This is a genomic window from Streptomyces sp. NPDC006207, from assembly GCF_040613835.1.
Taxonomy (GTDB): domain Bacteria; phylum Actinomycetota; class Actinomycetes; order Streptomycetales; family Streptomycetaceae; genus Actinacidiphila.
This window is the reverse complement of record NZ_JBEXSX010000042.1, coordinates 1-55419: the sequence shown is the minus strand read 5'-3', so window position 1 is coordinate 55419 and position 55419 is coordinate 1. Positions and strand designations below refer to the sequence as shown.

Annotated in this window: 54 protein-coding genes (1 of these 54 only partly in view); 29 read left to right on the top strand and 25 right to left on the bottom strand. The window is 73.5% G+C overall.

Annotated elements, in window-relative coordinates; genetic code table 11:
* From ABZ312_RS29145 to ABZ312_RS29135, 3 genes are all read left to right on the top strand, one after another.
* Positions 1-436, top strand: the 3' end of a protein-coding gene (locus ABZ312_RS29145; protein WP_500439100.1) for a glycoside hydrolase family 127 protein. Its footprint begins 2162 nt before the window's first position; 436 of the gene's 2598 nt are visible here — the last part of the coding sequence; its start codon lies beyond the left edge, outside the window; it ends in the stop codon at positions 434-436.
* Between the two features lie 68 nt (positions 437-504).
* On the top strand, positions 505-3906 hold the full coding sequence (locus ABZ312_RS29140) for a glycosylhydrolase-like jelly roll fold domain-containing protein (RefSeq protein WP_500439099.1): 3402 nt from the start codon (positions 505-507) through the stop codon (positions 3904-3906).
* 67 nt (positions 3907-3973) lie between these two features.
* Entirely contained in the window at positions 3974-7246 is a 3273-nt protein-coding gene (locus tag ABZ312_RS29135) for a family 78 glycoside hydrolase catalytic domain (protein WP_500439098.1), read from the top strand.
* Here ABZ312_RS29135 and ABZ312_RS29130 read toward each other — a convergent pair.
* Complete coding sequence (locus ABZ312_RS29130) at positions 7218-8723, bottom strand: MFS transporter (RefSeq protein ID WP_500328851.1); 1506 nt, start codon at positions 8721-8723, stop codon at positions 7218-7220. The genes ABZ312_RS29135 and ABZ312_RS29130 overlap by 29 nt on opposite strands.
* Positions 8720-9361: a TetR/AcrR family transcriptional regulator gene (locus ABZ312_RS29125; RefSeq protein ID WP_500357957.1), complete on the bottom strand. Its 642-nt coding sequence runs from the start codon at positions 9359-9361 to the stop codon at positions 8720-8722. The genes ABZ312_RS29130 and ABZ312_RS29125 overlap by 4 nt, the downstream gene beginning before the upstream one ends.
* Before the next feature lie 112 nt (positions 9362-9473).
* On the opposite strand from ABZ312_RS29125, the gene ABZ312_RS29120 reads away from it, so the two are divergent.
* Complete coding sequence (locus ABZ312_RS29120) at positions 9474-10280, top strand: DUF6461 domain-containing protein (protein ID WP_500328849.1); 807 nt, start codon at positions 9474-9476, stop codon at positions 10278-10280.
* 80 nt (positions 10281-10360) lie between these two features.
* Here the strand turns inward: ABZ312_RS29120 and ABZ312_RS29115 are convergent, their stop codons facing one another.
* Positions 10361-11560, bottom strand: coding sequence for a CaiB/BaiF CoA transferase family protein (locus ABZ312_RS29115; protein WP_500328848.1), 1200 nt, complete (start codon positions 11558-11560; stop codon positions 10361-10363).
* A gap of 183 nt (positions 11561-11743) precedes the next feature.
* Here ABZ312_RS29115 and ABZ312_RS29110 point away from each other — a divergent pair, with 183 nt between their 5' ends.
* Complete coding sequence (locus ABZ312_RS29110) at positions 11744-13084, top strand: RNA-guided endonuclease InsQ/TnpB family protein (RefSeq protein ID WP_500439109.1); 1341 nt, start codon at positions 11744-11746, stop codon at positions 13082-13084.
* Here the strand turns inward: ABZ312_RS29110 and ABZ312_RS29105 are convergent.
* A complete protein-coding gene (locus tag ABZ312_RS29105) occupies positions 12987-13937 on the bottom strand; it encodes an ornithine cyclodeaminase family protein (protein WP_500439097.1) in 951 nt (316 codons plus the stop codon). The genes ABZ312_RS29110 and ABZ312_RS29105 overlap by 98 nt on opposite strands.
* Positions 13934-14692 (bottom strand): IclR family transcriptional regulator, encoded by a 759-nt coding sequence (locus ABZ312_RS29100; protein ID WP_500439096.1) that lies wholly within the window; start codon positions 14690-14692, stop codon positions 13934-13936. Before ABZ312_RS29100 ends, ABZ312_RS29105 begins: the two co-directional genes overlap by 4 nt.
* Positions 14693-14791: 99 nt before the next feature.
* Between ABZ312_RS29100 and ABZ312_RS29095 the strand changes: the two genes are divergently transcribed.
* From ABZ312_RS29095 to ABZ312_RS29080, 4 genes are all read left to right on the top strand, one after another.
* Positions 14792-16099 (top strand): amidohydrolase family protein, encoded by a 1308-nt coding sequence (locus tag ABZ312_RS29095; RefSeq protein WP_500439095.1) that lies wholly within the window; start codon positions 14792-14794, stop codon positions 16097-16099.
* Complete coding sequence (locus ABZ312_RS29090) at positions 16096-17160, top strand: dipeptidase (protein WP_500439094.1); 1065 nt, start codon at positions 16096-16098, stop codon at positions 17158-17160. The genes ABZ312_RS29095 and ABZ312_RS29090 overlap by 4 nt, the downstream gene beginning before the upstream one ends.
* A gap of 45 nt (positions 17161-17205) precedes the next feature.
* Complete coding sequence (locus tag ABZ312_RS29085) at positions 17206-17949, top strand: hypothetical protein (protein ID WP_500439093.1); 744 nt, start codon at positions 17206-17208, stop codon at positions 17947-17949.
* Positions 17950-18111: 162 nt separating this feature from the next.
* Positions 18112-18822, top strand: coding sequence for a hemerythrin domain-containing protein (locus ABZ312_RS29080; RefSeq protein ID WP_500439092.1), 711 nt, complete (start codon positions 18112-18114; stop codon positions 18820-18822).
* A 27-nt stretch (positions 18823-18849) separates the two neighbouring features.
* Here ABZ312_RS29080 and ABZ312_RS29075 read toward each other — a convergent pair whose 3' ends face one another.
* Complete coding sequence (locus ABZ312_RS29075) at positions 18850-19305, bottom strand: GNAT family N-acetyltransferase (protein WP_500328841.1); 456 nt, start codon at positions 19303-19305, stop codon at positions 18850-18852.
* 46 nt (positions 19306-19351) lie between these two features.
* Here ABZ312_RS29075 and ABZ312_RS29070 point away from each other — a divergent pair, with 46 nt between their 5' ends.
* Positions 19352-20212 carry a phosphotransferase gene (locus tag ABZ312_RS29070; RefSeq protein WP_500328840.1) on the top strand — a complete coding sequence of 287 codons (861 nt, stop codon included), beginning with the start codon at positions 19352-19354 and terminating at the stop codon, positions 20210-20212.
* A gap of 24 nt (positions 20213-20236) precedes the next feature.
* Here the strand turns inward: ABZ312_RS29070 and ABZ312_RS29065 are convergent, their stop codons facing one another.
* From ABZ312_RS29065 to ABZ312_RS29055, 3 genes are all read right to left on the bottom strand, one after another.
* Positions 20237-21031: an SDR family NAD(P)-dependent oxidoreductase gene (locus tag ABZ312_RS29065; RefSeq protein ID WP_500357946.1), complete on the bottom strand. Its 795-nt coding sequence runs from the start codon at positions 21029-21031 to the stop codon at positions 20237-20239.
* 101 nt (positions 21032-21132) lie between these two features.
* Positions 21133-21711 (bottom strand): hypothetical protein, encoded by a 579-nt coding sequence (locus ABZ312_RS29060; protein WP_500439091.1) that lies wholly within the window; start codon positions 21709-21711, stop codon positions 21133-21135.
* Between the two features lie 75 nt (positions 21712-21786).
* Entirely contained in the window at positions 21787-22452 is a 666-nt protein-coding gene (locus ABZ312_RS29055; protein WP_500328837.1) for a maltokinase N-terminal cap-like domain-containing protein, read from the bottom strand.
* A 126-nt stretch (positions 22453-22578) separates the two neighbouring features.
* Between ABZ312_RS29055 and ABZ312_RS29050 the strand changes: the two genes are divergently transcribed.
* From ABZ312_RS29050 to ABZ312_RS29040, 3 genes are all read left to right on the top strand, one after another.
* Entirely contained in the window at positions 22579-22863 is a 285-nt protein-coding gene (locus tag ABZ312_RS29050; protein WP_499509169.1) for a ribbon-helix-helix domain-containing protein, read from the top strand.
* On the top strand, positions 22860-23249 hold the full coding sequence (locus ABZ312_RS29045; RefSeq protein ID WP_500328836.1) for a hypothetical protein: 390 nt from the start codon (positions 22860-22862) through the stop codon (positions 23247-23249). The genes ABZ312_RS29050 and ABZ312_RS29045 overlap by 4 nt, the downstream gene beginning before the upstream one ends.
* Positions 23250-23390: 141 nt before the next feature.
* Positions 23391-23861, top strand: a complete 471-nt coding sequence (locus ABZ312_RS29040) for an SPW repeat protein (RefSeq protein WP_500328835.1) — start codon at positions 23391-23393, stop codon at positions 23859-23861.
* 101 nt (positions 23862-23962) lie between these two features.
* Here ABZ312_RS29040 and ABZ312_RS29035 read toward each other — a convergent pair whose 3' ends face one another.
* Positions 23963-25186, bottom strand: a complete 1224-nt coding sequence (locus tag ABZ312_RS29035; RefSeq protein WP_500439090.1) for a cytochrome P450 family protein — start codon at positions 25184-25186, stop codon at positions 23963-23965.
* Between the two features lie 114 nt (positions 25187-25300).
* Between ABZ312_RS29035 and ABZ312_RS29030 the strand changes: the two genes are divergently transcribed.
* A complete protein-coding gene (locus tag ABZ312_RS29030; protein ID WP_500439089.1) occupies positions 25301-26545 on the top strand; it encodes an FAD-dependent oxidoreductase in 1245 nt (414 codons plus the stop codon).
* 73 nt (positions 26546-26618) lie between these two features.
* Here ABZ312_RS29030 and ABZ312_RS29025 read toward each other — a convergent pair whose 3' ends face one another.
* Positions 26619-27503: an alpha/beta fold hydrolase gene (locus ABZ312_RS29025; RefSeq protein ID WP_500328832.1), complete on the bottom strand. Its 885-nt coding sequence runs from the start codon at positions 27501-27503 to the stop codon at positions 26619-26621.
* A 215-nt stretch (positions 27504-27718) separates the two neighbouring features.
* Between ABZ312_RS29025 and ABZ312_RS29020 the strand changes: the two genes are divergently transcribed.
* Together ABZ312_RS29020 and ABZ312_RS29015 are read left to right on the top strand one after the other, a co-directional pair.
* Entirely contained in the window at positions 27719-28387 is a 669-nt protein-coding gene (locus ABZ312_RS29020; RefSeq protein WP_500328831.1) for a TetR/AcrR family transcriptional regulator, read from the top strand.
* Positions 28388-28544: 157 nt separating this feature from the next.
* On the top strand, positions 28545-29201 hold the full coding sequence (locus tag ABZ312_RS29015; RefSeq protein ID WP_500357945.1) for a nitroreductase family protein: 657 nt from the start codon (positions 28545-28547) through the stop codon (positions 29199-29201).
* 21 nt (positions 29202-29222) lie between these two features.
* Here the strand turns inward: ABZ312_RS29015 and ABZ312_RS29010 are convergent, their stop codons facing one another.
* Positions 29223-30386 carry a PP2C family protein-serine/threonine phosphatase gene (locus ABZ312_RS29010; RefSeq protein WP_500439088.1) on the bottom strand — a complete coding sequence of 388 codons (1164 nt, stop codon included), beginning with the start codon at positions 30384-30386 and terminating at the stop codon, positions 29223-29225.
* 210 nt (positions 30387-30596) lie between these two features.
* Here ABZ312_RS29010 and ABZ312_RS29005 point away from each other — a divergent pair, with 210 nt between their 5' ends.
* Complete coding sequence (locus ABZ312_RS29005) at positions 30597-31109, top strand: 4-hydroxylaminobenzoate lyase (RefSeq protein ID WP_500328827.1); 513 nt, start codon at positions 30597-30599, stop codon at positions 31107-31109.
* Positions 31110-31265: 156 nt separating this feature from the next.
* Here ABZ312_RS29005 and ABZ312_RS29000 read toward each other — a convergent pair whose 3' ends face one another.
* Positions 31266-32042 carry an SDR family oxidoreductase gene (locus ABZ312_RS29000; RefSeq protein ID WP_500328826.1) on the bottom strand — a complete coding sequence of 259 codons (777 nt, stop codon included), beginning with the start codon at positions 32040-32042 and terminating at the stop codon, positions 31266-31268.
* Between the two features lie 133 nt (positions 32043-32175).
* Here ABZ312_RS29000 and ABZ312_RS28995 point away from each other — a divergent pair, with 133 nt between their 5' ends.
* The 4 genes from ABZ312_RS28995 to ABZ312_RS28980 all read left to right on the top strand — a co-directional run bounded on the left by ABZ312_RS28995 (position 32176) and on the right by ABZ312_RS28980 (position 36084).
* Positions 32176-32310: a hypothetical protein gene (locus tag ABZ312_RS28995; RefSeq protein WP_500328825.1), complete on the top strand. Its 135-nt coding sequence runs from the start codon at positions 32176-32178 to the stop codon at positions 32308-32310.
* Between the two features lie 119 nt (positions 32311-32429).
* Positions 32430-33293: an acyl-CoA thioesterase gene (locus tag ABZ312_RS28990; RefSeq protein ID WP_500439087.1), complete on the top strand. Its 864-nt coding sequence runs from the start codon at positions 32430-32432 to the stop codon at positions 33291-33293.
* 30 nt (positions 33294-33323) lie between these two features.
* Positions 33324-34703 (top strand): CoA transferase, encoded by a 1380-nt coding sequence (locus ABZ312_RS28985; protein ID WP_500357938.1) that lies wholly within the window; start codon positions 33324-33326, stop codon positions 34701-34703.
* Positions 34704-34821: 118 nt separating this feature from the next.
* Positions 34822-36084, top strand: a complete 1263-nt coding sequence (locus ABZ312_RS28980; protein WP_500439086.1) for a M48 family metallopeptidase — start codon at positions 34822-34824, stop codon at positions 36082-36084.
* Positions 36085-36097: 13 nt separating this feature from the next.
* Here ABZ312_RS28980 and ABZ312_RS28975 read toward each other — a convergent pair whose 3' ends face one another.
* Together ABZ312_RS28975 and ABZ312_RS28970 are read right to left on the bottom strand one after the other, a co-directional pair.
* Positions 36098-36919 carry a DUF1684 domain-containing protein gene (locus ABZ312_RS28975; RefSeq protein ID WP_500328821.1) on the bottom strand — a complete coding sequence of 274 codons (822 nt, stop codon included), beginning with the start codon at positions 36917-36919 and terminating at the stop codon, positions 36098-36100.
* A 309-nt stretch (positions 36920-37228) separates the two neighbouring features.
* Positions 37229-37789, bottom strand: a complete 561-nt coding sequence (locus ABZ312_RS28970) for a TetR family transcriptional regulator (protein ID WP_500328820.1) — start codon at positions 37787-37789, stop codon at positions 37229-37231.
* Positions 37790-37887: 98 nt separating this feature from the next.
* Between ABZ312_RS28970 and ABZ312_RS28965 the strand changes: the two genes are divergently transcribed.
* Positions 37888-38820 (top strand): oxidoreductase, encoded by a 933-nt coding sequence (locus ABZ312_RS28965; RefSeq protein WP_500439085.1) that lies wholly within the window; start codon positions 37888-37890, stop codon positions 38818-38820.
* Between the two features lie 28 nt (positions 38821-38848).
* On the opposite strand, the gene ABZ312_RS28960 is transcribed toward ABZ312_RS28965, so the two are convergent.
* The gene (locus ABZ312_RS28960; protein ID WP_500328818.1) at positions 38849-39421 is read right to left on the bottom strand and encodes a DinB family protein; all 573 of its coding nucleotides are present in this window, start codon (positions 39419-39421) and stop codon (positions 38849-38851) included.
* Between the two features lie 70 nt (positions 39422-39491).
* Between ABZ312_RS28960 and ABZ312_RS28955 the strand changes: the two genes are divergently transcribed.
* Entirely contained in the window at positions 39492-40136 is a 645-nt protein-coding gene (locus ABZ312_RS28955; protein WP_500439084.1) for a class I SAM-dependent methyltransferase, read from the top strand.
* Positions 40137-40138: 2 nt separating this feature from the next.
* Here ABZ312_RS28955 and ABZ312_RS28950 read toward each other — a convergent pair whose 3' ends face one another.
* The 3 genes from ABZ312_RS28950 to ABZ312_RS28940 all read right to left on the bottom strand — a co-directional run bounded on the left by ABZ312_RS28950 (position 40139) and on the right by ABZ312_RS28940 (position 42537).
* Positions 40139-40753, bottom strand: coding sequence for a hypothetical protein (locus tag ABZ312_RS28950; protein ID WP_500357935.1), 615 nt, complete (start codon positions 40751-40753; stop codon positions 40139-40141).
* Between the two features lie 134 nt (positions 40754-40887).
* The gene (locus tag ABZ312_RS28945; RefSeq protein ID WP_500439083.1) at positions 40888-41550 is read right to left on the bottom strand and encodes an MBL fold metallo-hydrolase; all 663 of its coding nucleotides are present in this window, start codon (positions 41548-41550) and stop codon (positions 40888-40890) included.
* Between the two features lie 39 nt (positions 41551-41589).
* On the bottom strand, positions 41590-42537 hold the full coding sequence (locus ABZ312_RS28940) for an alpha/beta hydrolase (protein ID WP_500328814.1): 948 nt from the start codon (positions 42535-42537) through the stop codon (positions 41590-41592).
* A gap of 182 nt (positions 42538-42719) precedes the next feature.
* Here ABZ312_RS28940 and ABZ312_RS28935 point away from each other — a divergent pair, with 182 nt between their 5' ends.
* Positions 42720-43637: a helix-turn-helix domain-containing protein gene (locus tag ABZ312_RS28935; RefSeq protein ID WP_500357933.1), complete on the top strand. Its 918-nt coding sequence runs from the start codon at positions 42720-42722 to the stop codon at positions 43635-43637.
* A gap of 7 nt (positions 43638-43644) precedes the next feature.
* Here ABZ312_RS28935 and ABZ312_RS28930 read toward each other — a convergent pair whose 3' ends face one another.
* Positions 43645-44046 carry a DUF1330 domain-containing protein gene (locus tag ABZ312_RS28930; protein WP_500357932.1) on the bottom strand — a complete coding sequence of 134 codons (402 nt, stop codon included), beginning with the start codon at positions 44044-44046 and terminating at the stop codon, positions 43645-43647.
* A 245-nt stretch (positions 44047-44291) separates the two neighbouring features.
* Here ABZ312_RS28930 and ABZ312_RS28925 point away from each other — a divergent pair, with 245 nt between their 5' ends.
* From ABZ312_RS28925 to ABZ312_RS28915, 3 genes are all read left to right on the top strand, one after another.
* A complete protein-coding gene (locus ABZ312_RS28925) occupies positions 44292-45164 on the top strand; it encodes an oxidoreductase (RefSeq protein ID WP_500357931.1) in 873 nt (290 codons plus the stop codon).
* Positions 45165-45267: 103 nt separating this feature from the next.
* Complete coding sequence (locus tag ABZ312_RS28920; RefSeq protein WP_500360378.1) at positions 45268-45969, top strand: SDR family NAD(P)-dependent oxidoreductase; 702 nt, start codon at positions 45268-45270, stop codon at positions 45967-45969.
* Positions 45970-46186: 217 nt separating this feature from the next.
* Positions 46187-47029 (top strand): prephenate dehydratase, encoded by an 843-nt coding sequence (locus tag ABZ312_RS28915; protein WP_500328809.1) that lies wholly within the window; start codon positions 46187-46189, stop codon positions 47027-47029.
* On the opposite strand, the gene ABZ312_RS28910 is transcribed toward ABZ312_RS28915, so the two are convergent.
* A complete protein-coding gene (locus ABZ312_RS28910; RefSeq protein WP_500360379.1) occupies positions 46990-47196 on the bottom strand; it encodes a hypothetical protein in 207 nt (68 codons plus the stop codon). The two genes, ABZ312_RS28915 and ABZ312_RS28910, sit on opposite strands and share 40 nt — an antisense overlap.
* A 244-nt stretch (positions 47197-47440) precedes the next feature.
* On the opposite strand from ABZ312_RS28910, the gene ABZ312_RS28905 reads away from it, so the two are divergent.
* Positions 47441-48418 (top strand): alpha/beta fold hydrolase, encoded by a 978-nt coding sequence (locus ABZ312_RS28905; protein WP_500328807.1) that lies wholly within the window; start codon positions 47441-47443, stop codon positions 48416-48418.
* Positions 48419-48443: 25 nt separating this feature from the next.
* Here ABZ312_RS28905 and ABZ312_RS28900 read toward each other — a convergent pair whose 3' ends face one another.
* Together ABZ312_RS28900 and ABZ312_RS28895 are read right to left on the bottom strand one after the other, a co-directional pair.
* The gene (locus tag ABZ312_RS28900) at positions 48444-49391 is read right to left on the bottom strand and encodes a DUF8832 domain-containing protein (RefSeq protein WP_500439082.1); all 948 of its coding nucleotides are present in this window, start codon (positions 49389-49391) and stop codon (positions 48444-48446) included.
* Positions 49392-49531: 140 nt separating this feature from the next.
* Positions 49532-52048: a SpoIIE family protein phosphatase gene (locus ABZ312_RS28895; RefSeq protein WP_500439081.1), complete on the bottom strand. Its 2517-nt coding sequence runs from the start codon at positions 52046-52048 to the stop codon at positions 49532-49534.
* A 148-nt stretch (positions 52049-52196) separates the two neighbouring features.
* Between ABZ312_RS28895 and ABZ312_RS28890 the strand changes: the two genes are divergently transcribed.
* On the top strand, positions 52197-53102 hold the full coding sequence (locus tag ABZ312_RS28890) for a GNAT family N-acetyltransferase (RefSeq protein WP_500439080.1): 906 nt from the start codon (positions 52197-52199) through the stop codon (positions 53100-53102).
* Positions 53103-53220: 118 nt separating this feature from the next.
* On the opposite strand, the gene ABZ312_RS28885 is transcribed toward ABZ312_RS28890, so the two are convergent.
* Both ABZ312_RS28885 and ABZ312_RS28880 read right to left on the bottom strand, forming a co-directional pair.
* On the bottom strand, positions 53221-55050 hold the full coding sequence (locus ABZ312_RS28885; RefSeq protein ID WP_500439079.1) for a glycoside hydrolase family 15 protein: 1830 nt from the start codon (positions 55048-55050) through the stop codon (positions 53221-53223).
* Between the two features lie 22 nt (positions 55051-55072).
* Positions 55073-55225, bottom strand: a complete 153-nt coding sequence (locus ABZ312_RS28880) for a hypothetical protein (protein ID WP_500328802.1) — start codon at positions 55223-55225, stop codon at positions 55073-55075.
* Positions 55226-55419: the final 194 nt, after the last annotated feature.

Here is a 55419-nt window from a genome sequence, read left to right as displayed (position 1 = left end):
ACTGACCGTCAGCATGTGGGTACGGGTGGACGTCCTGGTCAACTCCGCCCGCGTCTTCGACCTCGGCTACCACAAGGACACCTATCTGTTCCTCACCCCGCGCACCGGCGCGGGACGCGCCCGGGCCGCCCTGAAGATCGCCGGCATGGAGGCCGAGGACGTCATCGACGCCGCCGCACCGCTGCCCACCGGCCGCTGGACCCACGTCGCGCTCACCCTCGGCGACGGCGCCGGCATCCTCTACGTCGACGGCGCCGAAGCCGGCCGCAACGCGGCGATGGCCGCGAGCCCGCTGCTGCTCGGCACGACCACGCACAACTACCTCGGCCGCTCGCAGAACCCCACGCACCCCTACCTCACCGGTGCGGTCGCCGGCTTCCGGCTGCACAACCGCGCCCTGGCGCCCGCCGACGTCGCCGCCCTCGCGGCCCCCTGACACGGCCGGCGCGAGCGCCCCGGCCCGCCCACCCGCTTGCACCCGCCCTCACCTCACGGAGTACCGCCATGCCTGAACTCCCCCTGTCCAGACGCCGTTTCGTGGCCGCCGCAGGGATGACCGGAGCCGCGCTCGCCTCCGGCCTGCCGCTCCCCGCGTACGCCGCGCAGCAGCACCACGGTGCGACGGGGACGACCTGGTCGCCCGCCCGCTTCGCCGACCCCGCCAGGGACAGCCGCCCGACGGTCTACTGGTACTGGAACGGCCCCGTCACCCCGGAGCTCGTCGACGCCCAGATGGCGGACCTGCGGGACAAGGGGATGTACGAGGTCGTGCTCTTCCCGTTCGACAACGCGGAGATGCAGCCGGTCTTCTTCAGCGAGGAATGGTTCGCGATCGTCGGCCACGTCCTGCGGACCGCCGAGAAGACCGGCATGCGGGTGTGGATCTTCAACGACGACCACTTCCCCAGCGGACGATCCGGCGAGTACATCGTCAAGGGCGGCCAGGTCGGCTCACGCACCTACGAGCCCCGCCCCGACCTGCGGCTGAAGGCCCTGTGGCGGTCCAGCACCGTCGTCTCCGGACCCGCCACCATCGACCTGCGCACCACCACCGGCGTCGGCGTGGACACCACCTCGCTGGTCGCCGACGCCGCGGTCCTGGGCGGCGCGGCCGTGCTGCGCGGGGGAGATGAGTGGCGCGACTACACCGTCACCGGCAGCGCCCGGGCCGACCAGGTGTCCGCCGGGCTCGTCGTACGCGCCGCCGCCGACGGCACCGCGGGCTACGCCGTCGAGTTCGACCAGACCGGCGTGGTCACCGTGTCGCTCCTCGCGGAGGACCGGGACCCCGTCGAGCTCGCCCGCTCCATGCGCACCGACGGCTTCAACAAGACCAAGTTCCACACCCTCGCCGTGACCGTCAGCGGCTCCACCCTGACCGTGACCCTCGACGGCAAGGCCAAGGGCACCGTCACCGACACCACGCACCCCGCCGGCGGCGTCGGCGTCCGTGCCACCGGGACGCAGCGCGCCCTGTGGGCGAGCCTGGTCGTGACCGCGGCCGACGGCACCGCCCTCCACACCCGGACCGCCTTCGGCGACCCCGCCGCCGCGGGCGACTTCCCCGCCCGGATCCCGCCCGCCGGCGCCGCGATCCCCGCCGCGGCCGCCGCCCGCCCGGTCGGCGCCACCTCCAGCGACCAGGTCGTCGAACTCACCGGGGAACTCGGTGAAGGCCGCACCTGGCGCGTCCCCGAGGGCGACTGGCTGATCGACGTGTTCGGCGGCACCCCGCTGGTCGACGACTCCCAGGGCTACAGCCGCAGCTACGTCGACCTCCTCGACGACGAGCCGGTGGAGCTGTTCCTCGACATCGTGCCCGGCGAGTACCACCGCAGGTTCGCCCGCTACTTCGGCAACGTCATCCCCGGCTTCTGGGACGACGAGCCGTTCTTCGCCTCCGCCGAGGCGCACTTCAAGCGCCTCCCGTGGTCGCCCACCCTGGCCGCGGCCCTGCGGAAGGCCGGCACCGAGCCCGGCACCGCCTACGCGACGGCCTTCGACGACCTCGGCCGTACCGGCCGCATCACCCGGGGCCGCTACTGGCAGGCCGTCTCGGACCGCTTCGCCGGCTACTTCCGCAAGCAGTCCCAGTGGTACGCCGGGCGCGGCGTCGCACTCATCACCAACCCGCTGTACGACGAGACCTCGCCCTCCAAGCGGATCGTCTCCACCGGCGACCTGCACAAGGTCCACCAGTGGGCGCAGGTGCCCGGCGGCGACATCATCACCGCCGAGTACGTGGCGGGACAGCCCACCATGATCCCCCGCAACCCGGTCAGCGTCGCCCACCAGATGGGCCGCGACCGGGCCCTGCTGGAGTGCTTCGGCAACATGGGCTGGCAGGTCGCGCCCGACTTCGTACGGGCCCTGGTCGGCGCGAACGCCGCCCGCGGCGTCAACCTCACCGTGCTGCACGCCCTGTGGACCGACGAGCAACGTGTCTTCTTCCCGCCGCCGTTCGGGCCGCGCGCACCCTGGTGGTGGGCGATGGAGCCGATCGCCGACTGGATCGGCCGCGTCATGGAGGTCGCCCGCGGCACCTCCGGCGCCCGTACCGCCCTGATCCAGCCGCAGCGGGCCGCCGAGCAGTGGCGCGGCACCACCCGCCAGGGCGAGGTCGACGGCGCCTTCACCGACGCCGCGTACGCACTGGAGAGCGCCCAGGTCGACTTCGACCTCGTCCACGAGGGCGCCCTCTCCGGGGACCCGGAGCTGCTCGCCCACGCCCGCGTCCACCAGGGACGGCTCGTCGTCGGCGAGGCCGGCTACGACCTGGCCGTCCTCCCCGTCACCCCGACCCTCGACGCCGCCGCCGTCACCCGCCTCGAGGCCTTCGCCCGGCAGGGCGGCACCGTCGTCGCCGTCGGCACCCTGCCCCAGGAGGACGCCGGCGGGCGCGACCGCAGCCTGGAGCGCGCGCTGAACGGCCTCTTCGGCGACACCGTCCCCGGCAGCCACCGCGTCGGCGCGGGAACCGCCGTCCGCGTCGCGGACTCCGCCGCCCTCGGGGACGCGGCACGGGAGGCGGGAGTCGCCGCGGCCGTCCTCGAACCGCGGGCGCCGGCCGTACGGGTGCTGCGCACCACGCGCGGCAAGGACGTCGCCTTCCTCCTCAACAACGAGAGCGCCGCGCAGGTCGACACCGTCGCCGTGCTCCCCGCCACCGGCGCCCCCGAACTCTGGGACCCCGTCACCGGCACCGTGCGCCCCGCGCCCGTCCACCGGGAGCAGAAGCACGGTGGCATCCGCCTGCCGCTTCGGCTCGCCCCGTACGAGACCCTCGCCGTCGTCGTGCGCGCCGGCGCGAAGGAAGCTCCGCACCTCACGGACAGCACCCTGCCCGCAGCGTCCATCGCCTCCGTCAAGGCCGCCGGCCAGACCCTGCGCGTCACCGCCGTCCTCGACGCGCCCGGCGACCACGTCCTCACCGGCACCGACGGCGGCCGCACCTACCGGGGCACGGTACGCGTCACCGACCCGCTCGCCCCGCTCCCCGTGGCCGGCGACTGGACGCTCACCCTGCAGCGCGCCGGAGCCACGCCGGTCACGGGCCCGCTCGGCAGCTGGACGACCGTGGAACCGCTGTTCTCCGGCAGCGGCACCTACACCACCGAACTCGTCCTCGACGCCGGGACGCTCGACGGCCGGGGCTTCCGCCTCGACCTCGGCCAGGTCAGGGAGGCCGCCTCGGTCGCCGTCAACGGAACCGAACTGCCCCCGCTGCCATGGGCCCCGTACACCACCGACGTGACGGAGCTGCTGCGCCCGGGCCGGAACACCCTCACGGTGCGGGTGTCCAACACCCTGTCGAACGAGCGCAACAAGCCCCTGCCGTCCGGACTCCTCGGCCCGGTCACCCTGCGCCCGTACCGCGAGGTCACCACCACCCTGCGCCGGATCTGACGTGCCGTCCCCCGCAGCGACGGACCCGCAGCCCCCGCCCACAGCACCGCCGTCAAGGAGCACCCGCATGCCCCGACCCCCGCGCACAGGCACCAGGCGTACCCCGGCCCTCGCCCTCGCGACCGGTCTCACCGCGCTCGTCACGATCCTGCCCACCGCCGTCACCGCGGAGGCCGGCGCCCCCGCGTCGCTGACCGCGACCGCCCTGCGCACCCAGAAGCTCACCCAGGCCCTGGGCATCGACGACACCACCCCCGAACTGAGCTGGGCCCTCACCGGCCGCTCACCGGGGCTCGTCCAGACCGCCTACCGGGTCCAGGCCGCCACCTCGCCCACCAGGCTCCGGCAGGGCCGCCCCGACCTGTGGGACTCCGGCAAGGTTGCATCCGCCGTCCCGCAGACCGTCTACGCCGGCAAGCAGCTCGGCTCCCGCACCCGGGTCTACTGGCGCGTCATGCTCTGGTCCGCCACGGGCTCGCACGGCGCGGACCACACCGCCGACTGGAGCACGCCCGCGTCCTTCGAGACGGGCCTGACCAAGAGCGGCGACTGGCAGGCCGACTGGATCACCAACGCCGACTGGCAGCTCGGCAAACGCGACGTCACCCCCGTGGTCGTCACACTGCCCCGCACCACGGCCCGCTACCTCCGCCTCGACGTCACCCGCCTCGGCCTGCCCCTGCAGGAGGACTTCCCCGGCCGCACCTGGCGCCTGCAGCTCGGCGAGATCGACGTCCGCGACGCGGCCTCCGGCACCACGGGTCTCGCCAAGGGTGCCGCCGTCACCGCGTCCGAGTCCACCACCCTCCGCAAGACCTGGGAACCGGCCCTCGCCGTGGACGGCCTGCCCAACAGCGGCCTCCAGACCGCCGCCGGCTACTCCAGCGCGGCGCACACCGGACCGGACGTCTCCCAGCAGCCCGTCACGCTCACCCTCGACCTGAAGTCCGCGAAGACCTTCGATCAGGTCGCCCTCTACCCCCGCGCCGACGTCCTCACCGACGACGGCCGCGTCCCCGGCTTCCCCACCGACTACACCCTCGCCACCGCCGACACCCCCACCGGGCCCTTCACCCAGGCCGCGGCCGTCACCGGCCGGCAGCCGCCGAAGCCCTGGCTGCCGTCCGGACTGCCCCTGTTCACCAAGGACTTCGCCCTGCCGAAGCACGTGCGCAGCGCCCGCCTGTACGTATCGGGCCTCGGCGTCTACGACGCCACCATCAACGGCAGGCAGGTCGGCGACGCCGTCCTCGAACCCGCCAACACCACCTTCACCAAGCGCGTCCAGTACGCCACCTACGACGTCACCGACCTGCTGCGCACCGGCGGCAACACCGTCGGCGTCTCCGTCGGCAACGGCATCTCGAACGTCGTCAGCACCGCGGACCGCTACCGCAAGCTCTACGGCAACATCAGCGACCCCAAGCTGATCGCCCAGTTGGAGGTCACCCTCGCCGACGGCACCGTCCGCCGCATCGGCAGCGGCGACGACTGGCGCACCACGCTCGGCCCCACCACGTCCTCCAACTGGTACGGCGGCGAGGACTACGACGCGCGCCGCGCCGTTCCGCACTGGGACGAACCCCGCGGCAGCCGCGCCGGCTGGGACAAGGCCGTGACCGTCGCCGGTCCCGGCACCGCGGACGCGCCCGCCCTGCTCAGCGCCCGCGAGACCGAGCCGATCCGGGTCGTCGAGACCCTCACCGGCAAGGAGGTGCCCGGCGCCGAGGGCAGCCGGGTCTTCGACCTGGGCCGCAACATCGCCGGCTGGCCCGAGATCACGGTGCGGGCACCCGCCGGCACCACCGTCCGCATCGTGCCCGCCGAGAGCCTGAAGGACGGTCACGCCTTCCAGTCCATCAGCAACGTCGGCGGGCCCCTGTGGGACAGCTACACCACGAGCGGCTCCGGTGCCGAGACCTGGCACCCCGAGTACGGCTACCACGGCTTCCGCTACCTGGAGCTGAAGGGCCTGCCCGCCGGGGCGACGGTGACCGTCCGCGGCAAGGTGCTGCACACCGACAACACCTCGGCCGGTGACTTCACCAGTTCCAACGACCTGGTCAACGGCATCCACTCCCTCATCCGCCGCTCCATCGAGGGCAACATGATGAGCGTCCTCACCGACTGCCCGAGCCGCGAGAAGCTCGGCTGGCTGGAGCAGGACCAGCTCGTCTTCCCCACCCTCGCCGCGAACTACGACATGGAGTCCCAGCTCCGCAAGATCGTCCGCGACATGGCCGACGGCCAGACCCCCGAGGGCCTGATCACCTCCACCACCCCGGAGTACACGGCCCTGCCCGGCGGCTACCGCAACGACTCCAACTGGGGCGGTGCCTTCGTCCTGGTGCCGTGGCAGCTCTACACCACCTACGGCGACCAGGAGACCCTCGCCACCTACTACCCGCAGATGCGGAAGTACGTGACCTTCCTGGAGGAGAAGGTCTCCGGCGGCATCCTCGACTACGGCCTCGGCGACTGGTTCACCCCGGACACCACCTTCCCCCGCGCGGTGGCCGGCACCTACGGCTACTGGCGCGTCGTCGACGCCATGAGCCGCATAGCCGCGCTCCTGGGCGACCAGGACGCCGCGGCCGGGTACCGCGCCAAGGCCGACGCGAGCGCCAAAGCCCTCGCGGACAAGTACTACGACCCCGCGCAGGGCACCTTCGGCGGCGGCGGGCACGGCGCGGAGGCGCTCGCCCTCGACATGGGAGCCGTCCCGGCCGACCAGCGCGACCGGCTGCTCGGCCACTTCGTCGCGAGCGTCGAGGCGGCGGACTTCCACCTGAACCTGGGGGAGATCTCGCTGCCCGCCGCCTTCCGGGTGCTCTCGGAGTCCGGGCACGACGACGTCGTCGGCCGGATCGCCACCCAGACCACCAGCCCCAGCTACGGCTACCAGGTGCTGCACGGCAACACCACGCTCGGCGAGAGCTGGGACGGCGGCCCCGGCCAGTCCCAGAACCACTTCATGCTGGGCGCCATCGACGCCTGGTTCACCGCCCGCCTCGCGGGCATCCAGCAGGCACCCGGCTCCATCGGCTACCGCGAACTCCTCGTCGACCCGGCCCTCGTCGCCGGCCTCACCTCCGCCTCCGGCTCGTACCGCACCCCGTACGGCACCGCCGGCACCTCCTGGCGCCTGGACGGGGACGCGTACCGGCTGCGGCTCACCGTACCCGCGGGCACCACGGCCGAGGTGCACGTGCCGGTGACCTCCGGTGACGTGGCCGCGCCCAAGGGTGCCCGCTTCGTCCGCTCCGCCGACGGGGAGCGGATCTACGAAGTCGGTTCCGGCGACTGGACGTTCACCTCGACCTACCGCGCCGGCGCCTGACCCCGGCCGGTACGACCCGCCCCGGCCGGCCGCACCTCCCCGTGCGGCCGGCCGGGGCGGCGGCGTTCAGCAGTGGTCCTCGACGTCTCCGAGCCGGTGGGCCGGCCGGCGAGGCCGATGCCCGTGCGGGCCGGGGCAGCAGCGACGCCGGGAGCAGGCCGAGCGCGGTGAGCCCGGCGAGGAGGACGAGGGTGGTGCTCATCGTCGCGCCCGGCACCCCGGCCGTACCCGTGGTGCCGGCCGCGACCGCGATGCCGAGGGTGGGGCCGACGTTCATCGCCGTCTGCTTCAGGCCTCCGACGACCCCGGCGTACCCGGGCGGCGCGTCGCCGACCACGGAAGCGGTGGCGGTCACCATGACGGTGGCGAAGCCCGCGCCGAGCACGGCGAACGCGGCGGCCATGGCGGCCCACGCGCTGCCCGGCCCGGACCGCGAGAGCAGCGTGATGCCCAGGACGACCAGGAGCGTGCCGCACAGGGCGGTACGGCGCGGGCCGTAGCGGCGCAGCGCGGCACTCGCGACGGGTGCGCCGAGCACCATGAGCGCCGTCAGCGGGAGCACCCTCAGACCCGTGGCCAGCGGGTCGAGACGCAGCACGTCCTGCAGGTAGAACGTGGCCCGGAACAATGTGCCGAACAGCCCCGCGGTCGTCACCAGCAGGATGGCGACGGACGCCGTCACGGGCACAGAACGGGCCACCGCGCGGGGCACGTTGGGATGCTTCGCATGCCGCTCGTACGCGACGAGCAGCGCGAGGGCGCCCGCCACGGCGAGGACTTCGAGCACCGTACCGGCAGCCGTCCACCCCCGCTCGGGTATGCCCGCCAGGGCGTGGACGAGGGCCGCGAGCGCCAGCGCGAGCAGGGCCGCCCCGGCCATGCCGACCCTGCCTCCGCCGTCGTCCGGCCGCTGCGGCACGGGCACCCGGACGGCGAGCGTGAGCACGGCGATCGCCAGCGCGAGGGGGACATTGATCCAGAACACCGCGCGCCATCCCAGGTGCGCCACGACGAGGCCGCCGAGGACGGGACCGGCCCCCGCGGCCACCGCGAGCGCGCTCGTCCGGACGGCGATCGGCCGTCCCAGCCGGTCCTCGGGGTAGGCCAGCCGCAGCAGCGCCAGCGTCGCGGGTTGCAGGAGCGCGCCGAACACGCCCTGGGCCACGCGCAGGGCGATGACCCACCCGACGCCGCCCGCGACGGCGATCCCGGCCGACGCCGCCCCGAAACCCAGCACGCCGGCGCAGAGCAGGCGCCGGTGCCCGTAGCGGTCCCCGAGCCGGCCCGCGAGCACGAGCAGTGCCGCCACCGCCACCAGGTAGCCCGTGCTGGTCCACTGGACCTCGGCGACGCTCGCACCGAGATCCCGCTGCAGGCTGGGCTGCGCCACCAGCAGGACGCCACCGTCGAGGGCGACGACCGCGGCCCCTGCGACGCTCGCCGCCAGCGCGAGCCGCTGCCGCGCGGGGGAGATCACGCGGGCACCGGCCCGAGGTGGGCGTCGAGGACGGCAGTGAGGAGTTGCTCGTGGCGCAGCGACTCCTCGCCCGGGTCGTCGGCGCCCAGGACGACCTGGAGACTGCCCCAGGTCCACAGCTGGACGAGCCCGTGCAGGTTCGACCAGAGGGCGGCGGCCGTCACCGGGGCGGGCGGCGCGGTGGCCACCACGGCGGCGTCCTGCTCGGCCCGGCACCGGGTGACGAGCTCGACGAGGGCCTCGAAGAGGGGCAGCGACGTCTCCCTTAGCCGCGGACCGCCGTCCCCCTGCGGCGCGCCGTCCAGCAGGTCGTGGCGGAACATCAGCTCGAACATGCCGCGGTGGTCCAGCGCGTACCCGACGTACGCCCGTGCGGCGGCCGCCAGTTGGGCACGCGGTGCTGCCGCGTCCGCGGTGGCGGTCGCGGTCGCGAAGCGCGCGTGCAGGTCCTCGAATCCGCGCCGGGCGATCGCCGACAGCAGGGAATCGTGCGTGGGGAAGTGGCGCCGCGGCGCGCCGTGCGACACCCCCGCCCGCCGTGCGATCTCGCGCAGCCCCACCGACGCGGTGCCCCCGGCCAGTACGAGGTCCACGCCGGCATCGACAAGTCGCTCCCGCAGGGAGCCGCCATCGGTCATGGGGAGTGTCTACCAGCAGCCCGTAGACACTGTCTACGGCAAGGACCGCGAGCTGTGCCGACGCCGGGCCCCTTTCGCGGCCCTGTCGGTGGCGGCGGGCAGACTGTGATGCATGACCTCGGCGACCGCACATGACCATGCCTGGATACGTTCCTCTCCGTTGTTCGGCTACGCGCTGGAGTGTGGGTACACCCTGACCCTGGCGCGGGGTGTCACCCCGGGGGAGGTGCTGCGAGTGATGGGGGCGGAGCCCCAGGGCACATGTACGGGAGCCGACGCGCTGATCGAGCGGCAGGACGAACTGCGCGACCCGATGGACTACTGGGACGACTCCTTCGTCGCGGGCGCGTTCACCGTCCCGGGTGAAGGCGGCGACTGGACGCTCGTCCTGCACGTCGGAGAGGGGGGCACGGGGATGCAGCCGCGCTTCCTGGAGGCCCTGTCGGCGGGCGGGCGCGCCGTGGTGCACTCCAGCAACGGAGGCAAGCCCATGGACTTCTTCCACTGGTATGAGGACGGGGAACTCCGGACCACGTTCGAGCGGCCCACAGTCAGGGCAGGCAGTACCCCCGATGCCCTCAACGCGTCGATCCTCGAGGTCGGATGGGCGCTGTCGGACGACGAATACGGGACAGGCGGGGGCGTCGACACCAAGGCCGCGGCCTTTGCCCTCGCCGAGCGGCTGACCGGGGTCCGGGTGACCGAGGAACTGCTTCGGGAGGCCGAATACCAGCTCGGGCATGTACCCGAGGAGCCCGCCGAGGAGTGGACCGGCATCGTCATCGACATCACCGACGCCCATGGGGAACGCTTTTACATGGAAGTCACCCGTGACGAGGTCGAGAGCGCCACGGCTCGCGCCCGCGCCGAGGCCGCAGCACCGATGGTCATCCGCGGGCCTTCGTCACCTGCTCCCTGACCCGCAGCGCGACGTGCCTGGGCCCGTGAGCTCGGGCTGGGGGACGAGCCGTCGATCCGACGCGATCGCCGTGTGGTCGCTCACCGACCGCCCTCCGTCCCCTCCCGTGCGCCGCGGAACTCGGCGCGAACGGCGTCCGTGTGCTCGCCCAGCGCCGGGACAGGACCCATCAGGGCCTCGCGGCCGCGTACCGTCACCGGCGGCAGCAGCCCGCGCAGCGGGCCGGACGGCGTGCCGAACTCCCGCCAGCGGTCGCGGGCCTCGAGCTGCGGGTGGGCCGCGAACTCCGCGACCGACCGCAGCCGGGCGTTCGCGATCCCGGCGCCGTCCAGGCGTTCCAGGACCTCGTCGGCGGTGAAGGCGGCGAAGTGCTCCTCCAGGATCGCGGTGAGCTCGTCGTCGTGGGCGTGGCGCAGCGGATTGTCCGCGAACCGCGGATCACGGACCAGCCCGGGCCGCTCCAGCACCTTCTCGCACAGGGCGACCCAGTCGCGGTCGCTCTGCACGCTGACGAAGACCTCCCCGCCGTCGCCCGCCCGGTAGTGGCCGTACGGCGAGATCGACGGGTGCCGGGCGCCGCTGCGGGTCAGCGGCGCGCTCCCGTACAGGCCGTGGAAGAGGGGCTGCCCCAGCCACTCGCCGAGCGCGTCGAGCATCGCCACGTCGAACGCGCTGCCTTCGCCGGTGCGTTCACGCTCGTACAGCGCGGTCAGGACGCCGGTGTACGCGTACATCCCCGCCGCGATGTCGGCGATGGAGATCCCGGCCCGCGCGGGGCTGTCCGGCGTGCCCGTGAGCGACACCAGCCCCGACTCGCACTGCACCAGCAGGTCGAACGCCTTCTTCGCCGCGTAGGGCCCGTCGTTGCCGTAGCCCGACACACCGCACCAGATCAGCCGCGGATGCCGCGCGCGCAGCGCCTCCGCGCCCAGGCCCAGCCGCCCGGCGGCACCGGGGGCGAGGTTCTGCACGAAGACGTCCGCCTCCGCCAGGATCCGGTCGAGCAGCGCGCGGTCGCCCTCCTCCTTGAGGTCCAGGACCACGCTCTCCTTGCCGCGGTTGCACCAGACGAAGTACGCGGACTCACCCTTGGCGGCCTTGTCGTACTCCCGCGCGAAGTCGCCGCCGGGCCGCTCGACCTTGATCACCCGTGCGCCGAGGTCCGCCAGCTGACGGGTCGCGAACGGCGCGGCGACGGCCTGCTCCAGGGAGACGACGGTGACGCCGTCCAGTGGCTGCCGCTGTGCCCGGTGCTGTGACGGTTGCTGTGGCTGCTGCAAGGCTCGCGCTCCTGGTCTCTTGCGGTAGGAATCGTGCACCTGGTGTCTCCCAGGGTGCCCGGGCTTTCAGGCCGGGGAGGTGTTGGTGCTTGGGTGGGAGCCGTGAAGCGACGGAGTTCTCTGCGTCTCGGTTCTGAGCTGCGTTCTCTTTCGTTGTCAGTGGGCGCTGTTAGGTTCCGCAGCGTGACGACGACAGCGTTGACCGGGCAGGGGTGCGGGCATGCCCGGTACACCTACAGGTTGCGTGTGTCGTCCACGGCGCGTGCCGGTCTGGAGGCGGAGTGGGCGCGTTGCCGGTGGGTGTGGAACGAGTGCGTGGCCGTGTCCCGCAAGGTCCACGGCCTGAACAGGAGTGCCGAGCAGAAGATCACGTGCGGCCCCGCGCAGCTCGACAGGATGCTGACCGAGGCCCGGCGGTCGATGGCGTGGCTGCGGGCGGGCAGCTCGGTGCCGCAGCAGCAGATCATCCGGGACTTCGCGAAGTCCCGTGCCAAGGCGTTGAAGGACATCGCGGCGCGGCTGCCGATGAGGCAGCGGGCCGGGATGCCCCGGATCAAGCGCAAGCGCGAGGCCGCACCGTCGCTGAACTACACCGCCCGGGGTTTTAGGCTGAAGGACGGACGTCTGCACCTGGCGGGCGGAATCGTTGTGAGGGTGGTGTGGTCGCGCGACCTGCCCGCAGTCCCCACGTCGGTACGCGTGTACCGCGACGCCGTGGGGCACTGGTACGCCTCGTTCGTTGTGTCCGTCGAGGTGCAGCCGCTGCCCGCCACCGGCGCGGTGATCGGTATCGACTGGGGCGTCAAGGAGACCGCGACGACCACCAGCGACGCCCACGACCTGCCACACGCCCAGCACGGGAAGACCGCCGCGCAGCGCCTCGCGCGGTACCAGAAGATGATGGCCCGTCGGCGTACGCCGAGGAACAAGCCTCACACCGGTGGCTACGGCAAGGCCCGCCGGGCCGCCGCGAAGGTGTCCAGGAAGATCGCCCGTCGGCGGCAGGACACTGCCCGCACCAAGCGCGTCGTGCGCGACCACGATGTCATCGCGGTGGAGGACTTCTGTCCGAGGTTCCTTGCGAAGACCACGATGGCGCGCAAGGCGGCGGACGCTGCGATCGGTGCCACCAAGACGGCGCTGATCGAGATGGGCCGCAAGCACGGGCGGGACGTCCGCCTGGTGCATCCCGCGCACACCACCATGGACTGCGCGTCGTGCGGAGCGAGAACCAAGCACGCACTCCCACTCTCGGAACGTACTTACACCTGCACCGCGTGCGGAGCCGTGTCTCCCAGGGACAAGAACTCCGCCCGCGTCCGGGCTGGTCTCAACCCGGCTGGTGCTGATCGTGTAAGCGCTGGCGGACCGCTGGTCCCCAGCCCACGTGAGCCAGGAATCCCCGTCCTTCAGGGCAGGGAGGATGTCAAATGTCCACGGTCGTGCCCAGTTCCTCCGCACGCGCGACGGCGTGGACGACATGGGCGGCGGCCACGTCGAGCGCCGCGTGCCCCGTGGACTTGAAGACGGTCAGCCCGCCGGCCTCGCCGCGTCCGGGGTGGTCACCGGCGAGCACGGAGCCGAGCAGGACGACCTCCCGGCCGGGGGAGAGACCCTGCAGTTCGTGGGCCCCGGCCGGGGGAGGGGAACCGGCGGCGCCGGGCCACTCGGCGAACAGCGCGGCGTCCCGAACGGTCTCCGCGTCGAGTTCGGGGCCGTGGGAACCGCCGACGGAGCTCACGTGCGTGCCCGGCGCGAGCCACGAGCGGCGTACGACCGGACGCGTCGCCCCGGTGCAGCAGAAGACGACGTCGGCCCCGCGCACCGCCTCCTCGATGCCCTCCGCCACGCGCGCCCCCGGGTGGCGGGCCGCGGCCTCAAGGGCGCCCCGCGGGTCACGGCCGGCGACGACGACCTCCGCGGCCGGGTGGAGTTCCGCCAGCAGGTCGATCTGGGCGCGGGCCTGGGCCCCGGTGCCGACCACGGTGTGACGCAGCGCCCCGGGGCGGGCCAGCGCCCGCGCCCCCAGCGTGGCCGCCGCGGCGGTGCGCACCGCCGTCAGCGACTCGGCGTCCATCAGGGCCAGCGGGCGCCCGTCGTGCTCGTCGAACAACGCGACCATGCCCCGGTGCGCACTGCGCCCGGGCAGCGCCGGATCGCCGAAGACCGACACCAGCTTCGCCGCCAGGCCCAGCCCCGGAACATGGCCCGGCATCGCGCCCAGCAACCCGGCCGGGGTGCGCGCCGCGATCCGCGGCGGCGCCGACACCTCGCCGCGGCTGATCGCGACGAGGGCCGTGGCCACGGCGTCGACGACGCGGCGGGCGTCGAGCGCGGCCCGGGTCTGCGCCCGGTCGAGGACGAGGAGACCGCTCATGACGTGGCTCCCTGAGGATCGGTCAGAATGCGCCGGAGCTCGTCGGTGGCGTCACGCAGCGCCTGCTCCAGGGCGGGCAGCCGGGCCTGACCGAACTCCGCGTCCGGCCCGACGACGGTGAGCGCGCAGACGGGGGCGCCCGGGCCGGGCGTCACGGCGCGGCTGATCGAGGCGACCAGCTTCTCGTTGCGTCCGCGCTCCACGGCCACCCCCGTCCGCGCCGTCCGTGCGATGTCGGCCAGCAGTCCGTCGTCCCCGTCGAGCGGGTGCCCTTCGGCCTCGGCGGGACGCAAGTAGGGCGCGCGTGCCGCCGGGTCGAGTGCCGCGACCAGCGCCAGCGGCCCGGCGAAGCGGTGCACCGGCAGCGCCTCGCCCAGCAAGTGGCTGATCATGGCCAGGCGTTCGGGTCGGACGACGTCGATCACCCGGGCCCGGTCGGCCTCCGGCACCTGCAGGTTGACCATCATCCCGGTGAGGTCGGACAGCTCCTGCAGCACCGGGCGGGCCAGGGCGTTCAGGGAGTTCCCCGCCGCGGCCGCCGACATCCGCAGCACCGCGGTGCCGGGCAGATAACGGTCACCCGCCCGCAGCACCCAGCCCCTGCGCACCAGGTCCAGCAGGATCCGGTAGGCCGTCGCGCGGTGCAGGCCGACCTCGCCGGCCAGGTCCGTCAGGCGGACGGGACGCGGCGCACGGGTGACGGCCTCGACGAGGTCGAGCGCCTTGTCCACCGCGGTACGCGGGGCCTCGGGCATCGCGGCCACTCCTTCTCGATCTCCGGCGGCTGCAGTACAGTACCGAGCGTTTCTCCAGACGATACAGATGTTACGCAGGTTGCAACAGTCGAGGTGAGCATGGCCGACCAGTCCCGGGGCGCCCCCACCCCCTACGCGGCGCCCGCCGCGGGCACGACCGCGGTCTACCGCGGCGCGACCCTCTTCGACGGCACCGGCCGGCCGCCCCGGCCCGCGACCATCGTCACCGACGGGCAGAAGGTCACCGCGGTCGCGCCCGACGCCGACCTCGCCTCCCGGCTCCCCGAGGGCGCCCGGGTTTTCGACCTCGACGGACGCTTCGTCATCCCCGGGCTGATCGACACCCACCAGCACCTCGCCACCCCGCCCGACCGTCCCGCGGCCGAGGCGGCGTTGCGCCGTCACGTCCACAGCGGCATCACCGCCGTCCGGGACATGGCCGACGACCTGCGGCAGATCGGCGACCTCGCCCGTGCCACCCTCGTCGGCGAGATCCCCGGCCCCGACATCCGCTACGCCGCCCTGATGGCGGGCCCCGGGTTCTTCGACGACCCGCGCACCCACCAGGTCTCCCAGGGCGCCGTGCCCGGCGAGGTGCCCTGGATGCAGGCCGTCACCGCCGCCACCGACCTGCCCCTCGCGGTCGCCATGGCCCGCGGTACGTACGCCGCGGCCATCAAGGTCTACGCGGACCTCGACGCGGACCTGGTCGCCGCCGTCACCGCCGAGGCCCACCGCCAGGGCATCCCCGTCTGGGCGCACGCCACCGTGTTCCCGGCGACGCCCGGCCAGGTCGTCGCCGCCGGTGTCGACACGGTCTCCCACGTCACCCTGCTCGCCTTCGAGGGCGCCCCCGACGGGCTCACCAGCTACAAGAGCAAACCCCCCGTCGACCACGCCCGGTTCACCGCCGGGGACGACCCGCACCTGGACCGGCTCTTCGCCCTCATGCGCCGGCGCGGCACCGTCCTGGACGCCACCGCCTGCATGTGGGAGAGCGACGAACTGGCCGGCGGGGGACCCGAGGACGCCGCCCGGGCCCGCGCGAACACCGCGCTCGCCGCCGCCGTCACCGCCCAGGCCCACCGGGCGGGCGTGGCCATCTCCACCGGCACCGACCACGAGACCGCCCCCGGGGCCGCCTTCCCGGCCCTCCACGACGAACTGGCCTTCCTCGTCGAACGCTGCGGCATCCCCATCGCGGACGTCCTGCGCTCGGCCACGCTCATCGGCGCCCGTGCCGCCGGCACCGAGGACTCCATGGGCAGCGTCGAACCCGGAAAGCTGGCCAACTTCGTCGTCCTGGACGAGGATCCGCTGCGCGACATCGCCAACCTGCGCAGCGTCACCCTGACCGTCAAGCGCGGACACCGCTTCGACCGCGCCGAGTCCGAGGAGCGCCGGTGAACCCCACCCCCGTGATCGTCAACGCGCTGGGTCAGCTCGACAACCCCAACGCCCCCGCGTCCGCCGAAGCCGCGGCCCACCTCAACCCCTCCAGCGACCAGCTCACCATCGACGCCCGCGCCCTCGCCGACGCCCACGCCTCCGGCCTCACCGCCGTCAACATCACCCTCGGCTACACGATGGGTGACCTGCCCCCGTACGAGCACACCCTGCGCGAGATCGACGTCTGGGACGCCATCATCGGCGACCACCCGGCCGACCTCACCAAGGTCCGCACCGTCGCCGACGTCCACCGCGCCCACGCCGACGGCAGGATCGGCGTCATCTACGGCTTCCAGAACGCCGTGGCCGTCGGCGAGGACCCCGGACGCGTCGCCACCTTCGCCGAGGCGGGCGTCCGCGTCATCCAGCTGACGTACAACCAGGCCAACCACATCGGCGACGGATCGATGGCCCCCGCCAACCGAGGGCTGACCCCCTTCGGCCACGAGGTCGTCGAGGCGCTCAACGACCAGCAGGTGATGGTCGACCTCTCCCACAGCGGCGAACGCACCTGCCTGGAGGCCGCCAAGACCTCCCGGCAGCCCGTCTCCGTCAACCACACCGGCTGCCGGGCCCTCACCGACCTGCCCCGCAACAAGACCGACGAGGAACTCCGCCTCGTCGCCTCCCGCGGCGGCTTCGTGGGCATCTACTTCATGCCCTTCCTCAACCCGTCCGGCCACGCCCGCGCCGCCGACGTCGTGGAGCACATCGACCACGCGGTCAACGTCTGCGGCGAGGACCACGTCGGCATCGGCACCGACGGCACCATCACCCCCGTCGACGACCTCGACGCCTACCGCACCGCCCTCGCCGAACACGTCGGCCGGCGCCGCGAGGCGGGCGTCGGCGCCGCGGGCGAACGCGCCGACACCTTCCCGTTCGTCGTCGACCTCCGTGGCGTCGACCAGTTCCGGGAACTCGTCCGCCTCCTGGAACGCCGCGGGTACCGTTCCGAGCGCATCGAGAAGATCCTCGGCCGCAACTTCCTCGACTACGCGTCCCGCGTCTGGGCGTAACCGGCCCAGGCCCGGGCACACCTTTCTCACCCCCGGAGCGAGTGAGTGACCTCTCGGCAGCCCCTCACCTACGAAGCGTTCGTCGACATCGCGACCGCCGACCCGGCTGTCGTCGGACTCGTCCTCAAAGGCTCACGGGCCCACGAGGGCATGGCCACCGAACACTCCGACCACGACCTGTACGTCGTCGTCGCTGACGGAGCGACGACGGCTCTCACGCGCTTCGCAGGACACCGCACACCGGAGCTGGACCTCGTCATCGTCTCCCTCGAGGAGTTCCGCGCGGCCGGAATGCCGGGGTTCGAGCGGTACGCCCTCGCGCGCGCCCGGACCGTGCTCGACCGGCTCGGGGGCGGGATCGCCCGGATCGTGGCCGCCAAGGCGCGGCTCGACGCCGTCGAGGCGTCCCGGGACGCGGGCCGGTGGCTCGACGCCTACGCCAACTCCCTCTACCGCTCGCTCAAGAACGACCGCGACGGACACGTGCTCGCGGCGCGGCTCGACGCCGCCGACAGCATCGGGTTCCTGCTGGAACTGCTCTTCGCCCTCGACCGGCGCCCCCGCCCGTACAACAAGTACCTGGAGTGGGAACTCGCCAGGTTCCCCCTGCCCGGCTGGGACGCCCGCATGCTGCTCGACGCCGCGGACACCATTGCGGCGACCGGGGACGTGTCCGCGCAGCGGGAGCTCTTCGCCTGCGTCGAGACGGCGGCCCGCCGGGCCGGGCACGGCGCCGTGCTGGACGCGTGGGGCGCGGACCTGGCACTGATGCGACCGCAGGAGGCCTGACCACGGCGGCGCACGGAGCAGGGCCGGGACGGTCGTGGCCGGGTTGACATGCGCGGCAGGCCGGTTATGTACTTGACGAAGCAAGTATCTGGCTTCCGGGTGATGCGGGCCTTCGCCGTGCCCGGGGCCGCCGTGCAACGTGTCTCCGACCGGGAAGAGCAGATGAGCACCGACAACGCCGTGCCGATGGCCAACGTCCAGGAGATGCACGTGGTGCACACGATGTTCCGGCGGGAGTTCGGGCTGACGCCCGCGCTGGTGCGGGGCGTCGCCGAGGGCGACTTGGCGAGGGCCCGCGTCGTGGCCGAGCACGTCGACATCATGCTCTCCGCGCTCATCGGGCACCACGAAGGCGAGGACATCGGGCTGTGGCCCCGGCTCCTGGAGCGTGTCAGCGACGAGCTCGCCCCGCTGGTACACGTGATGGAGGAGCAGCACGAGCAGCTGCACGCCGTCTGCGACGAACTGGCCGGGGCGGTCCGGAGCTGGCGCGTCAACGGTTCCTCCACGCAGGGGACGATGGCCGCCGAGATCGCCGACCGGCTGAACCGCATCGCGTTCGAGCACATGCGGCTGGAGGAGGAGACGATCCTGCCGCTGGCCGAGCGGCACATCACGGCCGCGGAGTGGGCCGAACTCGGGGGCCACGGCGCGTCCGTGACGCCGCGCAACCACCTGGACCTGCAGTTCGGGATGACCCTCTACGAGGGCGACCCCGTCGTCATGAAGGGGCTCCTGAAGGGCGCCCCGCTGCGCGTCCGTGTGCTCATGCCGATGCGGTCCCGCAGGCGGTACCGCGCCTACGCCAAGAAGCTGCACGGAACGGCCAGGCCGCCCCGCGCCGGCCGGCGCGACGAGCGCCCGCGCGGCTGACCGGATCGTTCCGGCGACCCCCAGGGGTCAACCGCCGCACACGGCGGCGGGCTCGCGGACCATGAACACGTCGACCGGATCCTCGGTGTCGACGGTGAACCCGTGCCGCTCGTACAGCCGCCGGGCCGCACTGCCCCGCAGCACGTTCAGCCTGACCGGGACGCCGTCCCGGTCGCACCGCTCCAGCAGCTCCCGCAGTACGGCCGTGCCGATGCCGCCGCCCTGCAGGCGCGGATCCACGTAGAAGTGCTCCAGCCAGTGGGCGTCCCCGGCAGGCCGCAGGGCGACGCAGCCGGCGAGACCGCCGCCCACGTCGATGACCCAGGTGTGCTCCGGCGCGAAGGCGTCCCGCAGGCGCTGCCGCACGCGGTGCTCGTCGTACCGCCCGAGCCGCTCCAGGTCGGCCCGCATCGCCACGGCGCGCAGCTCAGCCACCGCCTCGACGTCCGTGGCCGCAGCCGGCCGTATGTTCCAGTCCGCCATGATCGAAAGGCTATCGCGTCACGTGCCGGGGCCCTACGCTGCGGTGATGGTCGATCACGTGCCCGAGGAACTGCTGAGCGTGGCCGCGGCCCTGCTGCCAGGACGCGACCTGCGCGGCGCGACCCTCGCGGTCGGTGGCTCGCACCATGTGGTGCTGCTTCCGGGCGTAGCGGTCGTGCGCGTCGCCAGGAACCCCACCGCGGTCGCGGCGCTGTCGCGGCGCATGGAGCTGCTGCGCCGCCTGGGCGCCCTGGACCTGCCCTTCGCCGTGCCGCGCCCGCTGTCCGACGTGGTCCGGGTGGCGGGGCACACCGCTGTCGCGCTGTCCTGGCTGGGAGGAACGCCCGCACCCCGGGGCGGGGGTGGCGGACCGGAACACCTCGCAGGGCTGCTGCGGGCGCTGAAGGGCGTGGACTGCCGCGACCTCCAGGGCCTGCTGGGCGCCGCGCACGAATACGCGGGCGGTGACCGGTGGGCCGAGATGATGGAGCGCGACGTCGTCCCCCGGCTGCCGCGCACGTGGCGGGCCGAGGCGCGCCGCCGCGTGGGCGCCGCCCTGGACCTTCCCCCGGTCGAACCGTCCCTGGTCCACGGCGACCTGGCCGGCGGCAACCTGCACTGGAGCGACGACGGCCGCGTGGTCGGCGTGCTGGACTGGGACCTCGCCCAGCCGTTCGACCCGGCCGTCGACGCCGCCTGCCTGGCCTGGCACGGCTGGGACAAGGTGGCGGCGGCGGTCGACCGGCCGACCCTGCACCGCGCGTGGACGTGGTATCTCACCTTCGGCCTGGAGCAGGTGGCCTTCGCCCTGCTCAACGGGGAACCGGAGGACGTCGTCGAGCGACACAGCTCGGTCACGGCCGCCTGGCTGGAGCGCACGGCACGGATGACGCGACCCGGCGACTGACGCGACCCGGCGCCTGACGCCGCCTCAGGGGACGATGGCGTCCACGCATCCCCCGTCGACACGCACGGCGCCGCCGGTGGTGGCCGACGCGAGGTCGGAGCTGAGGTACACCACCATGTTGGCGATCTCCGCCGGCTCGATGAGGCGTTGCAGCAGTGACTGCGGGCGGTGCTCGCGCATGAAGACGCGCTGCGCCTCCTCCCAGGGCAACTCGCTGCCGACGAGCCTTTGGACGAACTCCTCCACGCCCGCGGTACGGGTCGGACCGACCAGGACCGAGTTCACCGTGACGCCCGAACCCGCGGCCTTCTTCGCGAAGCCGCGCCCGAGGGCGAGCATCGCCGTCTTCGTCATCCCGTACTGGATCATCTCGACGGGGATGGCCACGCCGGACTCGCTGGAGATGTACTGGATGCGGCCCCAGTCCCGCTCCAGCATCCGCGGCATGTACATCCGGGTCAGGCGGACGGCGGACAGGACGTTGACCTCGAAGTACCGGCGCCACTCGGCGTCGTCGATCTCGAGGGCGTCCCTGGCGCCGTAGACGCCGAGGTTGTTGATGAGGATGTCGACGTCCGGCACGGCCTCGCGGGCCCGTTCGGCGCCCTCGTCGGTGGCCACGTCGGCTCCGACGGCGACGAACTCGCCGTCCGGCACCTCGTCCCGCAGCTCCTTGAGGGCCTGGTCCACGCGGTCCGGGTCGCGGCCGTTGACGCCCACGCGGGCTCCGGCCCGTGCGAGCCCGGCCGCGATGGCCGCTCCGATGCCCTGCGTCGATGCCGTCACCAAGGCGGTCCGTCCGGTGAGGTCGATGCGCATGTCCGCTCCCTGGGGCGACCCGTTCGACGATCACGGCGGCACGACCGTGCTCTCCCCAGTCTCCGCCAGGCGGCCTCCCCCCGCTCGGTGAGCAGGGGCCGTCACCCGGTCCTGACGGCACGCCGCTCGGCGAGGAAGCGGTGGACGGCCCACGCCGCGCCTGCCGCCGCGGCCGTCCAGACCATGGCCTCGGCCACGGCGATCGCCGGGGTCACCGTCATATGCGGCCGGGGCGGCAGTACGACCATCTGGACGGCGGCACCGACCGGCACCGTCAACGCGGCCAGGAGGCCGGTCAGGCCGGGCCGCCGGACGGCCGCGCCGGCGATGCCCAGCATCGGACCGAAGAACACCGCGACCACCGCCCAGAGGAGGACGTCGCTGCCCGCGTCCACGAGGAGGCGGTCGGTCAGGTAGTACGTCGCCGTGGCGGCGATCAGCGCCAGCGGTCCGGCCAGCATGCCGCGGGCGTTGGTCCCGGCGAGCAGGCCCGCGGCCACCGCGAGCGCGGCCCAGGACCAGCCCGCGTCCAGCAGCAGGCTCAGCACCTTGGCCGCGCCGCCCCAGAGGGTGCCGGTGACCGGGGCCCCGAGTTCGGTGTACGGCGACGACAGCGCGTTGACGAGCGAGGTGACCGTCCCGAAGACGGCTCCCACCGCCACACCCCCCATGATCTTCATGGCGGGAGATTACCGAAAGCGCCCTGCGCGCACGGCAGTTCGGCGATCGTCGCCGTGGCTCAGTCGCCCCGCCGCTCAGCCGGCGGCGGCCTTCCGGAGGGCGGCGAAGACCGCTCGGGCCTCGGTGCCGTCCGGCTGCTGCCAGCGGGCGTCGACGTGACCGAGCGCGCCGCCCGCGGTGCCGTCGACAGCGCCGGGGCGCAGCGCCCGCGTCACGCGGAGGACCAGGCGCCCGGCCGGGCCCGCGTCGAGGGTGACGTCGGTCGTGGCCTCCGGGCCGTCGGTCACGGATCCAGCGCCGGACACGGCGGCGTCCACCGGGCCGGCGTAGTGGCGGGCGACGGTCGGGTCGGGCGTGTCGCTGAGGCTCTGGGCCTGCGCCTCGGCCTCACCTCGTACCAGGGCGGTCAACTGGGCCACCACAACCGGGTCGTGCGCGCCGTCGTAGATCCAGCGCTTGCCCAGTACCCCGTGCTCCGTGGTGCCGATGAGCGCGTCCTCGGCGCCGGCCAGCGGCGCGCCGCGGTAGGCCATGGGCACGTGGTACGCGGCGCCGTCCTGGTCGGTGACCACCATGAACTCCACCCCGACCTCGCCCAGGGGGTCGTCCAGGCGGAAACCGCCTGCCTTCACGAGCTCCGGCGCCCGTCCCGTGCCCGCGTACCAGGGCTGCCGGGGGAGCCACTGCGTGAGCAGCTCCAGCTTGGTCGGCGTCAGCGTCGTGTGGTGGATGAGCGACATGGCCGGTACAGCCTTCCCCTGAGTCCGTAACTGCGGGGGACATCGTCCCATCCGGGTCCGACACGCGGTCGTCCGGTCGGGTGACGATCGTCCCCCCGTGCGGCCATACATCGGTATGGTGACCGTATGGCGAAGCAGAAGGTCACCATCACCCTCGACGAGGACACCGTCGCCGCGGTCGACAAGCTGGCCGGTGGCCCCGGCGGCAACCGGTCCGCGTTCATCGAGGCGGCCGTCACCGAACGGCTCCAGCGCACCGAACGCGCCCTGCGCGCCGTCGACTGGCTCGCCGCACGGGCCCGCCAGGACCACCCCGGCGAGTGGGAGGCCGCCCTCGAGGCCGTCGCCTCCGCCGACGCGCGGCGCGGCTTCGAGACCGCTCCGCCCGCGGACCCGGGTCAGGCGGCGTGAGCGGCGGGTACATCCTCGACCACACCGCCGTCCGGGCTCTCGCCCTGGGGCGGCCGTACATGGTCGCCCGGGTCATCCGCTCGGCCCAGACCGCGGTGCCGCTGTACGTCCCGGCGGTGCCCTTCGCGCAGGGCCTGACCGAGTCGGTCCTCGGTGAGGTGTACGAACGCCTCCAGGACGCCCTGGCGGCGCCCTGCTTCGTCTTCCGGGCGCTCGGCGAGGCCACCTGCTGGTCCGTCGCGCAGATCGCCCACGAGCGCGCGACGGACATCGCCACCGCGCACGCCGCGCACCTGGCGCTGTCCACCGGTCTTCCGGTGCTCACCCAGCAGCCGGACGCCTACAAGCGCGTGGACGCCCGGATCGACACCGAGCAGATCGTCTGACCGCCCCGTCGCACGCTCCTGGACCCCGTGACCAGGGCGTTCCGGGCCGCTCGTACCGTCCCGCGCGAATCTCCACGTCTCGACCGCCGCATCATGGGTAAGTGTGGGGTGAAACGTCCGAAATGAGTGGGGATGGTTTAGATGGCCTCTACGCGACCGAGTATCGAGCAGCACCCCGACCTGCTGGCGCTGCGCGCGGAGTACGAACGGACGACCGCCACCAACCGGGGCCAGGCGATCGAGGCCATGGGCCTGGTGACCGGCACCTACCTGGCGGCGTCCCCCTGGATCGTGGGCTTCAACGGCCTGTCGACGATTGCCGTCGGCAACCTGATAGCCGGCATCGCGTACGCCATGCTCATGGGCGGCGTGGGCAGGGCGTTCGAGCGCACGCACTCCATGGCGTGGGCCGCCGCCATCATCGGCCTGTGGACGATCATCTCGCCGTGGTGCATCGCGGGGAACGTCGACACGACGCGCACGATCGTCAACAACGTGGTGGTCGGCGTCATCGCTCTGGCACTCGCGCTGGCGGCGTCCTCGATGCGGCCGGGCACGGGCCGGGGGAAGTCCTCGGACATGAGGGGCCCCACCGGAGGCTCACGCATCTGACCGGCTCCCGCCGAATCCGCCCCGCCGGGCGAGCCCCCTGTACGGCTCGCCCGGCGGTACGCGTGCGGACACGGCCGGCGCCCGGTCCGGGCGCCCCGGCCTCAGCTGTCGGTGGAACCGAAGGTGACGGGCAACCGCGAGGGGCCGCGCAGCACCCGCGGCCGCCAGCGCAGCTCCCCGGGCGGAACGGCCAGCGCGAGTCCGGGCAGCCGGCGCAGGGCGGTGCCGATGGCGATCCTGCCCTCCAGCCGGGCCAGCGGCGCCCCCAGGCAGTAGTGGATGCCGTGCCCGAAGGCGAGGTGGGCGTTGTCCTCCCGGGTGATGTCCAGGCGGTCCGGGTCGCCGAACCGCGCCGGGTCGCGGTCGGCGATGGCGGAGGCGACCACCACCGTCGCGCCCCGCGGGATCGCCACCCCCGCGATGGTCAGGTCCTCGCGGGCGAAGCGCGCGATGCCGGGGTTGACCGGCCCGTCGTACCGCAGGAACTCCTCGATCGCGCCGGGCAGCAGCCCAGGGTCCTCGCGCAGCATGCGCAGCTGGTCCGGGTGGGTGAGCAGCGCCGCGATGCCGTTGCCGATGAGGTTGACGGTGGTGATGTACCCGGCGACCAGGAGCAGGAAGGCCATCGCGATCAGTTCGTGCCGGTCCAGCCGCTGCTCGTCGTCGTGGGTGGCGATCAGCGCGCTCAGCAGGTCGTCCCCGGGGTGCGCCCGCTTGGCGTCCAGCAGGGCCGTGAGGTAGCCGTGCATCTGCTTCCAGGCCGCCTCGATCTTGGCCGGGTCCGGCGGCTGGGGGCCCTGGAGGACCATGTCGTCGGTCCACCGCTGGAAGTCGTAGCGGTCGGAGACGGGCACGCCGAGCAGTTCGCTGATGACCGTGACCGGCAGCGGCAGCGCGAAGTCCTCGACCAGGTCGGCGCGCCCGGCCGGGACGATCGCGTCGAGGAGCTCGTCGGTGACGGCCTGGACCCGCGGCTCCAGCTCGGCCACCCGGCGGGCGGTGAACGCCTTGGAGACCAGCCGGCGCAGCCGGGTGTGGTCGGGCGGGTCGGCGCGCAGCATCGTGCGGATCATCGACTCGCGCTCGGTGGTGGGCAGCCGCGCCATGAGCCGCGGGTCCGCGGCGTCGCGGACGTCGCTGCTCAGCCGTGGATCGGTCAGGGCCGCCAGGCCGTCCTCGTACCGGGTGACCAGCCAGGCCTCCAGCTCGCCCTGGATGACCGCGCGGCGCACCGGGCCCTCCTGGCGTAGCTCCTGGTAGAGGGGGAAGGGATCGGCGACGAAGGCCGGATCGGTGAAGGGCAGGGTGACCGGCTGCTGGCTCATCAGGCCTCCGGGAGTGCGTGGCACCTCATGACGGCATCAATGTGCACCGTTCAAGGATAATATGTCCCGTTATATCGGGGCCGGGATGCGGATGACGGCGGAGGGTGGGCTGCGATGGAACGGACCACCTGCTGCGTGGTGGGCGGCGGCCCGGCGGGCATGGTGCTCGCCCTGCTGCTGGCCAGGGCGGGGGTGGAGGTCACCGTCCTGGAGAAGCACGGCGACTTCCTGCGCGACTTCCGCGGCGACACCGTGCACCCCTCGACCCTCGCCCTGCTGGACGAACTCGGCCTCGCCGAGCGCTTCGCCGCCCTGCCGCAACGCCGCGTCACCACCGTCCAGTTGCCGATCGGGCCCGGGCGGTCCCTGGTCACCGTCTCGGACGTCTCCACCCTGCGGGGCCCGTACAACTACGTGGCGATGGTGCCGCAGTGGGACCTGCTCGCGCTCCTGGCGGACGAGGCCCGCCGCGAGCCGACGTTCACCCTGCGCATGGGCACCGAGGCGACCTCCTTCCTGGAGGAGCGCGGCCGGATCACCGGCGTGCGCTACCGCACCGCGGAGGGCGGTGGCGGCGAACTGCGGGCCACCCTGACCGTGGCCTGCGACGGCCGCGGGTCACTGGCACGGTCGCGGCCGGAACTGGGCCTGCGGGAATTCGGCTGTCCGATGGACGCGTGGTGGTTCCGGGTGCCGCGGCACCACCCGGGCGACCCGCAGGGGCTGGTGGCCGGAGTCGGCGACCGCTTCCTCACCGCGATGATCGACCGGGGGGAGTACTGGCAGTGCGCCGCGCTGATCCCCAAGGGCAGCGACGCCGACCGCCGGGCCGCGGGCCTGGACCGCTTCCTCGCCGCGTACTCGGCCGCGGTGCCGTGGCTGGGCGACCGCGTGCGCGCGGTGCGCTCCTGGGGCGAGGTGAAGCTCCTCGACGTGCGTTGCGACCGGCTGGAGCGCTGGCACCGCCCGGGGCTGCTGTGCATCGGCGACGCCGCCCACGCGATGTCGCCGGTCTTCGGGATCGGCATCAACCTCGCCGTCGAGGACGCCGTCGCCACCGCGCGCCACCTCGTGGAGCCGCTGCGCCGCGGCAGCGTCGGATTGCGGGACGTACGCGCCGTCCAGTTCCGCCGGTGGCCGACCACGGCCGCCACGCAGGCCCTGCAGCGCCTGGCCCACCGCCGCTTCGTCGCCCCGGTGCTGGCCGGACGCTCCCCGCTCGGCGACGCGGATCGCGCGGGGCGGCTCGCCGGCCTGCTCAACTCCACACCCTGGCTCAAGCGGGTGCCCGCGTACTTCATCGGCTACGGCGCCCTGCGCGAGCGTCCGCCGGCGGCGTCGGTGCGGCGGCTGCGGTAGGTGGCGGTGTCCGGGCCGGCTCCGGCAGGCCGGGCCGGACACCGCCATGCACGACCGGACCGGGTGTCCGGGCTCAGGCGGCGGTGGCCCTGGCGGCGTTGCGGGCGATCGCGTCGACGACCGCCGGCCACACCTGCTCCGGCAAGTCGTGACCCATGCCCGGGATCAGCAGCAGTTCGCTGCCGGGGACCGCGGCCGCCGTCGCCCGGCCGCCGCTGTGGTCGATCAGGGGGTCCTGCTCGCCGTGCACGACCACCGTCGGTACCGCCACCGACCGCAGGCCCGGCGTGCGGTCCGGGGAGGCGAGGATCGCCGCGTACTGGCGCACGTAGCCCTCCGGGCGGTACGCCCGGTCGTAGGCGGCGGTCACGCGCTCGCGCAGCTCCTGCGGAGCCGGCGGGTAGGCGGGGGAGCCGATCACGGCCGACCTGCGGACCCCGTCGTCGATGACGGCCTCGCGCGTCAAGGGGACGCCGTTCGAGCCGGGCATCGCCGCGATGGCCTCCGCCGAGGCGCGGCCGACCGACCGGTCGCCGGTGGTGGACATGATCGAGCACAGCGACAGCACCCGGCCGGGGTGGTCGATCGTCAGCTGCTGGGCGATCATGCCGCCCATCGAGGCGCCGACGACGTGCGCGGCCGGGATGTCCAGCGCGTCCAGCAGCCCCACGGCGTCGTCCGCCATGTCGGCCAGCAGATAGGGGACGCTGGAGGGGTCGCCCGACAGCACGGCGCCGATGTCCGGGACAGGGTGCTCGTCGAGACCGGTCGACAGGCCCGCGTCGCGGTTGTCATAGCGCACCACGAAGAAACCGCGGTCCGCGAGCGCGGAGCAGAACTCCGGACGCCACAGCGTCATTTGCGCACCGAGGCCCATGACGAGCAGCAGCGCCGGATCGCCGGCGCTGCCGAAGGTGTCGTACTCGAGCTCTATACCGTTGGACTTCGCGCGCGGCATGCGGGGCTCCTTGGGGGCTCGCGGGGGATCGGCTCATACCGTCCAGTCGGTACGATAGCTGCGCCGCCCGCGCTCGGCACCCCCACCGGCGCGGCGCCCGCACCCCGCGAGAGGCGTCCGCGTGGTGAAGTGAGGGGCCGTTACATTACACTTATGTAATGTAACGCCCGCAATCGATGGCATGTGGCCGTGTCCGGGCACAGAGAGGACCGCGGATGAGCGGCGACGACCGCACCGGAAGCGCCAAGGACGACAAGGGGGCCGACCGCGGCGCCGGCTCGCGGGCCGGTGGCCGGCCGCGGGACCCGGCGATCGAGGAGGCGATCATCCGGGCGACGCGCAAGCGGCTGGTCGCCGACGGGTATGCGCAGATGACCATCGGGGACATCGTCGCCGACGCCGGGGTCACGCGGCCCACGCTGTACCGGCGTTGGGCGAACAAGTACGACCTGGTCGTCGACGCCCTCCAGTACGGACTGCGCGCCCAGCGCGAGGCGTACCCGGACGTCGACATGGACGCGCTGTCCGGAGTCGAGGCGTTCCGTGAGGCCGTGCGCCGCCTCGATCCGCGGTACCACAACAAGGGCGCGATGGCCCTGCACGGCAACTTCATGGCGGAGGTTGAACGTGCACCCGGCCTGCTGGAGCAGCTGCGCGAGCACGGGGTCGGGCCGCGGTGCGACGAGTTGGCGCAGACCCTGCGGCGGCTCCGCGAGCGCGGCGAGGTCCGTGAGGACGTCGACCTCGACACCGTCGTGACCCTCTGCTTCGGCAGCTACTTCGCGGACTACCTGCGCACCGGGGGATCCGGTGCGGACATCCCGGACCGCCTCGTCGACACCGTCTGGCCCGCCATCGCGGTGCGCCCCGCCGGCTCCGGCTGATCCGGCCGGGCGCGGCGCAGGCCGGGGCGGTCCAGGGCGCGGGCAGGCGACTTCCGTTGGTGTTACGGTGAATATTTGTAACGTAACCGCCGCTCGCGCCCTGGGAGTTGACCGGTGGACGTCTACGAAGCGCTCTACACGACCCGGATCATGCGCCATGAAGCCGGATCCCCTCCCGATGGAGAGCCGGTGCCGGATCCTGGACGCCGCCATCCGGGCGCCCAACGGCGGCAACACGCAACGCTGGCACTTCCTCGCCGTGGACGACCCCGGGCTCAAGGCGAGGCTCGCCGAGCTCTACGCGTCCTGCCGGCAGCGGGAGTACGCCGACATCGAGGCCGGCCGGCTCGGTACGGCACCGCACGAGGACCCCGCACGGCGGGCGAAGTCCCTGGGGCGCATCAAGAGCTCCGGGGACCACTTCGTCGAGCACTTCGCCGAGATCCCCCTGCTGGTCTTCGTCTTCGCGGTGGACGACCACGGCGGCGCGAACATCTACCCGGCCATCTGGAGTTCGCTGCTGGCCGCGGGAGCCGAGGGCATCGGCGGCGTGCTGACCACGGTCCTGCGCTACGAGGCCGACACCGTCCGCGACCTGCTGGGCGTGCCCACCGCGGACGGCTGGCGGATGATCGCGATGCTGGCGTTCGGGTATCCACTGGGCCGCTGGGGGGTCGCCGCCAACCGGCGTCCGGTCCACGAGGTCTCGTCGCGCAACCGGTGGGGCGCGTCGTTCGGGGCGCGGGTGCCCGAGCCCCTGTGGCCGCCGGACGCTGACGGTGCCCGCATCGAGCTGGACGACCCGGCTGCCTGAGTGGGACGGCGCAGCCTCGCGTCAGCCCGCGGGCGGACACTGCACGGCCACCAGCGCCACGTCGTCGTTGAGCCGCCCCTCCGTGTGGCGGAGCAGGTCCGCCAGGACTTCCTGGAGCAGGGATTCCGGGTCGTATACGGCCGTGTCCCGGGGGATCCCGAGGTCGGCCACGGAGTAGAAGGCGCCCGAGCGGTCCCGGGCCTCGGCGAGGCCGTCGGTGTAGAGCAGGAGCAGGTCGCCCGGGGCGAGCGGGAAGCGGTCCACGCGGTACGCGGCGGGGTCGAGGCCGGCCAGGCCGAGCGGCGGCGCGGGCGCCGGGCCCGCGAGGGCGGTGATGCGGCCGTCGCGCAGCAGCAGCGGCAACGGGTGCCCGCAGCTGACCGTGCGCACGAGGCCCCCGCCGGCCGGGAACTCCACCAGCAGTGCGGTGATGAACCGCTCCGGCGCGTCGGCGTCGGCCTCGGACGCCTCGGCCACGTGCCGGCGCACGCTGCCCTCCAGCGCCGCGGCCAGGCCGGGCAGGGTGGGGTGCTGGTGCACCGCCTCGCGGAAGGCGCCGAGCAGCGCCGCCGTGTCGTCGAGCGCCTGCAGGCCCTTGCCCTTGACGTCACCGATGAGGAGCCGGGTGCCGTACGGCGTCCGTGCCGCGGCGTACAGGTCGCCTCCGACCTCGGCCATCGTCTCGGCCGCCCGGTACACCGAGGCGACCCGCAGGCCCTCGATCCGCCGGGGGAGGGGCCGCAGGACGACCTGCTGCGCCGCCTCGGAGATCGCCCGCAGCTGGCTCGCCTCCCGGCGGTTGCGGTCGCGGGTGCTGCAGAACGCGATGAGGAAGACGGAGACCACCAGCAGGGCCGCGACATGCGTCGGCAGGACGGGGGAGCGGAGCAGCCCGTCGTGGACGTCGCAGGTCACCGCGGCCACCAGTGACAGCGCGGCCACCCCGGTGGTGGCGCGCGCCGTCGAGATCGCCGCCGTCAGGGCGGGCGCGGCGATGAGCAGGGACGCCAGGTGCACGTCGGAGGGCGCGAGGAAACCGATCGTCGTGATGATCAGCACGAGTGCGACGGGGGTGCCGGCCTCGGACAGCCGCCATGCCCGCCAGGACCTGGACCGCTTCAGCCCGCGGAGCGCCGTACGGCCATGGGTGTGATGGCTCCCCGCACGCTTGATGGGCTCGTGCACGGGCCTCGCCTCCTCGACCGGCCCGCCGCCCCACGACGGGGGAGACGGGTCAGAGCGGACAATTCATTACAGATAGGAACTGTAACGCTGATCGGCGTGCGGGGACTCCGTCCGGGCGTTTAGTTACAACCATTGACGATAACGAAACCCGCTGTCACCCTGGCACCGACGGGGTGCGACGGCCACCCCGGGTGCCGAGGAGGACGGACGATGGATCACCGACGGGAGCTCATCGAGCGCAGCATCCCCTTCCTGGAAGCGGTCAGGAACCGCACCGCGGGCAAGGAACTCGAGGACTGGCTGAACGGCACCCACGGCCCGCGCAGCGAGCTGTACGGGCACCTCTCGCGCCTGATCAAGCTCGGCGTCGAGGAGGGCTGGGCCGCGAACGCCGAGGTCGACGGCCCGAACTACCGGCGCAGCCTCATCGCACCGCCCTCGGCGGAGACGCAGTACTTCAGCATCACCGCGGTGTACATGAACAGCCAGGCCCGCTACCGGGGCCAGTACCACGCCCACCCCTACGGCGAGATCAACCTCGTGGCGCCCGTCGACCGTGACGCGCAGCTCGCCGGCCCCAGCGGCTGGCAGGGGCCGGGCTGGACCGCCCCCGCCCCCGGCAGCCACCACTACCCCGAGGTCCGCGGCGGCGCCCTCATCGCGCTGTTCTACCTGCCCGCGGGGCGCATCTCGTACGACATCACCGCACCGCGCGGCCACTGACCGATCGTTTCAGGATGACATGCGGGGTCGTCGGAGGCAGATGATGCCGCAGCATTCGGCGGTACGTGTCGTAGTACGGGATCGTTGCTCGGGTCCCCGCGGCGGGCATTGCGTCCTCGACCTGCCGCCGTCCCCGCAGTGACGCCTGACGACAGCTCAGCTCGGCTGGCCGGTGGGCATGATCGTGACCTGCTGGAGGTTGACGTGCGCCGGCTGGGAGACGAGGAAACCGACGGTACGGGCGATGTCCTGGGCCGTCAGCCACTCGATCGTCTCCTTGGAGCCCGCCAGCCACTCCAGGGCACCGGAATCGGTCACATGGCTCTGCAACTCCGTGCCGACGATGCCAGGCTCGATGGCCGACACTCGCACGTTCTTCGGACCGAGCTCCGTACGCAGGTGGCGCGACAAGTGCGTGACGTAGGCCTTTGTACCCGAGTAGACGGCGAAGTTGGGGAAGATGTTCTGCGCGGCGATCGACGAAGTGTTGACCAGGTCGCTGACGCCACGCTCGGCAGCCGTCTCGACCAGCTGCGGAACAAACGCTCCGATGATGTGCATCAGGCCGGTGATGTTCAGATCGATCTGCTGCTGCCACTGGTCGGTGGCGAGCTCCTCGATCGGGGCCGGCAGCATCACACCCGCGTTGTTGAACAGCAGGTCGGCGCCGCCGAAGTCGTTCTTCACCTTGTTGGCAGCGGCACGCACCGCCTGCGCGTCGGTCACGTCCACCGGGATCGCCAGGGCGGTGCCGCCTTGACCCTCGATCCGCGAAGCCAGGACGGCAAGCCGGTCCTCGCGGCGGGCCAGTACTGCCACCTTCGCACCCAGTGACGCCAGGTGCTCGGCAGTCGCTTCCCCGATGCCGCTGGAAGCGCCGGTGACGACGGCGACACGGCCGGCCAGGGGCACGGCAGAGGATTTCGAGGTCATAACGGTACCTTCCCGTGATCGTTTAGGAGCGGCAAGCCGACATGCCGCGGCACTTCCCCCTTGCGCGCCCACTCATCGACGACGTCACCGCCGTCCTCGTCCTGCGCGCCCACGACTGCGAGGTGCCCGTCGTATGGGCCGCCATCGGCACGGTCCTCCGCGTCGCCAGGGGTGCGGTGCGCTCCCCGTCGCGCTCGGCGACGGCACCTGGCTCACCCTGGCCGCGGACGGCACCACCCTCAACCGCTGGGCCCCGCACCGCCGGTGACCAGCGGGGCCGGTCCGACCCCGCCGGGTCCGCGCAGGTCGGCGGCCCTACCATGTGCGTCATGCACAGAAGTGGGCGAGCGGTGAGCGCCCGGCCGTACGCACCCTGGCGGTGAACCCATGCAGCAGAACGTCCCGGACCTGGCCGAGACGGCCACGTCGTTCACGGAACTGCTGACCCTGGAGCGGCTGGAGGAGAACCTCTACCGCGGCTTCTGCCACGCCGGGATGCCGTTGCGGGCCTTCGGCGGCCAGGTCGCGGCGCAGTCGCTGATCGCGGCGGGCTCGACCCTGCCCGCCCCCGACCTGCTCGTCCACTCCCTGCACGGCTACTTCATCCGCGCGGGCCGTACCGACCGGCCCATCGTCTACGAGGTCGACCGGACCCGGGACGGACGCTCCTTCGCCACCCGGCGGGTGGTCGCGATCCAGGACGGCGAGGCGATCTTCAGCCTCTCCGCCTCCTTCCACCGCCCGGAGGACAGCGACGAGCACCAGGCGGACGCGCCCGAGGCGCCCGGGCCCGAGGGACTGCCCGAGCTGTGGGAGCTCGGACGTGCCCGGCGGGGAGCGTCCGTCTTCGAGGCCGTCCTGGAGTCCCGCTGCGTGGGCGACCCCGACAAGGGACTGCCCAGCATCGGGCAGGGCCCGCGCCAGCAGTTGTGGGTCCGCACCCGCGACGCCCTGCCCGGAGGGCCGTTGCTGCACGCCTGCGCCCTGACCTACTTCTCCGACATCCGGCTGCTCGCGACGGCCAGCCTGCCCTACGCCGACCACCCCGGCGTGCGGCAGGCCGCATCGCTCGACCACGCCGTGTGGTTCCACCGGCCGTTCCGCGCCGACGAGTGGCTGCTGTTCGCCATGGAGAGCCCGACGTACGCGTCGTCCCGGGGCCTGGCCCGGGGTCAGTTCTTCACCCGGGACGGCCGCCTGGTCGCCTCCGTCGTGCAGGAGGGGCTGTACCGGCGGCGCCCGCCCCGCTGAACGGCCGCCCTCCGAGGAAGGAACGACACGATGCAGCAGCCGCCCGACCGTCCGACCGTCGAGGCCTGGGAGGCCCTCGGCGGCGTCCCCGAGCGGGCGGAACACGTGGCGTACCGGGAGGTGGCCGGGGTGCTGCCCGCCCGGCTGCCGGTACGCCGGATGGCCCGGGCCACGGTCGGGGTCTGCTCGCTCGCCGCGGCCGAACTGCTCGCGCTGCGCTCCGGCGGGCCGCCGCCTGCGGTGCTGGTCGACGAGGGGGCGGTGGCCACCGCGTTCGTGAGCGAGCGGCACCTGCGGATCGACGGCCGGGCGGCCACGTCCTTCGCTGCGCTGTCCGGCTTCTGGCGCACCGCGGACGGCTGGGTGCGCACCCATGCCAACTACCCGCACCACCGAGCCCGGTTGACCGCCGCCCTCGGCCTTCCCGACGGTGGTGACGGCGGCGACGAGGACGCACTGGCCCGACGGCTGGCGGAGGAGCTGGCCGGGCGCAAGGCCGCGGAGGTCGAGGAGACCGTCTACGCGGCGGGCGGGCTGGCCGTCGCCGTACGGGATCCGGGCCCGGCGGCGCGGCCGCTCGTGGAGACCGAGCGCACCGACGACGCTCCGGTGCGCCCCCTGCCTCCGGCGGGGCTGCCCGCGGCGGATGTCCGCGTGCTCGACCTGACGCGGGTCATCGCCGGACCGGTCGCCACGCGCACGCTGGCGCTGCTGGGCGCGGACGTCCTGCGGGTGGACAGCCCCCGTCTGCCGGAGGACGAGTCGGCCCACGCCGACACCGGCTTCGGGAAGCGGTCGGCGCGGCTCGACCTCTCCGGTCCCGACCGGACGGTCCTCGAGGACCTCCTCGCCTCCGCCGACGTGGTCGTGACCGGCTACCGCCCCGGCGCACTGGACCGCTTCGGCCTCTCGGCGGAGGCGCTGCGCGAGCGGCGGCCGGGGCTGGTCGTCGCCCAGCTCCGCGCCTGGGAACGGTCAGGTCCCTGGGCGGGGCGGCGCGGCTTCGACAGCCTGGTGCAGGCGCGCTGCGGCATCGCCTCGATCGAGGCCGGACCGGACGGCCGTCCGGGCGTCCTCCCCGCGCAGGCCCTCGACCACGGCACCGGCTACCTGCTGGCCGCGGCGGTCCTGCGCGCCCTGGCCGACGCCCGCCGCCACGGCGGCGGAAGGCTGCTGCGGCTGTCGCTGACGGCCACGGCCTCCTGGCTGACGCACGGCATCGGCCCGGGCGACGCGCAGACCGGAACCGGAACCGGTGGGGACCACGACCCCACGAGCCGGCTCGCCGTCGCCGACTCCGCCTACGGATGCCTGGTCCACGCCCTCCCGCCCCTGGGCTACCACGGCGCCCCGGCCGACTGGACCCGCCCCCCGGGGCGCTGGGGCACGGATCTTCCGGTCTGGCGGTGAACCACACGGACCCCGGGTGAACCCTTCGCCCGGGGGCGGGCGGTGGCCCCCGGGCGCGCGGAGCATCCGCACCGCCACTACGATGCCCCGGCTCGAGATGATCAAGGGGAGGGGCGACATGCGGACAGGCCGAGGAAGACCGTGCCCGCAGTGCGGGCAGCGGCTGACGGAGGACGACCGGTTCGTCGTCTGGTGCGCGGCGTGCGACTGGAACGTGCGGGGCGGGAACGAGGACGACGAGGAGCACGACGGACCCGTCGACGCGTTGCGCCGGCGCCTGTCGCGGGCGTACGGCGAGGAACTGTTCGCCAGGATGACGTCGGAACGGCCGCCGAGGCCCGGCCGGGGCGCGGCGTACGTCGGCGCCTACGCGATCGCCGGCCTCGTGCACCTGCTGACGCTGGCCGTGGCCGCTGCAGGTGTGTGGCTGCTGGTGACGGGCTGGCGGGCGATCATCCCCGCCGTGCTGGGCGTCCTGTTGCTGGGCCTGGCATGGCTGATGCGTCCACGGCTGGGGCGGAGGCCGCGGCACGGGGACCAGCTGCACCGGGCGGACGCGCCCGCGCTCTACGCGCTGCTGGACGAGGTGGCCGACGCCCTCGGAGCGCCACGGGCGGACGTCGTCGTGGTGGACACCCAGGTCAACGCCTCTGTCCAGGCGGTCGGCCTGCGCCGTCGCAAGGTGCTGACGATCGGCCTCGGGCTGTGGGAGGTGCTGACCCCGCAGCAGCGGGTCGGCCTGCTCGGCCACGAGTTCGGTCACTTCGTCAACGGCGACACCAGCGCTCACCGCACGCTCGTCGAGTGGTACGTGCTGCTGCGTCCGCAGCAGGACACCAGCGGCCTGGGAATGATCGAGATCGCCGCACGACTGTTCATGTTCGTACCCGCCTCCGCCGTGCTGCTGCTCCTGCACGTCCTGGCACACCTGACCCTGCGCGCCAGTCAGCAGGCCGAGTACCTCGCGGACGACCTCGAAGCGCGGATCGGTTCGACGGAGGCTGCCATCGGGGGGCTCGACGTCCTGCTGCTCGCCGACGCCATCTCCTTCTGGCTCGACCAGCAGTACGTCACCGCAGGCACCGTGCACCGCGCCACACGGGGCGCCGACAGGGAACCCGACGAGGCGGTCTGGAAACGGCTCAAGGAGTACGTGGGGTCGATTCCCGCGCATGAGCTGGAGCGGCGGCGCCGGCTGTCCGCCCTGACCGCCCACGTCGAGGACCAGACGCACCCGCCGACCCACCTGCGCCGCGCCGCAGTCGAGCGCCGGGAGCACCATCCGGCCGCCGTCGTGCTGGACGTCGCGCGGAACAAGGAGGTCGACGCCGCGCTGGACCCGGCCCGCCGCCGGCTCGGCCGGGAGGTCCTGCGCGGCTGAGCGACCCCCGGGTTCAGGCCCGGCCGCCCCGCTCCAGGGGGATCCTCTCGCCCGCCTCGACGGCGAACGGCAGCCGGTTGCCGGCGGGCGGGAGGGGGCAGGTGGCGAGGTCGGTGTACGCGCAGGGCAGGTTGGCCGCACGGTTGAAGTCCAGGCTCACCCCGCCCCCGGCGTCCGGCGGGTCGATCTGCAGGGAGCGGTTCGCCGCGTAGGTGGTCACCCCGGATGTCGCGTCGGTGAACAGCGCCATCAGGCCGCCCGGCCGCGAGCCGTTGAAGACGGTGAGCCGGTACGTCGCGCCGTCCACGTCGAACTCCACCTGGCCGGGGGAGTCGTAGACATGCTCCAGGCCCTCGACCGTCGCGCCCACGGTCACCGGACGCGGGGCGTCGTAGGGCACGAATCGGCCCTCGCGGACCCAGCGGGGATCGGGCGCGTAGGCGGGCGTCCCGGTGAAGCCGGTGCGCAGCGGGTTGCCGGGGTGGCGTGGGCGCAGGATGTCGTGTCCGCCGCGCTTGGCGACCTCGACGACGGCGTCGCCGAAGCCGGCGTGGACACCGTCGCGCTCGCCGATGACGCCGAAGTCGTACCGGCCTCGTACCGGCGTGCCGTCGACGGTCAACTCCTCGCCGTCGCCGAGCTCGACCACCACATGGCCGTCGGCGACCGACCAGGTGCCGGGGGCGTCCTCGAAGCGTTCCGGTCGCGGTCCCAGCCAGCGCAGGCTCGTGATCGCCAGGAAACCGTGCGGACCGGCGAGCACCTCCTCCTTGCCGCGGTGCCAGCGCTCCCACTGCTCGGTGAAGCCGGTGCGTTCGACGTCCTGAGCGGTCATGTCCGCTGCTCCCTCGCGTGGCGGTGTACTTCTCCTCCCCGTACAACCGCCGCGGCCCGCGGAGTCATCCCGGTGCCCCCGACGCAGCGGCCCGCCCGGTCGGCGTGCGAGGACGACCGGGCGGGCTCCGCTTCCCAGGCTGCCCCGTGGGTGATCGCCGCGCAGGCCGGAGGCCGTCGCGATTGCGCCGGACGGGGTGGGGGCGCCGCGTGTCGGGAGCGCGGCGTCAGGACGGGCGGGGGTCAACCTCCCTGCCGCGTAGGGAGGGTGCGCGCGGCGGACTCGTGCCCCTCGCGTACGGACGTCGGATCAGGGCGTGACGAGCTGCCGCACCGACTCCACGACGACCCGCCTGCGCTCCGGTGCCGGGACCAGGGAGCGGACGTCCTCCCCTTGGCGCTGCCACATGTTGGCCACGACGAGGACGAGGGCGAGGAGTTCGCCCGCGCCCATGCGGTCGGTGACGGTGCCGCGCCGCTGCGCGTCCTCGACCGCGGCGACCTTGTCGGCCATGGACGCGGCCACGACGGGCCGGACCTCGCGGCCGTCGCCGCGTTCGAGGGCGTACCAGGCCACGAAGCGCATGACCTCGGGGTGGTCGAGGGCCGCGTCGTGGAGGCGGCCGGCGTAGCCGGGCAGGTCGTCGGCGTCGATGGGGATGCCGGCCACGGCCTGTTCGACGACGGCGTCGTAGACGGCCTCGAACAGGCCCTCCTTCCCGTCGAAGAAGGAGTAGGTCAGGCCGGGGCTCACCCCGGCGCGTCCGGCGATCCGGTCGACCCGCGCCCCGGCGACGCCGTACTCGGCGAACTCGGTCAGCGCCGCCTCCAGCAGCAGCCGCCGCTTCAGCTCCGGATCACGTGTGCGCATGCACGCATCCTCGGCTATTGAACGTTCATTTGACAACTCGGCCAGGGCAGGGCACCGTCTAGCTATTAAATGAACGTTCACTTGATAGGAGTCCGAGCATGCCCGCCACCACCGCCCCCACCCGCCACTGGACCCCCGGCGCCATCGCCGACCAGCGCGGTCGCACCGCCCTCGTCACGGGCGGGAACAGCGGCATCGGACTGGAGACCGCACGCGTGCTCGCAACGCACGGCGCCCGCGTGATCCTCGCCGGACGCAGCCAGGACACGCTCGACGAGGCGGCGGCCGCCCTCGCCGCCGAGCAGCCCGGCGCCGACGTCGGCACGGTCGTCGTCGACCTCGGCAGCCTCGCCTCGATCCGGCGGGCGGGCGAGCGGCTGGCCGCGGGGCCGGGGGCGGTCGACCTGCTGATCAATAACGCGGGCGTCATGAACGTGCCCGAGCGCCGCACCACCACCGACGGCTTCGAGCTGACCTTCGGCACCAACCACCTCGGCCACTTCGCCCTCACCGCCGGGCTCATGCCGGCCCTGCTGCGGTCGTCGGCGGCCCGTGTCGTGACCGTCAGCGCCGTCGCCGCGCGATGGCGCAGCGGCCGGCTCGACGACCTCAACAGCGAGCGCCGGTACGGAGCGATGGGCGCCTACGCCAAGTCCAAGCGCGCCAACGTCGTGTTCACCCGGGAACTGGCGCGCCGCCTTGCGGGCACCTCCGTCGAGGCGGTCGTCGTCCATCCCGGTTCTGCGATGACGAACCTGCAGCGGCACAGCAGCGGCCCGCTCGCCCGGATGGTCGTCGCCGTCTCCTCGCGGGCGCTGATGGGCTCGCCCGAGGGCGCGGCCTGGCCGTCGCTGTACGCCGCCACCAGCCCCGACGTCCGCAGCGGGCAGTTCCTCGGCCCCGCCGGGCGCGACCAGACCTCCGGAACGCCTGTTCCGGTACGGCTGCCGCGCGGCGCGGACGACCCCGCCGAGGGCGAGCGGCTGTGGACGGAGAGCGAGCGGCTCACGGGCGTACGGTTCCCCGCCTGAACGACGCCGCGTCGCCCGCCACGGTCCGTCAGCCCGGCGGGTCCTCGCCGACGAGCCCGTCGACGGACTCCCGGATGAGGTCGGCGTGCCCGACGTGCCGCGCGTACTCCTCGATGAGGTCGACGAGGATGCGCCGCAGGCTCGGTGACCGCCCGTCAGGGGTGGTCCAGCGGCCCAACTGTCCGAGGTCGCCCACCGCCAGGGCCTCGCGGACCACGTGCCGGGAGCGGGCGACCGCGCCCCGCCAGAGCGCCATGAGCTGTTCGGGGCCGTCCTGCGCCGCGGAGTGCCAGTCCCACTCGGGGTCGGCGCGCCAGTCCACCGTGTCCCACGGCGCACCCGGCTCCCGCCCGAGGAACTTCCGGGAGAACGTGGCGTCCTCGCAGTGCGCCAGGTGCTTCAGCAGACCGCCCAGGGTCACGGACGAAGCACCGACCGTCGCCCGCAGGCCCGCCGCGTCCAGGCCGCCGCACTTCCACGCGAAGGTCGCGCGCTGCCGCTCCAGCGAGCCCAGCAGCGTCGCGGCCTCGCCCCCGGCGAGCGGCGGCTCCGGCCCCCCGGCCGGGCTCCGGCCGATCTCCCACGCGTCGTCGTCGGTCACGGCAACCGAACCTACCGGGCGCGGGTGCCGCCCGAGAACCCGTTCCCCCGGTGAACTACCGTGGCCGGCCATGGACACCGACGACTGGCTCGCGGACACCCGGACGTCTTACGACACCGTCGCCGAGGACTACGCCGACCAGGTCCGCGGCCTCCTGGACGAAACACCCTACGAACGTGCGGTGCTGGCGCTCTTCGCCGACCTGGTCAGGAGCAGTGGCGGAGGGCCGGTCGCGGACGTCGGATGCGGACCCGGGAGGATCACGGCCCACCTGAACGGACTGGGTGCGGACGCCTTCGGGATCGACCTGTCGCCCGCGATGATCCAGGTGGCCACGCGCGAGCACCCCGGCGTGCGGTTCGACGTCGGTTCCATGACGGACCTTGACCTCCCCGACGGCTCGGTGGCGGCCCTGGTCGCGTGGTATTCCCTGATCCACGTCCCCGACGACGCGGTCGGCGCCGTCCTCACGCACTTCCGGCGGGCCCTGCGGCCGGGCGGCCCGCTGCTGCTGGCCTTCCACGCAGGCGAGGGGACGCGACTGAAGACGCAGGGCTACGGCGGCCACCCGATGAAGGTCCGGGTCCACCTGCGGCGGCCCGACCGGATGGCCGCGTGGCTCGGCGACGCCGGTTTCACCGTGGAGGCCCAGATGACGCTCGCCTCGGCCGAGAGCAGGCTCGGGGGGATCCTCTTCGCACGCCGCGACGGGTGAGTTCAGTGCTCGCGGTTTCCGCACTCGGCGTCGTAGAGGACGCCCCCCGGCGACAGCACGCCGTACGGCGCGTGCGCCAGTCGTACGTAGGCCGCGCCGGAGGCATCCGCCGTCAGCGACTCGATACGCACGGGCGGAAACGTCTTCGCCGGCTCCGTCGTGTGCACTTCTGCTTCGGCCGGTGTGTCGAAGGGCTCGCCTTCGAGGACCGCCAAGGCGGTCGTGGTGCCGTCGGGTTGCGGCTCGGACTCCTCGACGGCCAGCCGCCAGTGCAGTGCGGCCTGCGCCAGTAGGTGCTTCCCGTGGATGCCGTGGGCGAGGAGGGCGCCGGCACGGCTGCGGATCTGCCGCGCGATGGCGCAGCAGAGCGGGACGTCGGTGCCGTAGGGCGTGTCCACGCGGTTGTGGCCGGCGAGCGGGGAGAAGCACAGTGCGTCGAACACCAGCGAGAGGGCCACGTCCTTGATGCGCGGGCGCCGGCCGTGCTCGACGAGGTCCAGCAGGACCGCCGTGGCGGGGTAGGCCGCGGGGAACACCATGGCGGCGTGCCCGCAGGTGAAGCCGCGGTCCCCCAGTGCCGCCGCCGCACTCCCCGTCTCGTTGGCCGTGGTCGACACGGTCAGCCGCCGCAGCGCGTGGCGACCCGTGCGGGTTCGTCGCCCGGTTACGACGTCGGGTTGGGTATCGCCGACCAGTCCACGGCGTCGATGGCGTCCAGGATCACGTCCGCATTGTGCCGGACCAGGTGAGGTCAGAGGGTCAGCGCACGCTCCAGCGCGGCCCGGTCCGCCGGTGCGCCGTGTGCGGGGAGCACGAGCTCGACCGGGAGGGCGAGCAGCGGCCGCAGGCGCTGGACCACCTGCTCGCGCGTGACGCCGTCCCGCAGCCGGTCGTTGATCTGCAGCCCGCGGCCGAAGTCGACCAGGGTGTCGCCGGGGATGACGGCCCGCACACGGCCGTCCCACAGAACCATGTCGTTGTGCTCCCTCCCGGCGAACGCCTCGATCCCCGCCGGGAGTCGGTCGCCCGCGGCGTACAAGTGGCCATGGCCGCCGTCACCGGTGTGCAGCCAGGCGAGGTCGGGGCTGCCGTCACCGGCCTGTTCGCGCGTGACGCCGAACTTCCGTACGAGGTCGTCGGCGGTGTCGGGCGGGGGAGTGAACACCGGTGCGTCGAGGCCCTCGACCAGACCCCGTGCGTCGCGCTCGTGCCAGGGAGCGGTGAGCACCACGACCGGATCCCGTTCGGCGGCGAGCGCGAGCAGCCCGGCCGGAACGGACAGCGGGTCGAGGAGGAGCAGCCGGGTGCCGTCGTCGACGGCGTACGACGACACCTCCCGCGGCCACGGCTCGTCCGGCGTCCATTCCGGATGCGGCGTCTGCCAGTGCCAGACGCCGGTTGCGACGTCACGCATGCGCGGACCCTACCGGCACACCCCGCCCGGGCGCCGGGGTCAGTGGCCCGCGGCCGGGTCCAGGTTGCGGGTGAAGAAGCCGGCGAGCTTCTGGACCGCGGGGTCGACGTACCGCTCCCGGTCGTAGAGGTCGACGTGGCCGGCGCCGTCGATCCAGTGCAACTCCTTGGGGCCGGTGGCGCGCTGGAACGCGTCGACGCTCATCCAGGCGGTGACCGCGCGGGACCCCACGACCATCAGCAGGGGGCGCGGGCCCATGAGCGGCACGGGGGCGAAGGCGTCGAAGGCCGCCATCCTGTCGATGCTCGACCAGGTGAAGAAGTCGGCGGCCCGGGGGTGCCGGGCGCGCGGGGTGCGGTAGTAGTCGAAGCCCTCGACGCCGTGCTCCCCGCCCAGTGCGCGGGCCTGGTCCGCGGTGTCGGGGAACAGGGTCAGGACGGGCGGCTCCTCGCCGCGGGCCTCGGCGGTACGTGCGCCGGCAGCGGCCTCCAGCATGCCCTGGAACACGGCCGCGTCCTGGGTCCCGTCCGCCCCCAGGCGGAACTGGCGGGAGACGTCGACCGCGCTGACGGTGCCGACGGCCTTGATCCGCCGGTCACCGGCCGCCGCGGGAAGGACGTAGCCGCCGGAGGCGCAGATGCCCAGGGCGCCGATGCGTCCGGCGTCGACGTCGTCGCGGGTGGTGAGGTAGGAGACGGCCGCCTTGAGGTCCTCCACCCGCTGGGCGGGGTCCTCCAGGCCGCGGGGTTCGCCGCCGCTCTCGCCCTGGTGCGCCGCGTCGAAGGCGAGCGTGACGAAGCCCTTCTCGGCCAGGCGCCGCGCGTAGAGACCGGCGGCCTGCTCCTTCACGCCGGTGCCGGGGTGGCCGACGACGACCGCGGGCCGCGGGCCCCGCGCGGCGGGGGCGTCGTGGGAGTGGTCGGGGGTGTAGAGGTGGCCGGCGAGCGGGATGCCGGCGCTGTCGAAGGTGACGGTGGTCTTGGCCACAGGGTTCTCCGTGTTCGCTGTCGTGGCGGGCCGCGCCCGTTCGGCGGGCCCTCTGCCGCCCGGGACCGTGCCGGGCACTTTCGACCCTCCGTCCTGGCCGGGGTGGGCAAAAGAGGCGGGTTCCTGCCGGGGAAGAAACGTGCCCCCTCACAGCAGGGGGAGTGCGCGGGAGAATGGGGCACATGACTGCGGCATCTGGTCCTCGCGAACTCGGAGCCTTCCTGAAAGCCCGCCGGGCGCAGCTGGCACCGGACGAATGCGGTCTGCCGCCGGCGGATTCCGGGCGCAAGGTCGCGGGTCTGCGCCGTGAGGAGGTCGCGCAGCTCGCCGCGATCAGCGTCGACTACTACACGCGGCTCGAGCAGGGCCGCGTCCGGGCGTCGGCTTCGGTCCTCGCCCCGCTGGCCCGTGCGTTGCGCCTCGACGAGGACCAGCAGAGGTACCTGTACGAGCTCGCCGGCAAGGCCGACGCGCAGCCGCGGCGCCGCCGTCCCGCGCAGGGCGTGAGGCCCGCGATGCGGCGTCTGCTCGACCAGCTCTCGGCGACGCCCGCCGTCGTCCTCGGCAAGCGGCTGGACGTCCTGGCCTGGAACGACGCCGCCGCGGCCCTGTACACCGACTTCTCGGCGGTCCCGCCGGGCCGGCGCAACTACGTGCACCTGCTCTTCACGCACCCGACCGTCCGCGGCATGCACCGGCAGTGGGAGCACGACGCCCGCGACGCCGTCGCCGCCCTGCGCATGCAGGCCGCCGCTGAGTCCGACGATCCCGAACTGGCGCGTCTCGTCGGTGAGTTGTCGGTCCAGGACACCGACTTCCGCACCTGGTGGGCGGAGCACCGCGTCATCACCACCAGCTACGGCACCAAGCACTACCGGCACCGGATGGTCGGTGACCTCACGCTCGACTGCGACACGTGGAGCAGCCCCGACGGCTCGGGTCAGCGCCTCATGGTGCTGACCGCAGAGCCCGGCAGCCCGTCGTACGACGCCCTGCGCATCCTGGCCTCGTGGACGGCCGGGCAGCCGGTCGCGGACGAGGCCGGGGACCGGGCAGGCCGGCGGGGCGGGATCGACCCGCCCCGGCCAGGGTGTCTCTGAGCCTGCGTCAGCCGTCCGCACCGGACGCACCGGAAGCACCGGATACACCCGACGCGCCGGACGCACCGGCGAGCGACGCCCGGACCTGCCGGGCGAAGCCGGCGACGGTGTAGTCCGCGGGAAGACCGTCGATCAGCACGAGGTCGGAGATCGCGTTGCGGGTGCGCAGCGGCAGGATCTCCTGGTACTCGGGGGAGTTGTACCAGTCCTGGGCCGCGGCCCGGTCGGGGAACTCCAGGAGGACGACCAGGCCGGGCCATGCGCCCTCCACCACGGTCGGCTCGCCGTTCGCGAGCCACGTGCCGCCGTAGGGCCGCAAGGTGGCGTCGACGCGCTCCAGGTAGGTCAGGCCCTCGTCGTTCGGGATGCCGCCGGGGATGCGCAGGTGGTTGATCAGGTACGTGCTCATGTCTGGCCTTCCGGGGTGGGTGCCGTCGCCGGTCGTCGTGACCAGGCGACGTGACGGACCGGCCGGATCGCCGTGCGACGCGCCGCACGGACGCCGGGATGCGTCCCCGCGGGTGAGGCGACTGGTCCCCTCACCCCCAGGAACAGTGGGGCACTGCCACCGGCGCCCCACGCCGCGCACAGTGGAGGGCGGCCGGAGCCGACCGGTTCGTCACCCCCCACACCAATGCGCGAAAGGTGCGACACATGAGCAACGCCCGGAATCTCCCCGGTGGTGCGCTGCGGCTCGCGGACGACCTCGTCATCAGCCGCATGGGCTACGGCGCCATGCAGCTGGCCGGTCCCGGGGTCTTCGGCCCGCCGAAGGACCGCGACCAGGCCCTCGCCGTGCTGCGGGAGGCGGTCGAGCTGGGGATCACCCACATCGACACCAGCGACTTCTACGGTCCCGCGGTGGTCAACGAGCTGATCAGGGAGGCGCTGCACCCCTATCCGGACGCCCTGCGCATCGCCACCAAGGTCGGCGCACGCCGCGACGCCACCGGCGGCTGGATCCCCTCCCTGGAGCCCGACGACCTGAAGGCCCAGGTGCACGAGAACCTCCGCCGCCTGCGACTCGACGCACTCGATGTGGTATACCTGCGCCTCGGCTCCGTGGGGGGCACCGGCGACGACCCGATCGCCGAGGAGTTCGGCGCCCTCGCGGAACTGCGCGAGCAGGGCCTGATCCGGCACCTCGGTCTCAGCGGGGTCTCCGACGGCCAGCTGACCGAGGCGCAGTCCATCGCCCCCGTCGTGGCCGTGCAGAACCTCTACAACCTGGTCAAGCGGCAGGACGACGCCCTCGTCGACCGGTGCGCGGCCGAAGGCATCGCCTTCGCCTCCTTCTTCCCGCTCGGGGGCTTCACCACGTTCCAGTCGGACGGACTCGCCGGCGTGGCGGCCCGGTTGGGTGCCTCGCCGCAGCAGGTCGCCCTCGCCTGGCTGCTCCGGCGGTCGGCGACCACCGTCCTGATCCCGGGTACGTCCTCGCTCGCCCACCTGCGCGAGAACGTGGCCGCGGCCGCCCTGGAGCTGCCTGCCGACGCCGTCGCGGAACTCGACGGCATCGCCGGCTGAACGGCGCCCCACTCGCGCCACCCCCCCCCACCCCCCACCACACCCCCCGACACGTCGGCGCGCGGTCACCCGTGCGTCGCGCGCACCAGCAAGGGAGCACCCCATGACCATCACGCTCGTCACCGGCGGCAACAAGGGCCTCGGCCGCGAGACCGCCCGCCGTCTGATCAAGCTCGGGCACACCGTCTACATCGGCTCCCGGGACGCCGTCCGCGGACGGGCGGCCGCCGACGAGCTCGGGGCGGAGCTGCTCCTGCTCGACGTCACCGACGACGCCTCCGTGACCGCGGCGGCCGAGGAGCTGCGGCGCCGCGAGGGCCGGCTCGACGTCCTGGTGAACAACGCGGGCGTCTTCGAGGGCATGGTCGGCGCCGCGGAGGCCTCCGGCGCCCACATGGCGACCGTCCTCGACGTCAACGTCGTCGGCCTGGTGCGCGTGACGCACGCCTTCCTCCCCCTCCTGGGGGAGTCCGCCGCGCCGGTCATCGTCAATGTCAGCAGCGGGCTCGGCTCCTTCGGCACGGTCCTCGACCCCGGGAAGAACGAGTCGCGGTACGTCACGCCCGTCTACTCCGCGTCGAAGGCGGCGGTGAACATGCTCACGGTGCAGTACGCCAAGGGCCTGCCCCACATGCGCGTCAACGCCGTCGAGCCCGGGTTCAGCGCCACCGACCTGCACGGTCTGAGCGGGCACGGCATCCAGACCCCGGAGGAGGGCGCCGAGGCGATCGTGCGCTACGCCACGGTCGGCCCGGACGGCCCGACCGGCACCTTCGGCGACCTCACCGCGCAGTTGCCGTGGTGATGATCCCCGCGCCGGCCGCCGGGGCCGGCGCGGGACCCACGGGCGGTGGGGGCCGCCCGTGGGCCACCCGCCCGCGCCCGGGGTGAGCCGGGGCCGCGCGCCGGCCACGGCCGTCCGGCCCTCGGACGGGAACGGGTTGCGCGCGCGGCGCGCAGTAGCATGCGAGGACGGCCCCGCCGCACGCACAGCCCACCGATCCGGAGATACCGACGCGCACATGGTGACCATCGCCTACCAGGGAGAACCCGGATCCAATTCCGCCGCCGCGGCCCGCAGGCTGTACCCCGAGAGCCGGGAGCTGCCCTGCACGACGTTCGAGCAGGCGCTGGAGGCGGTCGCGGTGGGGAGCGCGGACCTGGCCGTGATCCCCGTGGACAACTCTGCCGCCGGTCGCGTCGCGGACGTCCACCACCTGCTGCCGGAGGCGGACCTCTCGATCATCGCGGAGTACTTCCTGCCGATCCGCTTCGACCTGATGGGCGTGCCCGGGGCCACGCTGGAGGACGTCGTGTGCGTCCGCAGCCATGTGCACGCCCTGGGGCAGTGCCGGAAGATCATCCGCGAGGGCGGCTGGCAGACGCTGGTGAGCGACGACACCGCGGGCGCCGCCCGCGAGGTCGCGGAGCTCGGCGACCCGCGGCACGCGGCGCTCGCTCCGCCCGGCGCGGCGGACCTGTACGGGCTGCAGGTGCTGCGCGGCGGCGTGGAGGACACCTCCGACAACACCACCCGCTTCGTCGTCCTCTCCCGCGACGCCGTGTTCCCGCCGGACTCGGGCACGCCCATGATGACCAGCCTCTTCTTCTCGGTGCGCAACATCCCGAGCGCGCTCTACAAGGCGCTCGGCGGCTTCTCCAGCAACGCGGTGAACCTCACCAAGATCGAGAGCTACCAGGTGGGCGCGGGGCTGAAGGCCAGCCGCTTCTACATCGAGATCGAGGGCCACCCCGAGGAGAGCGGAGTGGCCCTGGCCCTGGAGGAGCTGCGCTTCTTCTCCTCCGAGGTGCGGATCATGGGCGTCTACCCGGCGCATCCGCACCGCTTCCTGGACCACGACTGACGCAGGATCCGGCTCCGCTGCACGAAGACCGCGCCGATGGCACGCAGCGTCCCGGCGGCCGCGTTGTAGTTGCGCTCCAGTACCGCGATCCGGCGGCTGGCGGTCGACTTGTCGAGCAGGAAGGGCGTCGCCGAGTCGGTGCCGAGGCAGCCCCCGCGCTCCCTCATGGGGCCGAGCGCGAGGCGGAAGAGGAGATGAGCGAGGCCGTCGCCGTCCGACCCGGAACCGCCCCCGCGGCCCGGCCGCACGGCGCGCCCCGCGGGCCGCACACCCCCTCGGGGCAGCTTTCACCCCGACGGCCCACGGGCGTGACCCGGTCGGCATACGCGGCCGGGCCTGTCGCCGCCGAGCCGTGAACACTCAGGTGCCGTAGGGCCTCCGCCCTGAGCACCGAGGAAAGCGAGATACGGCATGGCGGCAACTCTGGATTCCCGCTCGCGGCGTCGCATACGCCGCGCCCACGTCGCCGCGGCCGGCTGCGCCCTGGCCTTCTGCGCGTCCGCCGCGGCTCCGGCCGCCGCGGACGGGGACACGACCGGGACGAAGCCGACGGTGGTCCTGATCCACGGGGCGTTCGCGGACGCCTCCAGCTGGAACGGGGTGATCGAGCGGCTCGAGAGCCGCGGTTACCCCGTCATCGCCCCCGCGAACCCGCTGCGCGGGCTGTACAGCGACTCCACCTACATCGCCTCCGTACTGGAGAGCATCAAGGGCCCCATCGTTCTGGCAGGCCACTCCTACGGCGGCGCGGTGATCAGCTCCGCCGCGGCGGGGAACCCCCAGGTGAAGTCGCTGGTGTACGTCTCCGCGCTGATGCCCGACGTCGGTGAGAGCGGGATGTCGCTGGCCGAGCGGTTCCCCAGCGCGCTGGGCACCGCCACCAAGTCCGTGCCGTTCCGGGCGGGCGGGGGAGTCAGCGGTACCGACCTCTACCTCAAGCGCGACAAGGTGCACCCGGTGTTCGCCGCCTGCCTGCCGGAGAGCCAGGCGAACCTGCTGGCGGTCACCCAGCGGCCCGCGGCCACCACCGCGTTCTCGGAGAAGGCCAAGGTCGCGGCCTGGAAGACGATCCCGTCCTGGGCCCTCGTCGGCCGCCAGGACATGACGATCAACCCGGACCAGGAGCGCTTCCAGGCGGAGCGCGCCCACTCCCACACCGTGGAGCTCGACACCTGCCACGTGTCCCTGATCGCACGTCCCGACGCCGTCGCCGACCTGATCCTCCAGGCCGCCACCGCCGCCGAGTCCGGCCGCCCGGCGCTGGCCGACACCGGTTCCGGCGAGCACCGGCCGGGCGTCGGCGCTCTGGCCGGCGCCGCCGGGGGCGCGTTGGCCGCCGGCGCGGCCGCCTTCCTCGGCGCCCGTCGCCTGCGGCGCCGCTCCGGCTGAGGGCCCTGCCGAGCCCCGCCCGACGTCAGTCGCCGTGGTTGTGGCCGCCCGTCCCGCCGCCGTCCGTGTCGGCATGGCCGTCGTCCGGACCGGCCGTGACCGTGAACGCGGCGGTGCGGACCGTTCCTTGGTGCTTGAAGTCGAGGAAGAGCCGGTACGTGCCCGCGCTCGGGGCCGTGGCGGTGAAGGAGACGTCCGGCCCGGGCGCGGTTGCGCCGTCGCCCGGGGCGCCGCCGGGGTGCACGTGCAGATACGCCAGGTCGCCGGCGCGCAGGGCGACCAGGTGGCCGTACGCGCCGAGGTAGGGCTGCAGGTCGGTGACCTCGCGGCCGTCCTTCGTCACCGTCAGCCGGAGCTCCCGCGCGGCGCCGGGTCGCAGGCCGCCGTGGAGCGTCACGGTGTAGCCGTCGACGGTCGCCGTCCGGGAGACCGGCGCGGGGCTGCCGGGCCGGTGGTCCCCGGCCACGGAGAGGTCCGCGCCGAGCGTGAGGTTCCGGCTGCCCTTCGCGGCGGGCGTGAAGTCGGCGAAGACCCGGTGGTCCCCGGCCCGGGGGAGGCTGACGGGGGTGCTCCACGTGCCGTCGGCGGCCCGGACCGGATGCAGATGGCGGTAGGACATCAGGTCGCGTGAGACGACGATCAGGTGCAGCTCCTTCTCGTGAGCCCGCCGGTACGAGGTGAGCGGGTGGCCGTCGGCGTCGCGTATGAGGAAGCGCAGTTCGGCCGGGCGACCGGAACCGACGCGTGGCGTGCGGAGGTCCAGGGTGTAGCCCGCCTCGCTGATCGCCAGGCCTCCCGCGGGCTGGGCGGCGCCCTCGCCGTCGGCGGTGTCGTGCGCGTGTCCCGGCCCCGGCGCGTTCACGCCGGCCACCGGTGGGCGGACCGGGTCGAAGGCCGCACCCACGCCGTAGGCGGTGCCGAACGAGGCCGCCAGGGCGACGGCGAACGCGGTGATCTTCGTTCCGGTGTTCAAGGCTGCTCCATGGGTGCCGTGGCATGGGGACGACGTGCCGGGCGGGCGCGTTGCTCCACGCTATACCCCCTAGGGGTATGTGCCAAGGTTCGCGAGGGCAGTACGCGGATACGGGGTGGGGGTATGTGTGGCCGTGGTCGTCAGGCGGGCGTCAGGACCTGTTCGGTCCAGATCGTCTTGCCGCGCGGATGGTGACGGGTGCCCCACTGCTGGGCGAGCTGCGCCACGAGGAGCAGACCCCGCCCGCCCTCGTCGTACGTACGGGCACGGCGCAGGTGCGGGGTGGTGTTGCTCGTGTCCGTGACCTCGGTGATGAGCGCCGTGTTGTTGTGGATCAGGCGCAGCTGGATGGGCGGCTTGCCGTAGCGGATGGCGTTGGTGACCAACTCGCTGACGAGCAGTTCGGTGGTGAACGAGGTCTCCTCCAGGCCCCACGTCGTCAGCTGCGACGTGGTGTGGTGGCGGGCGTGCGCGACGGTGGCGGGGTCGTTGGGCAGCTGCCAGGTGGCGATGTGGTCGGAGGGCAGGGTGCGGGTCCGGGCGACCAGGAGGGCGATGTCGTCGGTCGGGCGGTGCGTGATGAGGGTGGTCAGGACCCGGTCGCAGACCGTGTCCAGCGACGAGGTCGGGTGCGCGAGGGCCGTGAACATCTTGTCCAGGGACTGGTCGATGTCGTTGTGGTGCGGGTCCAGCAGCCCGTTGGTGTAGAGGGCGAGGACCGTGCCCTCGGGGAGGTTCGTGGTCATCGTCTCGAACGGGAGCCCGCCCAGGCCCAGCGGGGGGCCGGCGGGGACGTCCAGGAAGTGGACGGCGTGGTCGGGGGTCACGACGGCGGGCGGAGGGTGCCCCGCGCGGGCGAGGCTGCACTGGCGCGTGATCGGGTCGTACACCGCGTACAGGCACGTGGTGCCGATCCCGCCCGCGGTCTCCGCGTCCTGGTCCTCCCCGGCGTCGTCGGAGCAGAGGTGGATCACCAGGTCGTCGAGGTGGGTGAGGAGCTCGTCGGGTGGCAGGTCCACGTCGGCGAGGGTGCGCACCGCGGTGCGCAGCCGCCCCATCGTGGCCGACGCGCGGATGCCGTGCCCGACGACGTCGCCGACCACGAGGGCGACACGGGCGCCGGACAGGGGGATCACGTCGAACCAGTCACCGCCCACCCCGGCGTGCGTCGTCGCGGGCAGGTAGCGCGTGGCGATGTCCAGAGCGTCCTGATCGGGCAGGGTGTGCGGCAGCAGGCTGCGCTGCAGCGTCATTGTCGTCGTGCGCTCGCGGGCGTAGCGGCGGGCGTTGTGGATCGCCGTGGCGGCCCGGTGGGCGAGCTTCTCGGTGAGGGCGAGGTCGTCGGCGGTGAAGGGGACCGGATTGCGGTGGCGGCTGAAGACGGCCAGCCCGAGGGTGCCGCCGCCGGCCGTGAGGGGGATCGCGATGACCGAGTGGGTGCCCGCCTCGCGGATCCACGCGGCCCGGGGGTCCTGGGCGGCCCAGCGGGCGAGGGTGGCCTCGGTGATGTCGTACAGCGCGGCCTTGCCGGTGGCCAGCGTCTGCGCGGGAGGGGACCCCGGGGGGTAGGTCGCGGTGTCGCCGAGGGCGATGAGGGCCTCGGGGGTGCCGGGCAGGATGGACCTGGCGGCGGTGCGGGTCACGGTGACCGGACCGTCCGACCCAGCGGCCCGGGCGCCGCTGGAGGGCTCGATCAGGTCGACGGCGGCGTAATCGGCGAGCTCGGGCACCACGAGGTCGGTGAGCTCCTGGGCAGTGCGGGTGGTGTCCAAGGTCGTGCCGATGCGGGTCGCGGCGTCGTGCAGGAGCTGCGAACGGCGCCGCACCTCGGGGTCCTCCCCGGCCGGGTGCGTGGTGAGCACCACCCCGCTCACGGTCCCCGCGGGGTCGGTGAGCGGGGTGAGGGTCGCCTGCAGGGCGTGCTTCCCGTCGGCGCCGTCCCCCGGCGCGGTGCCCGGGCCGCCGTCGTCTCCGGTGGCGGTGGAGCCGTCCGCGGTGAAGGGGGCCGGAGCGTGCTGCGGGCGCCCGCTGGTCAGGACGCTCCGCATGTGGGCTTCCGTCTGCCGGGCCGTGTCACCGGGGGCGAGGTCGGCCAACCGCAGGCCGCGCATCTCGGCCTCGCGCAGTCCCAGGGTGTCCTCGAAGGCGGCGTTGGCCCGCGTCAGCCGTAGCCCGGTGTCGAAGACGGCCTGCGGGCAGGGGGACTGGGTGAACGCCCAGCCGCACACCGCGTCGTGCGCCGGCGGGTCGCCGGAGGACCCGGGGACCGCCGCGACGACGAGCCAGCCGCTCCTGTCGTGCGCGTCGCCGTCGTGCCCGGGCCCGGTGCCGCCCGGCGGCCGGCCGGCGGTCTCGCGGTGGTGGGCGAGCAGTCGCAGGCGCAGGGTGTGTCCGTCCCGGTGGCGGAGCGCGAGGGTCCCGGCCCAGCGTGGCGTGGAGGGGGGCGACGGCACGTGCGGCGGGGGTCCGGCGAGCAACAGCGTGGCGGGATGACCGATGATCTCGGCGGGCGTGTGGCCGAGCAGGTGGTGGGCCTGGGCGCTCCAGCCGGTGACGATCCCGTGGTCGTCGAGCGTGGCGGAGGCGGTGTAGGCGGTGGCGCCGTCGGTGCCCAGGGATTCCGGCTGTCCACCGGCGGCGGTGGGAAGTGGCTCCATGGCTGTCATCTCGCCCTCGCTAGGTTCTTTCCCCCGCGGGGGCGGGGGAACCGGGCTCGGCCAGGGCATCCACTGACCAGCATCGTGCCTGTGACGGGTGAGCACCAACGCAACGGGCGTGGCGGCGCCGGGAGGGGCGTCGGAAGGCATGCCGCGGCATGAGAGCATCGCAGGCGTGTTCCTGGAGACCTCCCGGCTGCGCGTACGCCGGTTCCGCCCCGGTGACGCGCCGGCCCTGGCCGCCTACCGGTCCGACCCCGCCGTCGCCCGCTACCAGGGCTGGAGCGAGCCGGTGTCCCCTCAGACGGCCGCGGACCTCGTCGCGCGGTTCGCCGCGGGGGATCCGGAGGAGCCCGGCTGGTTCCAGTACGCGGTGGAGCTCGCCGCCACCGGCGAGCTGATCGGCGACATCGGCGTGTGCCTGCACGACAACCGGATGCAGGCCGACCTCGGTTTCACCCTCGCCCGAGCGCACCAGGGCGACGGCTACGCCACCGAGGCCGTCACCGCGCTGCTGGACCGGCTCTTCACCGTGAGCGGCCTGCACCGCGTCTCCGCCGAGTGCGACGCGCGGAACACCGCCTCGGCACGTCTGCTGGAGCGTGCCGGGTTCCGGCTGGAGGGCCGTCGCCCCGCTCACACCTGGATCAAGGGGGAGTGGACCGACGACCTGCTGTTCGGTCTGCTCGCCGCCGACTGGCAGACGCGTCACCCGGGCACCGGCCGCGACGGGGGATGGCGACAGGGGAGGACGACCGGGAGGACGACGGGGAATGACTGCTTCCGGTTCACGGTTGGACCAGGCGCGGGAGACCTGCCACGGGACTCCACGGGGACGCGGAGCGGTCCGTCCCCACGGAGTGCCGCCGAGCAGGAGAACGGCCCCGCTTCGATCCGGCGCCGGCCTGGCCCCCCTTCCCGGCCGGCGCCGATCGTGTCGAAGGACCCCGGGGTGCGACCGGCTTCGGACACCGAGTCACGCTGCCTGTGGCCGTGTCCGGTTGAGCCCGGGTGGGTCAGTCCGGCTCGCAGGAACCCCTCGACGGGTGTCTGATGTGGTCAGCGGCCCGGGGCCCCGGAGTGGCCCCCGATGAAAGGCCCCGGGCCCGCTTCGTGAGTCATGCCTCCGCCCCCGGGCGATCCCGCCACGGAAGAAGTCTCCTGACGGATCGTCATGCGGCGATGGGCTGCCGGGCCTCACTGATCGCCCAGGCGGCGTTGACCAGGCCGATGTGACTGAACGCCTGCGGGAAGTTGCCGAGCAGTTCACCGGTGGCCGGGTCGATCTCCTCCGCCAGCAGGCCCACGTCGTTGACGTACGCCGCCGCCCGGGCGAAGACGTCGCTGGCCCGTTCGGCCTGGCCGGACAGGGCCAGCGCCTGGGCCAGCCAGAAGGTGCACAGCAGGAAGGTGCCCTCCTCGCCGGCGAGGCCGTCCACCCCCTCCGCCGTGCGGTACCGGTAGACCAGTCCCGCGGCGTCGGTGAGCCTCCGCTCCGTCGCGTCGATGGTGGCGCGGATCCGAGGGTCGTCGGCGGGCAGGAAACCGACGATCGGCATCATCAGGTTCGACGCGTCGAGGGCGGTCGAGCCGAAGTACTGCGTGAAGGCGCCCGCCTCCTCGTTCCAGCCCTCCCGCAGCACGGTCCGGTGGATCTCGTCCCGGCTCCTCCGCCAGGCCGCCACCTTGTCCCGGCGCGCGCCCAGGCGGTCGGCGAGCCGCACCGCCCGGTCCAGCGCCGCCCAGCACATGACCTTGGAGTACAGGAAGTGGCGGGGCTCGCCACGGACCTCCCAGATGCCCTGGTCCTTGTCGGTCCACCGCTCCGCCGCGGCGTCCGCGCACGCGACGAGGAAACGCCGGGTGTCGTCATCGATCCGGTGCAACTGGTCCGCGAGGCGGTAGGCGGCCTCGAGGAGCTCCCCGTAGACGTCGATCTGCTGCTGGCACCACGCGCCGTTGCCCACCCGCACCGGCTGGCTGTTCCGCCATCCCCGCAGATGGGGGAGGGTGCGCTCGCTCAGGTCGTGCTCGCCGCCCACCCCGAACATGATCTGCAGCGTCCGGTCCTCGCTCAGCGACGGCGCGGCGGTCGCCAGGAAGGCGAAGAAGTCGTGCGCCTCGTCGGGGCAGGCCGCCACCCACAGGGCCTCCATGGTCAGGCAGGCGTCCCTGACCCAGGTGTAGCGGTAGTCCCAGTTGCGCTCGCCGCCCACGCCCTCCGGCAGCGAGGTGGTCGCGGCGGCGACGATGGCGCCGCTGGGCTGGAACGACAGCGCCTGCAGCACCCGGCCGCTGTGCTGCACCAGGTCACGCCAGGGCCCGTCGTAGGCCTGGTGCATGTCCGACCACGACTGCCACGCAGCGATCGTGGAGTCCAGGCGGCCGGACAGGTCCTCCTGCGTCCAGACGTGGGCCGGGGGCTCCTCGAGCGTCGAACGGTGCAGGCCGAAGCAGACGGACTCGCCGGCCCGCAGGGTGAAGGTCCCGTGGGCCGTGGCGTCCGCGAAGTCCATGCGGTACGGAGTGGTCAGCACCAGCCACTCGGCCCCTCCCCGGGACGTGACCCCGCCCTCGGTCCCCGACAGGATCGGCGCGACGAGCCCGTACTCCGGTCGCGGGCGGTACTCCGTCTCCACCGGCACCTCACCCTCGGCGCAGGTCAGCCTGCGGGCCAGCAGGTGCGGCGCGCCGGCCCCGAGGCTGTGCTCGTCACCGTGCGGGCCGGTCAGCAGGGCGTCCGTGAGCGTGGCCGTTCCCGAGTCGGTGCGGAAGGTGGTCTCCAGCACCATGGAACGGTCCACGTACGTCCGCGTCGCCTCGTACGGGACCGACGGCCGGACCGACCAGTGACCGGCCGCGCCGTCCAGCAGTCGCGCGAAGACCGAGGGGCTGTCGAACCGGGGGAAGCACAACCAGTCGACGGAGCCGTCCCGGCTCACCAGCGCGGCGGAGTGCCGGTCGGAGATCAGTGCGTAGTCTGCGATCGCGGTCGAACTCATGGCGGCTCCCACGGACAGTGGCTCAGCGGACCGGCCGGCCCTTGCCGTACGCCGCGCGCGGCTCGAACGCCGCGCCCCGCGCCACGAGTTCGGCCGAGGCCCTCCCGATGTCCCCCGCCTGCCACGACATCCGGGCGGAGGTCCAGGCACAGGCGCCCGCGGGCACGGCCGTCACGCGGTCGCCGGCCGGACCGGCCCCGCCGTCTGCGTCCCTGCCTCCAGTGTCCCGCGGACGGCGACGGGCGACCCGGTGCGCGGGTGTGCGGGGGTCCGTGGTGTCTGAATTCGCCGGTCGGGGGGTGTGGGGGGATGCTGGTGTATATGAGTACGCGCGTTCCTGCGGATTCTGTGCCTCGGGCGGAGTTGCCC

What these genes read in the sequence shown, in the direction of transcription:
- ABZ312_RS28945 (WP_500439083.1), bottom strand. Translation starts at nt 41,550, where the DNA reads ATGCGTGACGTCGCAACCGGCGTCTGGCACTGGCAGACGCCGCATCCG.
- ABZ312_RS29065 (WP_500357946.1), bottom strand. Translation starts at nt 21,031, where the DNA reads ATGCGCATCGACCTCACCGGACGGACCGCCTTGGTGACGGCATCGACG.
- ABZ312_RS29050 (WP_499509169.1), top strand. Translation starts at nt 22,579, where the DNA reads ATGGCGAAGCAGAAGGTCACCATCACCCTCGACGAGGACACCGTCGCC.
- ABZ312_RS29060 (WP_500439091.1), bottom strand. Translation starts at nt 21,711, where the DNA reads ATGAAGATCATGGGGGGTGTGGCGGTGGGAGCCGTCTTCGGGACGGTC.
- ABZ312_RS29120 (WP_500328849.1), top strand. Translation starts at nt 9,474, where the DNA reads ATGACCTCGGCGACCGCACATGACCATGCCTGGATACGTTCCTCTCCG.
- ABZ312_RS29125 (WP_500357957.1), bottom strand. Translation starts at nt 9,361, where the DNA reads ATGACCGATGGCGGCTCCCTGCGGGAGCGACTTGTCGATGCCGGCGTG.
- ABZ312_RS29025 (WP_500328832.1), bottom strand. Translation starts at nt 27,503, where the DNA reads ATGCCGCGCGCGAAGTCCAACGGTATAGAGCTCGAGTACGACACCTTC.
- ABZ312_RS28915 (WP_500328809.1), top strand. Translation starts at nt 46,187, where the DNA reads ATGGTGACCATCGCCTACCAGGGAGAACCCGGATCCAATTCCGCCGCC.
- ABZ312_RS28980 (WP_500439086.1), top strand. Translation starts at nt 34,822, where the DNA reads ATGCGGACAGGCCGAGGAAGACCGTGCCCGCAGTGCGGGCAGCGGCTG.
- ABZ312_RS29005 (WP_500328827.1), top strand. Translation starts at nt 30,597, where the DNA reads ATGGATCACCGACGGGAGCTCATCGAGCGCAGCATCCCCTTCCTGGAA.
- ABZ312_RS29135 (WP_500439098.1), top strand. Translation starts at nt 3,974, where the DNA reads ATGCCCCGACCCCCGCGCACAGGCACCAGGCGTACCCCGGCCCTCGCC.
- ABZ312_RS28935 (WP_500357933.1), top strand. Translation starts at nt 42,720, where the DNA reads ATGACTGCGGCATCTGGTCCTCGCGAACTCGGAGCCTTCCTGAAAGCC.
- ABZ312_RS29035 (WP_500439090.1), bottom strand. Translation starts at nt 25,186, where the DNA reads ATGAGCCAGCAGCCGGTCACCCTGCCCTTCACCGATCCGGCCTTCGTC.
- ABZ312_RS28955 (WP_500439084.1), top strand. Translation starts at nt 39,492, where the DNA reads ATGGACACCGACGACTGGCTCGCGGACACCCGGACGTCTTACGACACC.
- ABZ312_RS29080 (WP_500439092.1), top strand. Translation starts at nt 18,112, where the DNA reads ATGAGCACCGACAACGCCGTGCCGATGGCCAACGTCCAGGAGATGCAC.
- ABZ312_RS28975 (WP_500328821.1), bottom strand. Translation starts at nt 36,919, where the DNA reads ATGACCGCTCAGGACGTCGAACGCACCGGCTTCACCGAGCAGTGGGAG.
- ABZ312_RS28925 (WP_500357931.1), top strand. Translation starts at nt 44,292, where the DNA reads ATGAGCAACGCCCGGAATCTCCCCGGTGGTGCGCTGCGGCTCGCGGAC.
- ABZ312_RS28965 (WP_500439085.1), top strand. Translation starts at nt 37,888, where the DNA reads ATGCCCGCCACCACCGCCCCCACCCGCCACTGGACCCCCGGCGCCATC.
- ABZ312_RS29095 (WP_500439095.1), top strand. Translation starts at nt 14,792, where the DNA reads ATGGCCGACCAGTCCCGGGGCGCCCCCACCCCCTACGCGGCGCCCGCC.
- ABZ312_RS29100 (WP_500439096.1), bottom strand. Translation starts at nt 14,692, where the DNA reads ATGCCCGAGGCCCCGCGTACCGCGGTGGACAAGGCGCTCGACCTCGTC.
- ABZ312_RS29140 (WP_500439099.1), top strand. Translation starts at nt 505, where the DNA reads ATGCCTGAACTCCCCCTGTCCAGACGCCGTTTCGTGGCCGCCGCAGGG.
- ABZ312_RS29000 (WP_500328826.1), bottom strand. Translation starts at nt 32,042, where the DNA reads ATGACCTCGAAATCCTCTGCCGTGCCCCTGGCCGGCCGTGTCGCCGTC.
- ABZ312_RS29070 (WP_500328840.1), top strand. Translation starts at nt 19,352, where the DNA reads ATGGTCGATCACGTGCCCGAGGAACTGCTGAGCGTGGCCGCGGCCCTG.
- ABZ312_RS28990 (WP_500439087.1), top strand. Translation starts at nt 32,430, where the DNA reads ATGCAGCAGAACGTCCCGGACCTGGCCGAGACGGCCACGTCGTTCACG.
- ABZ312_RS28905 (WP_500328807.1), top strand. Translation starts at nt 47,441, where the DNA reads ATGGCGGCAACTCTGGATTCCCGCTCGCGGCGTCGCATACGCCGCGCC.
- ABZ312_RS29040 (WP_500328835.1), top strand. Translation starts at nt 23,391, where the DNA reads ATGGCCTCTACGCGACCGAGTATCGAGCAGCACCCCGACCTGCTGGCG.
- ABZ312_RS28885 (WP_500439079.1), bottom strand. Translation starts at nt 55,050, where the DNA reads ATGAGTTCGACCGCGATCGCAGACTACGCACTGATCTCCGACCGGCAC.
- ABZ312_RS29030 (WP_500439089.1), top strand. Translation starts at nt 25,301, where the DNA reads ATGGAACGGACCACCTGCTGCGTGGTGGGCGGCGGCCCGGCGGGCATG.
- ABZ312_RS28970 (WP_500328820.1), bottom strand. Translation starts at nt 37,789, where the DNA reads ATGCGCACACGTGATCCGGAGCTGAAGCGGCGGCTGCTGCTGGAGGCG.
- ABZ312_RS28995 (WP_500328825.1), top strand. Translation starts at nt 32,176, where the DNA reads ATGGGCCGCCATCGGCACGGTCCTCCGCGTCGCCAGGGGTGCGGTGCG.
- ABZ312_RS29055 (WP_500328837.1), bottom strand. Translation starts at nt 22,452, where the DNA reads ATGTCGCTCATCCACCACACGACGCTGACGCCGACCAAGCTGGAGCTG.
- ABZ312_RS29015 (WP_500357945.1), top strand. Translation starts at nt 28,545, where the DNA reads ATGAAGCCGGATCCCCTCCCGATGGAGAGCCGGTGCCGGATCCTGGAC.
- ABZ312_RS28895 (WP_500439081.1), bottom strand. Translation starts at nt 52,048, where the DNA reads ATGGAGCCACTTCCCACCGCCGCCGGTGGACAGCCGGAATCCCTGGGC.
- ABZ312_RS28890 (WP_500439080.1), top strand. Translation starts at nt 52,197, where the DNA reads ATGCCGCGGCATGAGAGCATCGCAGGCGTGTTCCTGGAGACCTCCCGG.
- ABZ312_RS29020 (WP_500328831.1), top strand. Translation starts at nt 27,719, where the DNA reads ATGAGCGGCGACGACCGCACCGGAAGCGCCAAGGACGACAAGGGGGCC.
- ABZ312_RS28930 (WP_500357932.1), bottom strand. Translation starts at nt 44,046, where the DNA reads ATGAGCACGTACCTGATCAACCACCTGCGCATCCCCGGCGGCATCCCG.
- ABZ312_RS28985 (WP_500357938.1), top strand. Translation starts at nt 33,324, where the DNA reads ATGCAGCAGCCGCCCGACCGTCCGACCGTCGAGGCCTGGGAGGCCCTC.
- ABZ312_RS28910 (WP_500360379.1), bottom strand. Translation starts at nt 47,196, where the DNA reads ATGAGGGAGCGCGGGGGCTGCCTCGGCACCGACTCGGCGACGCCCTTC.
- ABZ312_RS29105 (WP_500439097.1), bottom strand. Translation starts at nt 13,937, where the DNA reads ATGAGCGGTCTCCTCGTCCTCGACCGGGCGCAGACCCGGGCCGCGCTC.
- ABZ312_RS28920 (WP_500360378.1), top strand. Translation starts at nt 45,268, where the DNA reads ATGACCATCACGCTCGTCACCGGCGGCAACAAGGGCCTCGGCCGCGAG.
- ABZ312_RS29075 (WP_500328841.1), bottom strand. Translation starts at nt 19,305, where the DNA reads ATGGCGGACTGGAACATACGGCCGGCTGCGGCCACGGACGTCGAGGCG.